Origin of the sequence: Albidovulum sediminicola, assembly GCF_025751575.1 — a bacterium.
Classification (GTDB): domain Bacteria; phylum Pseudomonadota; class Alphaproteobacteria; order Rhodobacterales; family Rhodobacteraceae; genus Albidovulum; species Albidovulum sediminicola.
The window spans coordinates 1-57,061 of the sequence record NZ_JAOWLA010000013.1 but is presented as its reverse complement, the minus strand read 5'-3'; the positions used below and the strand labels follow the sequence as shown (position 1 = coordinate 57,061).

Sequence of the window (57,061 nt, the reverse complement as noted above, 5' to 3'; positions counted from 1 at the left end):
GCCGTCATTCAAGCTCCACCAGCGTGATTTCGGGCACCACGCCCAGTCGTATCGGCAGGATGGAGCATCCGACGCCCCCGGTCACGACAAGGTCCCGGCCGCCTTCCCGGACATGCCCGTAGGCATATCGGTTCCCGAAGCGGGAGGGAACCACCGGCGACCAGCCGAACAGGCGGACCTGCCCGCCATGCGTGTGGCCGCTCAGCGTCAGACAGACGCGGTCGGGAACGGCGGGAAAGATGTCGGGCTCATGCGCAAGCAGGATCACCGGCTCCGGCCCCGTGGCCTCGGCCAAAGTGGCGGGCAGGTCGTCGACGCCCGCCCAGCCTCCGCCGCGCGCCAGCGCAAGCTGGTCGCCAAGCCCTGCCAGCCAGAAGGGCTGCCCTGCCCGCGCAATCCGGATCGCGCGGTTTTCCAGCACCGGGATGCCTGCGGCCTCAAGCGCGCGCTGGACGCGGGTCGGACCCTGCCCGTGCCGCTGCGCCTCACCGTCATGCCACCAGTCGTGGTTGCCCAGGATCGCCCAGACACCGAGCGGGGCGCTCAGACGCGCCATCACGGCCGCCGCGTCCTCGGGCCGCACGGGGTCGGTGACGAAGCGGTGCCCGGCCTCCAGGTCGCCCAGAAACACGATCACGTCGGCGCCAAGCGCGTTGGTGCGCGTGACGATCCGCTCCAACCGCGGCAGCGTCACCCAGGGGCCGCCCATGTGCAGGTCCCCGATCACCGCGATCTTCAGCGGCCCGGCCTGCCAGGCTTCGGGCCTGAGCCGCCAGCGGCGGACGCGAAGGCGCAGCGCGGGTTCGACGAAGAACGCGTAGGCAGACGTGAAAAGGCCTGCCAGGGTCGCCCCCAACAGGCCCTTAAGGATCGCGCGGCGGGTGATCACCCAGCCGTCCGGATCACAGGCGCGAGGCCACGTTTTCCCAGTTCACGAGCTTGTCGAGGAAGTTCGTGAGGTAGGCCGGCCGCTTGTTGCGGAAGTCGATGTAGTAGGAATGTTCCCAAACGTCGCAGCCAAGAAGCGCGGTCTGGCCAAAGCAGAGCGGGTTGACGCCGTTTTCGGTCTTGGTGACCGCCAGGCCGCCGTCGGCGTTCTTGACCAGCCAGCACCAGCCCGAGCCGAACTGGCCCGCGCCCGCGGCGGCAAAATCGTCCTTGAACTTCTGCACCGAGCCGAAGCTATCGACGATCGCCTTTTCCAGCTCGCCCGGCATGGATTTGCCGCCCGGCCCCATCATTTCCCAGAACTGGTTGTGGTTCCAGTGCTGGCTGGCGTTGTTGAAGATGCCGTTCTGGGCGACGGCACCGGCCTGATAGGTGCCGCGCACGATATCCTCAAGCGACTTGCCCTCCCACTCGGTTCCGGCGATCAGCTTGTTGCCGTTATCGACATAGGCCTTGTGGTGCAGGTCGTGGTGATATTCGAGCGTTTCCTTGGACATGCCCAGGGACGCAAGCGCGTCATGCGCATAGGGAAGGTCTGGAAGGGTGAAAGCCATTGTCGTGCTCCTTTTTCGCGCGGAAACTGTTGCCCACCTTATAAGCGCGCTTGCAGCGGGAAGGTCAAGGTCGCCGGCGCCTCAAGCGCAGGCGTCGCGGATCGCGCGCATCCCCGCCAGCGCATCGGCGGTATAGGCCGGGATCAGGTAGTCGGGCCAGGTCGAGAGCTTGACGGCTACGAAATCGGCCTTGCGGTCGATGTAGATCATCTGGCCGAAGATGCCGCGCGCGCAGAAATCGCCATGGTCCACGTCCATCACCCACCACTTGCGCCGGTAGGCGCCGTTCGGCGCCAGCGCCCGGTAGACCCCGGTGAACTTGTGCGGTTCGGTGCGGGTTATGTCGTCGATCCAGGCCTCCGGCACGATCTGGCGGCCCTCCCAGCGCCCGCCTGCGGCGACCATCAGGCCAAAGCGCGCATAATCGCGCAGCGTCGCGTTAAAGCCGCCATCGGCCAGCGCCGTGCCCGCGCCGTCCACGGTGAAGGCCGCATCGCGCTCGGCGCCGATGCGCGTCCAGATCCGGTCGCTCAGCAGATCGGCAAGCCTCTGGCCCGAGGCGCGCTCAAGCACCCAGGCCAGGACATCGGTCTCGATCGAGCGGTAGCCAAAGACCTCTCCGTGGGGGCGTTCCTGGCGCAGTCCAAGGATCTGGTCGCGCAAGGTGGAGGGGCCGGAATAGTGCGGCGGCGCGGGCTTCCAGCCCGCCGCAACATCGAGATGCCCCATGTCCGAGGCCGGGTCGGCGTAATCCTCCGTAAAGCGGACCCCGGACTGCATGTCCAGCACCTGGCCCAGCGTCGCCCCGGCATAGCCGCAGGAGGCGAGCTCTGGCACATAGTCGCTGACCGGGGCGGCGGGGTCGATCAACCCCTCCCCCCAGAGGACCCCGGCAAGGATGCCGGTGATGGACTTCGACACCGATTGCGACAGGTGCAGCGTCGCGCCAGTCATGTCGTTGAAATACTGTTCGGTCACGACCTTCCCGCCAGCGATCGCGATGAAGCCGTCGGTATAGGTCTCCCACAGCATGCGTTCGACGGTCTTCAGCGTGCCGTCGGCGGCCTTGAAGGTGAGGCCCGCGACATCGCGCTCGGCGCGCGGCAGGGGGTGGCTCGCGCCAGGCTCGGCGCGCACCTCAACCGTGGGCACGAAGCTGCGGACGTTGAGGAAGGTGTAGCGGTTGAACGGGGCCAGGTCCCAGTTCCACGGGGTCGGGCATTTTTCGGGCCGCGGCGGGTGGCCCTGCATGATTCCCAACTCGCGGGCGGTCCGGGGGATTGGGCTGTGGGCCTGATCGCGCATGACACGGCTCCGGTCGCGGGGGGACCCGGGGGGCGGCACCGCCCCCCCGGCAGATCGGGCCGATTCCGGCCCGGCCCGTTACTTTTGCAGTTCGGTCCAGATGGCCGTGTAGTATTCCTGCGCCTTCGGCGAACAGGTCGGCAGGAAATGCCCGGCGGCCGCGAATTCCTCGGGCACGTTGATTTCCGGGGCATCCTTCATGTCTTCGGGCATGAAGGCTTCCGATCCGCTGATCCCGTTCGCGTAGCGCGCGAAGGCCGAGACCAGCGCCGCGTTCTCAGGCACCATGATGAAGTCGAGGAACTTGTAGGCTTCCTCAATGTTGTTGGCGTCCGACAGCAGCATCACCTGGTCCATCCACAGCGGATAGCCTTCCTTCGGGTAGCCGTAGACGACGTCGGGGTTCTGAAGCCGCGCGCGGAAGATCGCACCGTTCCAGTAGACCGAGGCCATGACGTCGTTGGCCGCCATCTTCTCGGTCATGCCGTAGTCCATCGACTGCCATTTCGGCTTGGCTTCCAGCAGGGCGTCGCGGACCTTCTTCAGCACCTCGGTATCCTCGGTGCAGGGCTCGCCCCCCTCATACATGATCGCGAGCGACAGCACGTCGTTCATCTCGGGCGTGACGTTGACCTTGCCGACAAGCTCTTCCGGCGGGTCCATGAAGATGGCCGAGGTGTTGATGTCGCCCGAATAGGCGGACTTGTTCACCGCCACGCCGGTCGAACCCCATTGCCAGGGAACCGAGAACTTGCGGCCCGGATCGTAGGAGGACTCCATCCACTGCGGCGCGATGTTGCCGTGGTTGGACAGCTTGGAGAGGTCGAGTTCCTGAACCAGACCCTTTTCGACGTAGATCTGGACATAGTTGGCGGAGGGCACGACGAGGTCGAAGCCGTGGCCGCCAGCCTCGATCTTGGCCAGCGCCGCGTCGTTGCTGTCGTAATCGGTGATCGTGACCTTGATCCCGGTTTCTTCCTCGAACTTCTTGATCAGCTCCGGGTTGGTGTAGTCGCCCCAGTTGAAGAGCTGCAGCTCGCCCTCTGCCATGGCCATACCCGAAGAGCCCAGCAGCATCGCGATGGCGGTAAGGTGTTTCTTCATTCTTAACTCCCTGTTTGCGGTCCCACTACGATCTCTTCCGCGTCAGCAGGAAGAAGGTCGTGAGCAGTATGACAGTGAGTGCCAGCAGGACCGTGGAAATGGCATTCACCTCTCCCGTCACCTGTCGCCGAATCTGGGCGAGAAGGTAGGTCGGAAGCGTATCTTGGCCGGCCGATTTGACAAACAGCGTGATCACCACGTCGTCGAGCGAGGTGACGAAGGCCAGCATCATCCCGGCGACGATGCCGGGGGCGAGAATGGGCAGCGTGACATATCTGAACGTGCGCCAGGGCGTGGCGTAAAGATCGGCGGCGGCGGTTTCCAGCGTCAGGTTCATCCCTTCAAGCCGCGCGCGGATCGGCAGATAGGCGAAGGGGACGCAGAAGGCCGAATGCGCGAGGATCAGGTAGCCCAGGCCCTGGTAGCCCGTCGCGACCTTGACGGAGGCGAAGAAGATCAGAAGCGCCACGGCGGTCACGATCTCGGGCACCATCAGGGGCTGGTTGATCGCGACGTAGATGCCCGTCTGCCCCCGGAAGGGCTTCTTGCGCGTGGTGGCCAGCGCCGCCATCGTCGCCGCCACGGTCGAGATCGAGGCCGCGGAGGCCGCGATGATCAGGGAGCGGATCGTGACCTCCTTGACCTTGTCGTTTTCCCAAGCGCGCTCATACCACTGGAAGGAGAACCCGTCCCAGATCGCGATCGAGTCGCCCGCGTTGAACGAGTAGATCATCAGCATCGCGATCGGCAGGTAGAGCGCGATGAAGACGGCGATCGCAATGGTGGAAAAGCCGGGCAGCCGGGCTGCGACGAAGGTTCTGCTAGCCATGGCCGCCATCCCTGTTTGCGAAGCGCACGTAGATCAGCAGCGCCGCCGTTACGACCACCAGCAGCAGGACCGAAAGCGACGCGCCCAGCGGCCAGTTGCGCCCCTGCCCGAACTGGAGGTCGATGAAGTTGCCGATCATCATGTTGCGCCCCCCGCCAAGGATGCGCGGGGTCACATAGGCGCCGAGCGAGGGGATGAAGACCAGGATGGACCCGGCGATGATCCCCGGCTTGACGGTTGGGAAGATGATCCGGCGCAGGACGGCCAAGCGGCTTGCGTAAAGGTCGTAGCCGGCTTCCAGCAGGCGGTGGTCGAAACGCTCGATCGCGGCGTAAAGCGGCAGCACCATCAAGGGCAGGTAGACATAGGTCATGCCCACGAACACCGCCAGATCGGTGTAAAGCAGGTTCAGCGGCTCGGAGATCACGCCGATCTTGATCAGGGCCGTGTTCAGGAACCCCTCGTTACGGATGATCTGGTTGATCGCGAAGGTCCGGATCAGCAGGTTCGTCCAGAACGGAATGGTGATCAGGAACAGCCAGAACGCGCGCCAGCGCGGCGCCCGGGTGGCGATGAACCAGGCGGTCGGGAAGCCCACCACGAAGGTGAAGACCGTGGTCATGAACGAAAGCCGGACGGATCGCCAGAAGATCGTCAGATGCGCGTCCGCAAGCTTCAACGTGTCGTCGAAGATATCGCGCGTGAACAAGATGCCCCGCCAGGCGTCGAGCGAGAAGATCCATTCGACATTGCCATATTTCCCCGGCGTGAGGAACGAATAGACGAGCATGATGAACAAGGGGCCGATCGCGCCCGCGGCAAGCAGGCATAGCGCGGGCAGGCTCAGGAGCCAGTTGCGCCGGACCTGGGCCGCCTCGCGTGTGGCTTCGGTCTCCTGCATCCTCAGTCCTCCAGCACCTGGACCGCGCTCGGCGGGAAGGTGACGCCGAGGACGGCGCCCGCCTGCGGGCCCTGGGTGCCCTCGGGGTCGGTCTGCTGACGCGCGACGATCCCGGTGCCGTCCGCAAGGGTCAGGTGTACATGGCTGTCGGTGCCGAAATAGGTGGCATCGCCTACGGTCGCGGAAAGCGCACCCGCCGCCCCTTCCGGGACAAGGCGGATATGCTCGGGCCGGATCGCCAGCGTCACCTCGCCATCCGCCGTGCCCGCGGCAAGCGGCAGTTCGACGCCCGGACCCAGCACCGCCCGGCCGCCCTTCACTGCGGCCCGGAGGAAGTTCGTCTCGCCGATGAAATCGGCGACGAAGCGGTTCGTCGGATGGGCGTAAATCTCCCTCGGCGTGCCGATCTGGAGGATCTGCCCGCGCGACATGACCGCGATGCGGTCCGACATCGTCAGCGCCTCCTCCTGGTCATGGGTGACGAAAATGAAGGTGATCCCCGTTTCGTGCTGGATGCGCTTGAGTTCAACCTGCATCTCCTTACGCAGCTTGAGGTCGAGCGCCGAGAGCGGTTCGTCGAGAAGCAGAAGCTTGGGCTGTGGGGCCAGCGCGCGGGCCAGCGCGACGCGCTGCTGCTGCCCGCCCGAAAGCTGGTCGGTGCGGCGCCCGGCAAGCTCCGTCATCTTCACCAGCGTCAGCATGCGTTCGACCGTGGCCGCGATTTCGGCCTTGGGCTTGCCCAGCATCTCCAGCCCGAAGGCGATGTTCTGCGCCACCGTCATATGCGGAAACAGCGCGTAGTTCTGGAAGACCGTGTTCACCGGACGGCGGAAGGGCGGAAGATGCCCGATCTCCTGGCCGTCCAGCCGGATCTCGCCCGAACTGGGCAATTCGAACCCGGCGATCAGCCGCAGAAGCGTGGTCTTGCCGCATCCCGAGGGGCCGAGCAGAGTGAAGAACTCCCCCTTCCGGATGGTTGCGTTCACACCGCCAAGGGCCAGGAACCGTCGCTCCCCCGCGCCAAAGGCCTTGGTGACATCGACGATTTCGATCAGTGCGTCGTCCGAGCTCAAGTCCCGTCCTCCGTTTGTCCGTCCCTGCGCGGGCTTTTGTTGCCCGGCATGGTCAGGCGGCCCGTCGTGAGGTGAGAGTGAGGGGGAGGCCGGGAGGTGTAAATATCCCTCTGGGGGTATATTCCCGGGGGAGGCGCGCGAAACCGGGCACCGCTCAGGCTTTGGTCATCTCTGACAGCAGAAGGTTGAAAAGCTCGCCCTGAGAGGAAATGCCGAGCTTGCGGTAGATGTTCTTGCGGTGGAGTTTGACCGTGCCGCCGGAGATACCGATCATCCGCGCGATCGCCTCGGTCGAGTGGCCCTTCAGGATCAGCCCTGCGATCTGGCTTTCGCGCGGCGTGAGACAGGCGCCCGGTCCTTGTGTCAGGACCTCCTCGATGTTGACGGCAAGCGATCCTGTCTCACCCGGGTCGTAGCGGTCGAAATGGCGCCGGCACAGCGCCGAAAGCACCGGGAGCACGCGCCGGAGCCCCCGCGCGTCGGCGGCCGAGAAGTCGCGCTCCGGCCCCATCGGGCCGATCGAGAAGAACAGCGTCTTGCCACTGGCCAGGGCGACGAAGATGCCGATTTCGTCCTTCAGGCGGATGTGGCTGTAGTAACTCTGGTAGTAGGTCGAGTTGCGGAAGCGGTCCGGGGCCACGTCGCGCAACCGCGCGACCGCGTCGCCCCGGCTGCTTTGGAAGTATTCCCGGAACGGGTCCAGCAGATAGGCGCCATCCAGGTAACGGTCTATGACCACCGCCCGGCGTTCGGCGCGCACGTTGTCATAGACATGGACCGGCCGCTTGCCGCTTTCGAAGATCAGCGCAAGGCAGCCGTGGAAAGGCGCCGCCAGCCGCAGGTAATCGAGGGTCGCCGGCACGAATTCAGGCCGACCGACGGCGTCGATGGCATCGGCCAGCGCCTCTTCCGAGGTGACGGTGGGAAAGGAAGTTGGAACGTGCAAGAGCCGCCATCCCCAGGGTTCGTTGCCCCGATCATAGACGCACGGCGCCTGCGCGCAACAGCCGGAAAACCGTCGCCTAGCGCAGTTTCAGCGTCGCCAGCCCGATCAGCGCGAGGATGAGCGAGATGATCCAGAAGCGGATCACGATCTGCGGCTCCGCCCAGCCCTTCTTTTCGAAGTGGTGGTGGATCGGCGCCATCAGGAACACACGCTTTCCGGTGCGCTTGAAGTAGGCGACCTGGATGATGACGCTCAGCGCCTCTACCACGAAAAGCCCGCCGACGATGGCCAGTACGATCTCGTGCTTGGTCACGACGGCGATGGCGCCCAGCGCCCCGCCCAGTGCAAGCGATCCGGTGTCGCCCATGAAGACTGCGGCAGGGGGCGCGTTGTACCACAGGAAGCCAAGCCCGCCCCCGATCAGCGCGGCGCAGAAGATCAGGATCTCGCCCGTGCCGGGGACGTAGTGGACCTCAAGGTACTGGGTGAAGTCTACGCGACCCACCGCATAGGCGATCACCCCCAGCGTGGCCGCCGCGATCATCACCGGCATGACCGCCAGCCCGTCGAGCCCGTCGGTCAGGTTGACCGCGTTCGCCGCCCCCACGATCACGATCATCGCGAAGGGTACGAAGAGAATCCCGAGGTTGATCAGAAGGTTCTTGAAAACCGGCACGGCCAGCTGGTTGGCCAGGTCGGCCGGATGGGCCCAGGCCGCCGCCGCCCCCGCCAGCGCGGCGATCACCAGACCGATCGCGAAACGGACGCGCGAGGACACCCCCTTGGTGTTCTGCTTCGTCACCTTGGCGTAGTCGTCCGCAAAGCCGATCAGCCCGAAGGCGTAGGTCACGAACAGCACGATCCAGACATAGGCATTGTCGAGCCTTGCCCAAAGAAGCGTTGCCACCAGGATCGCCGACAGGATCAGCAAGCCCCCCATCGTCGGCGTCCCGGCCTTGACGAAATGGCCCTGGGGGCCGTCGCTTCGGATCGGCTGCCCCTTCTTCTGCTTGCGCCGGAGAAGGTTGATCAGCGGTCTTCCGAAGATGAACCCGAAAAGCAGCGCCGTGAAGAACGCCCCGCCCGCACGGAAGGTGATGTAGCGGAAGAGGTTGAAGAGATCGCCCCCGTCCGAGAAGCGTTCAAGCCAGTATAGCATCTAGTCCGTGCCCCGCGTTTCGCCCGCGCCCGGTTGCCTGAGTTTGCGCAGCCCGTCAACAACCATGCTGACTTTTGATCCTTTCGAGCCCTTCACAAGCACCACGTCGCCCGCGTCGGCCAGCAGATGCACCCGCCCGGAAAGCTCTGCGGCCGTCTCGTGCCATTCGCCGCGACGGCCTTCGGGAAGCGCCTGCCAGAGGTGGCGCATGCGCGGGCCCACGCAATGAACAAGATGGATGCGGGCGATCATCGGGTGGGTGGCCAGATCCGCGTGCAGCGCCGCCTCCGTCGGGCCCAGTTCCAGCATGTCGCCAAGGATGGCGATGCGCCGGCCCTCGTGGCGGCGGCCCACGCCGTCGCGGGGCTCGGTTGCGCCAAGCACGTCAAAGGCCGCCGCCATCGAGGCGGGATTGGCGTTGAAGGCATCGTCGATCAGATCGAAGGACTGCGCCGGGTCCACGATATCCAGATAGATGCGCTCGCGCGTCCCGCGCCCCTCGGGCGGGGTCCAGAGGCCGAGGTCGCAGGCCGCCACCGCCGGATCGGCGCCCAGCGCCGAAGCCGCGGCCAGGACGCCCAGCGCGTTCGCCGCGAAGTGCCGTCCCGGCGTCCGCAACTTGAAAAGCATGGGCTGCCCGTCATACTCGGCCTTCACCACGGTCGCATCCTGCGACAGCGTGACCGAAACCAGCCGCCAGTCATCGCCCGCCTCCGGTCCAAAGCGCAGGACACGCGCCGCGCGCCGGGCCGCGGCCTCAAGGATCGGGGTCACCGAGAGGCCCGAGGGGATCACCGCGATGCCGTCCGGTTCCAGCCCATCGAAGATCGCGGCCTTTTCCTGCGCGATGCCCTCGATCCCGTCGAATGCCTCCAGATGCACGGGCGCGACGGTGGTGATCATCGCCACATGCGGGCGCGCGAGGCGCGCAAGCGGCGCGATCTCGCCGGGATGGTTCATGCCGATCTCGATGACGGCGAAATCGGCCGCACGCGGCAGCCGCGCGAGCGTCAGCGGCACGCCCCAGTGGTTGTTGTAGCTGGCCTCGGCCGCGTGGACCGCGCCCTGCGCGGTCAGCACCGCACGCAGCATCTCCTTGGTGGAGGTCTTGCCGACCGACCCGGTTACAGCAACGACGCGGGCCCGTGCCCGCGCCCGGCCCGCGCGGCCCAGCGCCGCAAGCGCGTCCAGAACGTCGGGGACGATCAGCAACGGATCGCCATCGCTACAGCCCTCGGGCAGGCGCGACACCAGCGCCCCCGCCGCCCCCCTGCGGAGCGCATCCGCCACGAAGTCATGGCCGTCACGGATATCCTTCAGCGCGACGAACAGATCGCCCGGCTGGATCGTCCGCGTGTCGATCGAAACGCCCGTGGCCACGAAGGCCCGCGTCGCGCGGCCGCCAGTGGCGGCTTCGGCCTCTGCCGATGTCCAGAGCGGTTCCATCAGATCTTCCCGTCCAGCGCGGCCACCGCCACGCTTGCCTGTTCCGCGTCATCGAAGGGGTAGATGTCGTTACCGATGATCTGCCCCGTCTCGTGTCCCTTGCCCGCGATCAAAAGCGCATCGCCCGGCTGAAGCGCATCCACGCCGCGCAGGATGGCCTCCGCCCGGTCGCCGACCTCGGTCGCTTCGGGGCAACCCGCCAGGACCTCGGCGCGGATCGCCGCCGGGTCCTCGCTGCGGGGGTTGTCGTCGGTCACGATCACCACATCGGCGAACTGTGCCGCCGCCTGCCCCATCAGCGGCCGCTTCAGCCGGTCACGATCCCCGCCCGCGCCGAAGACGCAGACGATCCGCCCCATAACGTGCGGCCTGAGCGATTGCAGCGCCGAGGCGAGCGCCCCGGGCTTGTGCGAATAGTCCACGAAGACCGTCGCGCCATTGTCGCGCTTGGCCGCCAGCTCCATCCGCCCGCGCACGGTTGTCAGGTCGTGCAGCGTCTTGAAGACCGCCTCCGGCTCCTCCCCCCCGGCGATGGCAAGCCCCGCCGCCGCCAGCACGTTCTCGGCCTGGAAACCGCCGATCAGCGCCAGGCGCACCAGATGCGGCACCCCCTTCCAGGTGAAGCGCAGGTCCTGCCCGGTTGCGTCGAACCGCTGCGAGGTGATGCACAGATCGGCGACCGGCGCGCGCCCGACCGTCGTGAGGTCAAGCCCGCGTTCGCCCGCGATCCTGGCCATTTCGCGCCCGCGCGCCTCGTCGATATTGATGACGGCGGTCGCGTCGTCAGGCAGCACGCGGTTGAAGAGCCCCGCCTTGGCGGCGAAATACTCCTCGAAGTTCGCGTGGTAATCCAGGTGGTCCTGGCTGAAGTTGGTGAAGGCCCCGGCCGTCAGCCGCACCCCGTCAAGCCGCCCCTGGTCGAGCCCGTGGGACGATGCCTCCATCGCCGCATGGGTGACACCGGCATCCGTCATCTCGGCCAGCAGGCGATGCAGCGTGATCGGCTCGGGCGTCGTATGCGCAAGCGGCGCGGTGAAGTCGCCCAGGACCCCCATCGTCCCGAGGTTTGCCGCCGAAAGCCCCAGCGCCTGCCAGATCTGCCGCGTGAAGGTCGCGACCGAGGTCTTGCCCGAGGTGCCCGTCACTGCGACCACGGTTTCGGGCTGACGCCCGAACCAGAGCGCCGCGGCGAAGGCCAGCGCCTGCCTTGGATCTTCCGTCAGCACGACCGCCGCGTTCGAGGCGGAAAGCTCGGCCGCAGCAATCTCCGCCCCCTTGCGGTCGGTCAGAACCGCCGCCGCGCCCATGCGCAGGGCGTATTGGATGAACTCTCCGCCATGGACCTGGCTGCCAGGCAGCGCGGCGAAAAGGAACCCCGGCTTGACCAGCCGGCTGTCGACAGCAAGGCCCGTCACCCGCGCCTCGCGTCCGCCCTGCGCCGTCAGCCCCAGTTCGGTCAGCGATTTCGTCGCGCTCGTCATCGTGCTGGGCCCCCGCGCCCCGTTCAGTTGCTGACGAGTGTTACTCCGCCCGCGGGGGAAGGTTCAACCTCGGGTCTGAGCCCCATGAGCGGTGCGACGCGCCGGATGATCTCGGCCGCGACCGGAACCGCCGTCCAGCCCGCAGTGCGCCGGGGTTCCGCGCCGGAGGTTTCGACCGGCTCGTCAAGCGACACCACCAGCACATATTTCGGATCGTTCGCCGGGAAGACAGAGGCGAAGGTCGCGATCACCTTGTCCTTGTAATAGCCGCCGCCGTTCGGCAGCGGCTTGTCGGCCGTGCCGGTCTTTCCCCCGACCTCGTAGCCCGGGACCTCCGCGAAGGTCGCGGTGCCGCGCTTGACCACGGCGCGCAGGAAATCGCGGATCTCGGAGGAGGTCGCCTCGGACACGATCCGCGTCCCGGACTTGGGCGCCTTGGCCCGCAGGAGCGTCGGTATTACCCGCGTGCCGCCGTTCACCATGCTCGCGTAGGCGGCGGCAAGATGCAGGGGGCTCGCCGAGAGGCCATGGCCATAGGACACCGTCATCGTCGTGATCTCGGGCCATTTCTTCGGCACGATCGGACGGGCGGAGGCCGCCTCGGCCAGTTCGACGGCCGTCGGTTCGAAGAAGCCTAGGGATTTCAGAAAATCCTGCTGGCGCGCGGCGCCGAGTTGTTGGGCAATATGCGCGGTGCCGATGTTGGAGGATTTCACGATCACGTCGCGCACCGAAAGCGCGGGGCCGTAGTTGTGGAAGTCACGGATCTTGAACTTGCCCCAAACCATCGGGCCCTTGGTTTCGACCATCGTATCCGGGCGCACCAGCCCGATGTCGAGCGCCTGTCCCACCGCGAAGATCTTGAAGGTGGAGCCAAGTTCATAGACCCCCTGCACCGCCCGGTTGAACAGCGGGCTGTCGCCCGCGTCACCCTTGGTCAGGGGCGCGGGCCGGTCGTTCGGATCGAAATCGGGCAGCGAGGCCAGCGCGATGACCTCTCCGCTGTCAACCTTCATCAGGACCGCCGTCGCGCCCTTGGCGTTCATCAGCTTCATGCCGCCGTCCAGCACCTCCTCGACCGTGGACTGCACGGTAAGATCGAGCGACAGCTCCAAGGGCGCACCGCCATTGGCCGGATCGCGCAGCCAGCCGTCGAAGGTGCGCTCCACCCCGGCGGTGCCGATCACCTCGGCAGAGGCCACGCCCTCGCGCCCGAAGCTCGCGCCGCCAAGGACATGGGCCGCGACCGCGCCGTTGGGATAAAGCCGCATCTCGCGCGGGCCGAACATCAGGCCGGGATCGCCGATCTCATGCACAAGCTGCATCTGCTCGGGTGAGATCTTCTTCTTGATCCACAAGAACTTGCGCGCGCCGGTGAAGTCCTTCAGCAGGTCCTTCTCCGACAGGTCCGGGAAGATCATCGCCAAGCCCTTGGCGGCCCGCTCCGGATCGACCATCATCTGCGGTTGGGCGTAAAGCGCATGGGTCACGAGGTTGGTGGCCAGCACCCGCCCGCGCCGATCGACGATATCGGCCCGCTGCGCGAGGATCGAGGCGCCCGAAGCCACCGCCTGCGGTTCTTCCGGCTCGGTCGTCGCGAGTACGCCCATGCGCATGCCCACCACGCAGTAGACCGCGAAGAAGGCCGCGCCCAGAAGCAGGAGCCGCCCTTCGGCCCGCGCCCGGGCGCGGTCGCGCATCGCCTCGTGGCGTTCGCGCACGTTGGCGCGCTCAATCTCGTCGGGATTCTCGCCCTTGGCACGGGCGGACAGGATGCGGGCAAGCGGGCGGAGCGGCGTGCGGATCACTGGTTGTCCCCCGTGATGGCGATGGTGTCCACGGCGTCGCTGACCGGCAGCAGCGCAAGACCCGGATAGGGCACCTCGCGCGCGTCACCGAACTGGCGCGGCTCCATCGGCAGGAGCCCGAGTCGTGCGAAGTTGATGTCTGCCAGTTCCCGCAGGCGGTCGGGGCGGTTCAGATAGGCCCACTCGGCCTTCAGGACGCCCAGACGCTCACGCAGGTCCGCGATCTCGGACTGAAGCTTGCGCGCCTCCGACAGCTCTGCCTGCGTGCGGTAGTTCTCGTGATAGGCCCAGAAAGCGAGGCCCATCACGGCGAAGGCGGTCAGGACGTAAAGCAGGCTGCGCATCGTCAAAGCCCCATCAGCGCGGGTTTCGGAAGGCCAAGCGCGGTGCGGTCGGCGGGTTCGGCGGGGATGTCGGTGCGAATCCCGACGCGCAAGAGGGCGGAACGGGCACGCGGGTTGGCGGCCAGCTCCTCGTCATCCGGACCGATAGCCCGGCGGGTAAGCAGCGTGAAGGCAGGCGCCCTGGCTTCGCGCGCGGGGGCGTATCGGCTGCCCTGCCCCTCGCCCCCGGAGCGTTGCTGGAAGAAACGCTTGACGATGCGGTCCTCAAGCGAATGGAAGCTGACGACGGCCAGCTTGCCGCCGGGCCGCAACGCCCGCTCCGCCGCCTCCAAGCCTTTGACCAATTGGCCGAATTCGTCGTTCACAGCGATGCGGAGCGCCTGAAAGCTGCGCGTGGCCGGGTGGCTCTGGCCCGGCTTCGGGCGGGGCAGGCAGCGTTCAATGACCGCCACAAGCTCCAGTGTGCGGGCGAAGGGACGCGCGGCCACGATCGCCCGCGCGATCCGGCGGGAGGCGCGTTCCTCTCCGTAGTGATAAAGAATGTCCGCGATCTCCGCCTCGGTCGCGCTGTTCACAAGATCGGCGGCGGTCGGCCCGGTATCGGCCATCCGCATGTCCAGGGGGCCGTCCTTCTGGAAGGAAAACCCGCGTTCGGCCTGATCAAGCTGCATCGAGGACACGCCGAGATCGAGGACAACGCCATCGACCGGCCCGCCCGCGATGTCGTCGAGGTCGGAGAACGTGCCCTCCGCCAGCGTCAGCCGGTCGCCATAGGCGCCCGCCCAAGGTGCCGCCAGCGCGAACACGCTCGGGTCGCGGTCGATGCCAATGACCCTGTCGGCGCCCGACTCCAGCAGGCCGCGCGCATATCCGCCCGCACCGAAGGTGCCGTCAACCCAGACCCCAGAGACAGGTGCGACCGCCTTTAGCAGCGGCCGCAGCAGAACGGGGGTGTGGGGGGCGTCGCCGGGCGAGGGTGCATTGGCCATGCGTCACCCCTTCTGCGGAAGGGGCGGAAGGAGGCTTCTGGGGTCGAAGTCCTCCGGATACTGATCGGCGAGCTTCTGGCTGCGGCGCGTGGCTTTCGCCTCATAGGCACCGGGATTCCAGATGCGGAAATAGTCGCCGGCGGAGATGAAGAACGCCTCGCCCGAAAGGCCGACCTTCTCGCGCAGCTTCTGGGGAATGGTCAGTCGGCCGTCGTCGTCGATCTGGGTTTCCAGCGACTGGCCATACATCCGCTCCTCGACCATGAGGCGTTCGGGCGAGCCGCGCTGCATCAGGGCGATCTGCTCGTCCATCTCGTGGACGGCCTCCATAGAATAGACCTCCAGCCAATCCTGATTGTCGGGGCCATAGACGATGACGATGTTGGGACGCAGACCTTCTTTCCAGTCGGGGTCCGAGGCCTCGATCACGCGGCGGAAGGGCGCCGGGATGGAAACGCGACCCTTCGCGTCCACCTTGAACGTATCCGACCCTCTGAACCTGCGTGCCACTGGCCCGCGCTCCCGTACCTGTCCCCGTCCCCAGTCCGTTCCGCCAGTGCCCGGGGCGTTTGCGGCCCCCGGGAACGACAACGGCGGATCGGGCTGCTGCCACTGCCCGATCCGCCGCCCTCGTTCCCATCACTGGGTTTGTCCGACTGCCCTGCCACCTGGGGGGATGTCTGCTCGCATGAGCGCCGGATCTCGTCGTTCGATGAAAGCGGGTGCCTGTATGAAACCTGACTTCTGCCGTTTTGGGTCTTGATGCCCTTGAGAGCCCGTCCTCATCTGTAGTTAAGGGATGACATGGGAATTCATGGGAAGCAAGAAAAAACTGTGGCGATGGAGCCAGGAAGGGCGCGACCGAACTCGCCACAAAGTACGGAAAACGAGTGCATTACGGCAGATCATCGGCACAAATTGCGCTCAACACAAATTTTTCCACTATATATAGATTACGCCGAGAAAAATTGCAGTCCCAGAAAATCCCAAGAAATCTTCACGCCGAGACATTGAGAAGCGTCAGGCCCTCAATAAACCATGCTGAAGCTTTAAGAAAACGCATGATTCGCCCGCGATCAGGGCGCCTGAAGCCCAGCTCGTCCCAGAAATTCCCATCCCCGGGCGCGTGTTCCCGCAATATCCCGAAAGGCCAATCCCCCTTGGGCGGCCGACGCGGTTGTGATGTCGCTGGCAACGGGCCTCATCGGCAGCGCGGCCGCGGGAAACCCAGGCATGTATCGCAAGACCCTGAGCCTTCCGCCCAGGACCATAGCCGCATCGTCGGGTGGGCCAACGCGCCTGCCCCCGAGGCCCTCAGGGCCACACTGATGGAAAGCCTGTTGCGGCGGCCCTCGCGACGCGGATCAGGCCATGCCGCCCGCGACCAGCCGGTGGGCAAGCCGCGCATAGGCTTCCGCGACAGCGCCGTCGCCCGCCGCCACGGGCGTTCCCGCGTCAGCCGCCAAGCGAATGTCGAGGTTCAAGGGGATTTCCCCCAGGAACGGCACGCCCAGCTTCTGCGCCTCGGCCGCGACGCCGCCGTGGCCGAACAGATGCGCCTCGTGCCCGCAGTTAGGGCAGACATAGGTCGACATGTTCTCCACCAGCCCCAGGATCGGGGTCTTGAGCTTGCCGAACATGTCGATGGCGCGCCGCGCGTCCAGAAGCGCGATGTCCTGCGGTGTGGAGACAACGATCGCGCCCGTCAGATGCGTGCGCTGGCAGAGCGTCAGCTGCACGTCCCCGGTTCCCGGCGGCAGATCGACGATCAGCACGTCAAGCTCCCCCCAAGCGACCTGCCCCAGCATTTGCTGCAACGCACCCATGAGCATCGGCCCCCGCCACACGACCGCCTCATCCTCTTTCAGCATGAGGCCGATCGACATCATGGTCACGCCGTGGGCGGTCAGGGGGATGATCGTCTTGCCATCCGGCGAGGCGGGGCGCTTCGATACGCCCATCATGCGGGGCTGCGAGGGTCCATAGATATCGGCATCCAGAAGGCCAACACGGCGGCCCTGCCGCGCCAACGCGACGGCGAGGTTCGCCGACAGCGTGGATTTCCCCACGCCGCCCTTTCCCGAGGCGACGGCGATGATCCGGTTCACGCCCGCGACCGGCTGCGGACCGGCCTGAGGTGTCGGGTGGCCGCCGATCTTAAGGCTCGGCGCCGGGGCCTTGGGCGCTGGCCCATGGGCGGTCAGCACCGCCGACACGGCTGCCGCACCCGGCAGCGCGCGCACGGCCGCCTCGGCCGCCTGGCGGACGGGTTCCATCTGCCGGGCCGCATCGGGGTCCGGCGCCTCCAGCACGAAGCGGATGTGGTCGCCTTCGATCGTGAGCGCCCGAACAAGGTCGCCGGTCACGACATCCCGTCCATCGGGCAGGAGCACGCGCTTGAGGGCATCGAGTACGGCGTCGCGGGTCAGGCTCATCTTCGGCTCCTTCGTTTGGCGACACAGTTGTGACGCCCGCATGACAAGAGCAAGGCCCAACGGTCCGGCCGCCGAAAAAAATGACGCTGCGTCAAGGCAAACGCCCGAAAATACGTCAGAATACGTTATGCATTTGCTGCATGGCGGCATTGATCCGAAGCGGTATTGTGCAGCTGCAGCATGAGGCGCATGTTAGCCCCAACAGCGCTACTGACGGCGCCGACAGAGACGAATAGGTGACGAAATGGCAAACGTATCGGTGATCAGCGGAACGGACCTTGGCCTTGCGGAGCGCATCGGCGCATTCCTGCGCAATCTGCAGGACGCCCGTGGCCGCTACAAGGTCTATCGCCAGACCGTGAAGGAGCTGAACGCGCTGAGCGATCGCGATCTTTACGACCTGGGGATCAGCCGCGCGTCGATCAACGCGATCGCGACCGAGGCGGCCTACGGCCAATAAGGAACTCCCCGGGCCACTCCTCCTCCCAGGCCCGGAGACCAGCGGCGGCATCTTCCTCCTCCCTGATGCCGCCGCAAGACACGCGGAACCTCCGTCCTCCTCCCTGGAGGTTCCGTCAAGAAGCGCGGCGGTGGCGTCCTCCTCCCTGCCACCGCCGCGACTTCCACCCCCGGCGCAAAGCCGGACCGAATTCGGGCCGCATGGGCCCAAGGTGATGCGCCCGCCCCCTCCTCCTCCCTGGGGCGGCGCTGTGAAGACGGTGGCAGCTCCTCCTCCTCCCGGAGCTGCCACCGGACCTTCACCCAGACGCGAGAACCCCTTCCTCCTCCCTGGGGTTCGCGACAAGGCGGCGGCTCCCATCCTCCCGGGGGCCGCCGTTTTGCTTTTATGGGTCCCCCGTGTTTTCGGGGTCATCCGACAGGGATCTGGGCGGCGGCCCGCAAGGCGGGCCAAGCCATTCCCCTCGCCCGCGCCAAGGCGCGCGGGCTCAGCAGGCATCCGGCGGGGGTATTTCCGGCAATGAAGAAGCGGCGCGGTCGCGCGGCGCGCTTAGAACGGGATGTCGTCCGCGGATTCGGCGGTTGTCACGAAGCTCGCCACAACATGTTTCACGCCCGCCTTGTCGAAGGAGACCTCGAGCTTGTCGCCCTCGATTCCCTCCACGGTGCCGTAGCCGAACTTCTGGTGGAAGACCCGGTCGCCTTCGGTGAAGGCGGACACCGCGTCGAGGTCGATGACCTGGTGGCGCTGCTCACGCGGCTGCGAGAGGCCCCTTTGCCCGACCCGGTCCTGCATGCGCTTCCAGCCGGGGGAATTGTAGACATCGGCGCGGGTGGCGCGGTCTTCCATCGCACTGGCGCGCGGGGCCGCCGCGCCGAATCCGCCGCCATAAAGGCCGGGCGGGGTCAGCACCTCCACATGGCGGGCCGGAAGCTCATCTATGAAGCGGGAGGGAAGCTGGCTTTGCCAGCGGCCGAAGTATAGCCTGTTCGCAACGAACGAGATCGTGCAAATCTCTTCGGCCCGGGTGATACCAACATAGGCAAGACGCCGCTCTTCCTCGAGCCCGCGAACGCCACTTTCGTCCATAGACCTCTGCGACGGCAAGAAGCCTTCTTCCCATCCTGGCAAAAAGACCACGGGGAACTCCAACCCCTTTGCCGCGTGCAGCGTCATGATGGTGATCTTTTCCTCGGCATCCTCGCTCTCGTTGTCCATGATCAGCGAGACATGTTCGAGGAATCCCTGAAGGTTCTCGAAGTTATTGAGCGCCCCCACGAGTTCCTTGAGGTTTTCGAGCCGCCCTGGCGCCTCCGGCGTCTTGTCGTTCTGCCACATCTCCGTGTAGCCCGAATCGTCAAGGATGGTTTCGGCCAGGCGGATATGATCACAGTCTGGCGCCTGCACCTGACGGTGCCAGCGGTCGATCTGTTCGACCAGCAGCCTCAGCCGCGCGCCGCCCTTGCCGCCGATCTGGCCGGAGGCGACGACGTAGCGCGCGCCTTCCAGCAGGCTGACCCCGTCTTCGCGCGCCTGGCGCTGGATGACCTGCTGAGCCTTGTCGCCCAGACCGCGTTTCGGGGTGTTCACGATCCGCTCAAAGGCGAGGTCGTCGCCCGGCGAAACGGCAAGGCGGAAATAGGCCATGGCGTCGCGAATCTCGAGCCGTTCGTAGAACCGCGGGCCGCCGATGACCCGGTAGGGAAGGCCGATGGTCAGGAACCGGTCCTCGAACGCGCGCATCTGGTGGGAGGCGCGCACGAGGATCGCCTGCCGGTCGAGGCTGAACGGGCCGAGGCCACGGGTGCCGCGTTGCAGCGCCTCGGCCTCCTCACCGATCCAGCGGGCCTCTTCCTCGCCGTCCCAGTGGCCGATCAGGCGGACCTTCTCGCCCCCCGTCATCTCGGTCCAGAGGGTCTTGCCCAGGCGTCCGGCATTGGCTGAAATCAGCCCCGAGGCGGCGGCCAGGATATGTTCGGTCGAGCGGTAGTTCTGTTCCAGCCGGATGACCTTGGCGCCCGGGAAATCCTTTTCGAAGCGCAGGATGTTACCCACCTCGGCGCCGCGCCAGCCATAGATCGACTGGTCGTCGTCGCCGACGCAGCAGATGTTCTTGTGCCCCGCTGCCAAAAGGCGCAGCCAGAGATACTGGGCGACGTTGGTGTCCTGATATTCGTCCACGAGGATATAGCGCAGCCAGCGCTGGTACTGCTCCAACACGTCCGGGTGCTTCTGGAAGATCGTGACGACGTGGAGGAGGAGGTCTCCGAAATCGCAGGCGTTGAGCGCCAGAAGGCGCGCCTGATAGGCGGCGTAAAGCTCCGTTCCCATGTTGTTGAAGGCCGAGGCCTCTGACGAAGGGACCTGCTCGGGGCCCCAGGCGCGGTTCTTCCAATGGTCGATGAACCCGGCCAGTTGGCGGGCGGGCCAGCGCTTTTCGTCGATGTTCGCGGCGGCGATGACCTGTTTCAACAGCCGGATCTGGTCGTCGGTGTCGAGGATCGTGAAGTTCGACTTCAACCCAACCAGTTCGGCATGGCGGCGCAGGATCTTGACGCTGATCGAGTGGAAGGTGCCCATCCAGGGCATCCCCTCGACTGTGCCGCCGGTCAGGCGGCCGACGCGTTCTTTCATCTCGCGCGCCGCCTTGTTGGTGAAGGTGACGGCGAGGATCTCGTTCGGGCGCGCGAGACCGCAGGCCAAAAGATGGGCGATGCGCGCCGTCAGCGCGCGCGTCTTGCCCGTCCCCGCACCGGCCAGCATCAGGACCGGCCCCTCCAACGCCTCCACCGCGTCGCGCTGCGCGGGGTTCAGGCCCTCCAGATAGGGCATGGGCCGCGCGGCCATGGCGCGGGCGGACAGCGAAGCGCCTTCGAGGGCGTCGAAATCGTCGGAACTGCTCATGGCGGCAATCTAACCGGGCGCGGACGGAAATTAAAGATACGTTCACATTCCGTTCGCAGGCCCCACGCGGGCACCAGCCTTGCAACGCCCCCGCAAATCCTTACTAATCCGGATCAATTTAAAGGGAGGGACATTCGTTTGGTCCAGTATCTGAACCGCATGGTCTATCAGCAGGTAACCGGGGCCTGGATGCGGGAGATCGGCGCGCAGGACCTGGACGCGGTGGAGATCTCTGGGACGCGGTCGATGCGCTACGGTTTCCGGTCGCATCGCAACTATGCCTTTCCGGACTATGATATCTGTGACACCCCCTTCATCGATCCCGACGGCACGCCGGTCCGGGCCGACATCATCCTGGCCGAACAGGTCTGGGAGCACCTGGATCGGCCCTACCGCGCCACCCGAAACGTGTACGAGATGCTCAATCCGGGCGGATACTTCTGGCTCGCCGCACCGTTTTTCTGCCGTATCCATGGCGTCCCCGTGGACTGTTCGCGCTGGACCGCGCGGGGGCTCAAGAACCTGCTGATCGAGTGCGGGTTCGACGAGGACCGTATCGTGGCCCGGCAATGGGGCAACAAGGAATGCGCGCTGGGGGACATGGAGCCGAAGTGGGCGATTTACGAGCCGGGCAAAAGCTCTCTGGCCAATCAGCCGCGCTGGCCGGTGATGGCCTGGGCGCTCGCGCAGAAGGCGGGCCCCGAACAGAAGCAGATCGACGTGGAACGCCTGGCCGCAATGACCTGAGAGGCCGGGGCGCTTCGGACCCCGGCGCCGGAAATCTCCGCAGCCTCGCCATTGGACCGGAAACATGGACCTTCACCAGCGCTATCCCGCAATCTCGGACCTTAGGAACCGCGCCCGCGCGCGGCTTCCGCGCTTCGTCTGGGATTATCTCGACAGCGCGACGGGAAACGAGGCGACGCAGCGGCGCAACCGGGCGGAGTTGGACAAGGTCCTGTTCCGCCCCTCGATCCTGCATGGAGAGATGACGCCGGATCTGGGCGCGCGCCTTTTAGGGCAGAACTTCCCCCTGCCCTTCGGCATGGCGCCGGTTGGCATGTCGGGTTTGATCTGGCCCGATGCCGAACGCCGGCTGGCCCGCGCGGCCGCCACGGCGGGCCTGCCCTTCTGCCTGTCCACCGTCGCCAGCCGCACGCCCGAGGATGTCGCGCCGGCGCTGGGCCAGCACGGCTGGTTCCAGCTTTATCCGCCACGCGATCCGGCGATCCGGGCCGACATGCTCAACCGGGCGCGGGCAGCGGGCTTTTCGACACTGATCCTGACGGCCGATGTTCCCGTGGCAAGTCGGCGCGAGCGCCAGACACGCTCGGGCCTGACGCAGCCGCCGCGCCTGACGCCCCGGCTTTTCGCGCAGGTCGCGCTCCGTCCCGCCTGGGCGCTGGGGACGCTGCGCATGGGCATGCCTCGAATGCGGCTCATGGACGGGTATGCGGACACGAAGGTCAGCCTGTCGTCGACCGCCCATATCGGCTACCTGCTGCGGACCTCCCCTGACTGGGATTACCTGCGCACGCTGCGCGATGCCTGGGCGGGGCCGCTGATCGTCAAGGGGGTCCTGACCCCTGAGGACGCCGCACGGCTGGAGGCCGCGGGGGTGGACGCGATCTGGGTGTCGAACCACGCAGGCCGGCAGTTCGACGCGGCCCCCGCGACGGTCGAGGTCCTGCCCGCGATCCGCGCGGCCACATCGCTGCCGGTGATCTTCGACAGCGGCATCGAAGGCGGGCTCGACATCCTGCGCGCATTGGCGCTGGGGGCCGATTTCGTGATGCTGGGGCGTGCCTGGCACTATGCGCTGGCCGCGCTGGGGGACCTCGGCCCCGCGCATCTGGCGGACCTTCTGGCGAAGGACATGGCCGCGAACATGGGCCAGCTTGGCGCACGGCGTCTTTCGGATCTGCCCGCCCGCCTTCTTCCGCGCTGAGGTCGCGTTTTGCTCGCTTTGCTTCGTTTGCGCGTCAGAGTGCCGGGCTGGGGGGAATATGCAGAACGAAACGTTACCGAATCCTGACGGTCCGCCGATTCCGGGGCTTGCGCCGCAGCGCAGCGTGCCTAAAGTCCGCACCGTCGCTTGGGAGGACCGCCGATGACCGAATTCAAGAAGATCCTTGTGGCCAACCGGGGTGAAATCGCCATTCGCGTCATGCGGGCGGCGACCGAGCTCGGCAAGAAGACCGTCGCGGTCTACGCCGAGGAAGACAAGCTCTCCCTCCACCGTTTCAAGGCGGACGAAGCCTACCGCATCGGCGAAGGCATGGGGCCGGTCGCGGCCTATCTCTCGATCCCCGAGATCATCCGGGTCGCCAAGGAATGCGGCGCCGACGCGATCCATCCGGGCTATGGCCTCTTGTCCGAGAACCCGGAGTTCGTAGAGGCCTGCGCGACCAACGGCATCACCTTCATCGGCCCCAAGGCCGAGACCATGCGCGCCCTTGGCGACAAGGCCAGCGCCCGGCGCGTGGCGATCGCGGCAGGCGTCCCGGTCATCCCGGCGACCGAGGTCCTGGGCGACGACTTCGACGCGATAAAGAAAGAGGCCGCCGAGATCGGCTATCCCCTGATGCTGAAGGCCAGCTGGGGCGGCGGCGGCCGGGGCATGCGCCCGATCAACGGCCCCGAAGAACTGGTCGAGAAGGTCCGCGAGGGCCGACGCGAGGCCGAAGCCGCCTTTGGCAACGGCGAGGGCTATCTGGAAAAGATGATCATCCGCGCCCGCCACGTCGAGGTGCAGATCCTTGGCGACAGCCACGGGAACATCTTCCACCTCTATGAACGCGACTGCACGGTCCAGCGCCGCAACCAGAAGGTCGTCGAACGCGCCCCCGCCCCCTACCTGAGCGAGGCGCAGCGCGCCGAGATCTGCGAGCTTGGCCGCCGCATCTGCGCCCATGTGAACTACGAGTGCGCGGGCACGGTCGAGTTCCTGATGGATATGGAGTCGGGCAAGTTCTACTTCATCGAGGTGAACCCCCGCGTCCAGGTCGAACACACCGTCACCGAGGAGGTGACCGGCATCGACATCGTCCAGGCCCAGATCAAGATCGCCGAGGGTAAGACCTTGGCCGAGGCGACCGGCGTCGCGCGGCAGGAGGACGTGGTGCTCAAGGGCCACGCGCTCCAGTGCCGGGTGACGACCGAGGACCCGCAGAACAACTTCATCCCCGATTACGGCCGCATCACCGCCTACCGCTCCGCGACCGGCATGGGTATCCGCCTGGACGGCGGCACGGCCTATTCGGGCGGGGTGATCACCCGCTATTACGACTCGCTCCTGGTGAAGGTGACGGCCTGGGCGCCGACCCCGGAACAGGCGATCGCGCGGATGGACCGCGCGCTACGCGAATTCCGCATCCGGGGCGTGTCCACCAACATCGCCTTCGTCGAGAACCTGCTGAAGCACCCGACCTTCCTCGACAACACCTATACGACCAAGTTCATCGACACGACGCCGGGGCTCTTCCAGTTCAAGAAGCGCCGTGACCGCGCGACCAAGATCCTGACCTATGTCGCGGACATCACGGTCAACGGGCATCCCGAAACCGCCGGCCGCCCCAAGCCCGCCGCCGAGGCGCGCGCGCCGAAGGTGCCCGCGCTCAAGGCCGCGCCCGTGAAGGGCACCCGCAACCTGCTTGAGGAGCAGGGCCCGCAGGCGGTCGCCGACTGGATGGCCAGCCAGAAGAAGCTCCTCCTGACCGACACCACGATGCGCGACGGGCACCAGAGCCTTCTGGCGACGCGCATGCGCTCGATCGACATGATCAAGGTCGCGCCCGCCTACGCCGCGAACCTGCCGCAGCTTTTCAGCGTCGAATGCTGGGGGGGGGCCACCTTCGACGTGGCCTACCGCTTCTTGCAGGAATGCCCCTGGCAGCGCCTGCGCGACCTTCGCCGCGCCATGCCGAACCTGATGACGCAGATGCTGCTCAGGGCCTCGAACGGGGTCGGCTACACCAACTACCCCGACAACGTGGTGCAGGAGTTCGTCCGCCAGGCCGCGACGACCGGCATCGACGTGTTCCGGGTCTTCGACAGCCTGAACTGGGTCGAGAACATGCGCGTCGCGATGGACGCGGTGGTGGAGAACAACAAGGTCTGCGAAGCGGCGATCTGCTACACCGGCGACATCCTGAACCCCGACCGGGCGAAGTACGATCTGAACTACTACGTCTCCATGGGTAAGGCGCTGCGGGATGCGGGCGCCCATGTGCTGGGGCTCAAGGACATGGCGGGCCTCCTGAAACCCGCCGCCGCCCGCGTCCTCTTCAAGGCGCTGAAGGAAGAGGTCGGCCTGCCGATCCACTTCCACACCCACGACACCTCCGGCATCGCCGGGGCCACCATCCTTGCCGCCGCCGACGCGGGCGTCTCGGCCGTGGACGCGGCGATGGACGCCTTCTCGGGCGGGACCTCGCAGCCATGCCTCGGCTCCATCGTCGAGGCGATGGCCCATACCGAACGCGACACCGGCCTCGACATCTCCGCCATCCGGCAGATCTCCAACTACTGGGAAGCGGTACGCCACCAGTACCGCGCCTTCGAATCCGGCCTGGAGGCGCCCGCGTCCGAGGTTTACCTGCACGAGATGCCGGGCGGCCAGTTCACCAACCTCAAGGCCCAGGCGCGTTCGCTGGGGCTTGAGGAGCGCTGGCACGAGGTCGCGCAGGCCTATGCCGACTCCAACCGGATGTTCGGCGATATCGTCAAGGTCACGCCGTCCTCCAAGGTCGTGGGCGACATGGCGCTGATGATGGTCGCGCAGAACCTGACCCGGTCCGAGGTCGAGGACCCGGCCGTCGACGTGGCCTTCCCCGACTCGGTCGTGGACATGATGCGCGGCAACCTTGGCCAGCCGCCGGGCGGTTTCCCCGAAGGCATCGTCAAGAAGGTCCTGAAGGGCGAAGCGCCCAATACCGAGCGGCCGGGCAAGCACCTGCCGCCGGTGGACCTGGAAGCCACCCGCAGCATGGTCTCGAAGGAACTGCTGGGCTTTGCCGTCGATGACGAGGACCTGAACGGCTACATCATGTATCCCAAGGTCTTCCTGGACTACATGGGCCGTCACCGCATCTATGGCCCCGTCCGCACCCTGCCGACCCGCACCTTCTTCTACGGGATGGTTCCCGGCGAACAGATCGCGGCCGAAATCGACCCCGGCAAGACGCTGGAGATCCGCCTCCAGGCCGTGGGCGAGACCGACGACATGGGGGAGGTCAAGGTCTTCTTCGAACTCAACGGCCAGCCCCGCGTGATCCGCGTGCCGAACCGGCTGGTGAAAGCCAAGACCGCGGCCAAGCCCAAGGCGCAGGACGGCAACCCCAACCATATCGGCGCGCCGATGCCGGGCTCTGTCGCTTCCGTCGCGGTCGCTCCGGGCCAGAAGGTCAATGCGGGCGACCTGCTGCTGACGATCGAGGCGATGAAGATGGAAACCGGCCTGCATGCCGAACGCGACGCGACCGTGCGGGCCGTCCTCGTCCATCCCGGCAGCCAGATCGAGGCCAAGGACCTGCTGATCGAGCTGGAGTGACACGCGCCACGGCAAGATCGCCGCGCGAAAAACCCAAAGGGGCGGACGTTCGTCCGCCCCTTTCACGTTCAAGTGCCCCGCCGCGCAAATTTCTCGCCTTTCCTATCGTTTTCCCCTTGCACCCCCCCGGCGAAGTTTATAAATCGCCCGTCACGGAGCGCGGGCGTAGCTCAGGGGTAGAGCATAACCTTGCCAAGGTTAGGGTCGTGAGTTCGAATCTCATCGCCCGCTCCAACAAACAAGGCACCTTCGGGTGCCTTTTTGTTTTTGATGCAAGACCATGAAAAAGCGCGTGAATTCGCCTTGCACTCCTCGTGCGGCGGCGCTATCAGACGGTCACGGAGTGCGGGCGTAGCTCAGGGGTAGAGCATAACCTTGCCAAGGTTAGGGTCGTGAGTTCGAATCTCATCGCCCGCTCCAAAACATCACTTGATCGATGGTCTGAAGTGTCAAGCGCGAACAGCGCGGGCGCATAAGACATCGGGATTGCGGACGAATCCTGCCAAAGCGACCGACCGCGCACGGACTTTCGCCATGTCTGTTTGTGGCGCACCGAGTCGCAATGACCCGCAGCCGATTCGTCTCGGCACCCCAGGGCGCGACGCCCTGCGCGCGACGGCATGCCACGCAAATCTGCCGCACAAGGCATACCGGGTGCTGACGGCCCGATCGCGATTTGATATGGCTCTGCCGAAAAGGGGCATGTGAATGAAAACCGAATTCCAGACGATCGCGGGGCGCTCCTTGCTCCTGGCCTCGGTCCCGCAGGAGATCCGCGGACAACTTCTGGCGGGCGCCCACAGCCGGTCCTTCGACCGCGGCGCCACCATCTTCCTTCAGGGCGAGCGGGCAACGGCGATCTACATCGTCGCGGAAGGCTGGGTGAAGCTGTACCGCATCGCCCCGAACGGCGCCGAGGCGATCGTTGGCACCTTCACCAAGGGGTCGAGCTTCGGCGAGGCGGTCGCCTTCCGCCACGACACCTATCCGGTCTCGGCCGAAGCCGTCACCGACTGTACGCTGATCCGCATCGAGGCGGAGATCTTCTTGCGAATGATCCGCGAAAGCCCGGAGGTCGCGATATCGATCCTTTCGGCCACCTTCGCGCATCTGCATTCGCTCGTCGCGCAGGTCGAGCAGCTGAAGGCCCAGACCGGCGCGCAGCGGGTGGCGGAGTTCCTGCTGGAACTATCGGGCTGCACCGAGGGCCCCTGCGAGGTGACGCTGCCCTATGACAAGGTGCTGATCGCCGGCCGGCTCGGCATGAAGCCGGAAAGCCTGAGCCGGGCCTTTGCGCGGCTCAAGGCGCATGGCGTCAGCGTCCGTCAGAACATGGCGCGGATCGAGGATATCGAAACCCTGCGCGAGTATGTCGAGGAAGACCCCGCGCTGGCCTGGTCCAAGCCCTGAGAGCACCCCACCGTCTGTCAGGCGGCCAGCGCAAGCCCCATGAACAGGATCAGGACCACCGCCAGCGACAGGTCGAATCCGGCCAGGATCGACGGGGCGGCGGCAAGGCCAAGGTAGCGCGCCAGGATTATGTGCGCTTTCGCCCCCGCAAGCGCCAGCACCGCCACCACGAACGGCGCGCCGTGCATCCCGCTGGCCGCGAGCGCCGTGGAGGCGGTGGACAAGACCAGAAGCATCATCCAGGCGCGCGTGATCGTCATAGCAGGTAGATCACCGGGAAAAGCAGCACCCAGACAAGGTCCACCATGTGCCAGAAGGCAGCCCCGGTCTCGACCGCGCGGGGGCTCGCCGGGACCGCGACGACAGCCAGCAGGACCATCCCCGCGACCACATGCGCCGCGTGAAACCCGGTTAGCAGGTAAGAGAAGGTGAAGAAGGCGTGGGTTTCAAAGCTAATGCCCGCGGCCGCGAGATCCGCGTATTCCATGCCCTTCAGCACCAGGAACACCGCGCCAAGCGCGATGGCGCCCGCGATCAGCCCGCGCAACCGGCGCGCCCGCCCGGCTTCCGCCGCACACACCGCATGCGCCGCGAGCCAGCCCGAGGTGACAAGAACGATGGTGTTCACGCCCGCCCCTGCGCGGTGAAGATGCGACTGCGCCTCGGAAAATCCCGCCGGGTCGGTGATACGCACGGCAAGGAAGGCGGCGAGACCCGCGCCGAACACCAGCAGTTCGGACACGATCAGAACCCACATCATCAACTCGCCCGGCAACTGGTCGAGCACCGACGGTCGTTCTCCAGCTTGCTCCGTCATCCGGTCACAAGCTGCCGGTAGATCTGCGGCAGTGCCTGCGTCAGCTTCTCGGGGTGCGGGATCAGCGCGAAGGCCCCCTGCCCGAAGAGCCGCGGGAACCAGGTCTTGCCGTCCCGGTCCACGGTGATGCCGAAGACCGAATGCCCGGCCCGGCGCGCCTCTAGGATTGCCATGCGGCTGTCCTCGATCCCGTGGCGGCCCTCGTAGTGGTCGAGGTCGTTGGGCTTACCGTCGGTCAGGACCAGAAGCAACCGGCGCTTGCGGGCCTGCGCGGCAAGCTCGGAGGAGACATGCCGGATCGCGGCGCCAAGGCGCGTGTAGTGGCCCGGTTTCAACGCGGCGATGCGCTGCTCCGTCCCCGTCGTCATTGGCTCGCCAAAGTCCTTGACGGTCTGCACGAAGACGCGCTGGCGCTTCAGCGAGGAAAAGGCGTGGATCGCGAAATCGTCACCGCAGGCGTCAAGCCCCCAGGCCAGCGCGGCCAGCGCCTCGCGCTCGATGTCGATGACGCTGCGCCCGTCGTGGCCGTGGCCGGGGATCGCGCTTTCGGTCGAGCGCGACACGTCCAGCAGGATCGAGACGGCAAGATCGCGCCGTTCGGGCCGGGTCTGACGCCAGACGCGGTCGGTCCCCTCGCCGCAGGCCAGAAGATCGACCCGCGCGCGCACCGCCCGCTCGGTGTCTAGCTCGTCACCGTCCGGGTGGCCCGGCGTCGAGATGAGGCTGGGGCGCAGCGCCTCGAACTGGCGGCGGACGGCGCGGATGCGCGCGCTTGCGCGCGGATCGCTGCGGAAGGAGGGGATGTCCTCGCTCGCCTCGGCGCGCGAATGGAGCACGCGGGCGTGGGCGGCAAGGTAGGCACCCGTGCGCACATCCCACTCGGGGTACAGGCACTGGCCCGACAGGGCTTCCCGGTCAACATCCTCGGGCGCGAGGTCGAGGTGCAGCTTCAGCCGCGTCGCCGGCGCCTTGGAAACCTGGGCGAGCCCGATCTCCTCCTGGTCGTCGGCGGCCTTGCGGGCGGTATCCTCGTCGTCGTCCTCGACCCGGCGGTTGAGGTTAAGGAACTCCGTCATCGACAGAATCGCCTCGAACTTGTGGAGGATGAAACTGTCATTGCGATCGGCCTGGTCGGCCTTGCGGCGACGGGCGCGGCGGGCGGTGCGTTCCTCGGCCTCCTCGGGCGTGCCCTCGGTGGCGCGGGTTTCTACGGCCGTCGCCTCGGATCGCGACAGGTCGCGCAGATCGGGCCAGAGCGGGACCGGGCGGAAGGGGCGATAGCCGCGCGGGGCCTTCGGCGGAAGGTCCGTCGTGGGCAACGGCGCGGGATCGCCCAGCGCCTGCCGGACGCGCGCCTCGACCGCCGCTTCAACGGCCGGAAGCTGCGCGGTGCGGCGGAAAAGAAGCGTGGCCTCGGACAGATCGCGGTAAAGGCGCCGGTAGCCGGGGGCCTCTGCCAGCGCCGCCTCGGTCATGGCGCGGGCGGCCTCGATGGCCGCGATATCCGCAAGCAGCGGGTCATCGGTGGCGGGCGGGACGGCCTGACCTGCGGCCGAGGCCATCACGGCAAGCCAGATGTAAAGCGCCGCATTCGCCTCGCGCGCCGGAAAGACCGCCAGGCTTTCGGGTAGCCTGAGGCTCGCGCCGTCGAAGCTTGCGCGCGGCAGCGCCTCGCGCCAGGTTCCCAGACGGCGCAGCGCCGACAGCCGGTGATGGCTGATCTCGTCGGCCACCGGCTTGACCTCGACCGCGGGATCGCCGCCGAGACCGCGAAATAGAACTGCCAGCCGTCCCCCCACCTCGGAAAGGTGGACACGGGCTCCGTTGTGGACGGGTGTCCCGTCCAGACGGCTGGCAAGGGCGTGCCACAGTTTCCCGACCGTTTCTTCGGGTTCCCATGGCTCGAAGTCGATCCGTGACATTGCCGGCCTCACCCGAATACGGCGGTCACGAGATCGCGGAGCCCATTCTTCACATCCGCATCGTCGGTCAGCGGCTCGATCATCGCCGCGCGGATGGCTCGGTCGACGGGCATGCCATGCGCGATCAGCGTCGCGGCATAGACCACCAGCCGGGTGGAGATCCCTTCCTCCAGATCCTGGCCCTTCATCGCGCGAAGCTTGCCCGCGAGCCGGACCAGAGGCTTGACCCGGTCCTCGGAAAGGCCCGATTCACGCGCGACGACCGGGATTTCATGCTCGGGCTTCGGGAAGCCGAATTCGAGCGAGACGAAGCGCTGCCGGGTCGAGGGTTTCAGCGTCTTGAGGATGTTCTGATAGCCGGGGTTGTAGGAGGCGACCAGAAGGAAGCCGGGCGCGGCCTCAAGCTCCTCGCCCGTGCGGTCGATCGGCAGGATGCGCCGGTCGTCGGTCAGCGGGTGAAGGACAACGGTCACGTCCTTGCGCGCCTCCACCACCTCGTCGAGGTAGCAGATCGCGCCTTCGCGCACCGCACGCGTCAGCGGGCCATCGACCCAGACCGTCTCTCCGCCCTTGAGCAGGTAACGCCCGATCAGGTCGGCAGCTGAGAGGTCGTCATGGCAGGCCACGGTGTAAAGCGGGCGGCCCAGCCGGTGCGCCATCGCGGCGACGAAGCGGGTCTTGCCGCAGCCCGTCGGGCCCTTGAGCAGGATCGGCAGGTCACGCGCCGCGGCGGCGAGGAAGACTTCGCATTCGTCGCCCTGCGGCAGGTAGAAGGGGGCGTCAGCCGCCCCCTTCAGGTTGAGGGTTCCGTCCATCTCCATCACTCCGCCGCAACGTGGTCGGCGTCATGCGCCAGCCGGTCGCGCTCAAGCGGGCCGGGGGTGACGACTTCGCGCCGCGGCACAAGGATCGCGTAGATGAAGAGCACCGCGCCCAGAACCACGGCCACGCCGGAGCCGAAGCGCATCGCGTAGAACACCCAGAGCTGGTCCTGGACCTCCATGTAGCTCATGCCCAGGACGCGTTGCAGGTGCGTCTGAACCGTGCCCGCGAAGGTCAGCGTGAAGGTCATGAACACCACGCCACCCGACATCAGCCAGAACGCGGCCATGTTGAGCACCTGGTTATAGGGGTCCCGCCCCTTCAGGTGCGGCATTGCGTAGCTGATGATCGCGAGGTTGAGGCAGACATAGGCGCCGTAGAAGGCGAGGTGCCCGTGCGCGGCGGTGATCTGCGTGCCGTGGGTGTAGAAGTTCACCCCGTGCAGCGTGTGCAGGAAGCCCCAGACACCCGCGCCGAAGAACGCCAGCGTCGCACAGCCGAGCGACCAGAGAAGCGCCGCCTTGTTCGGGTGGTCGCGGCGGCCCTTCCAGACCATTACGAAGGCAAAGGCCATCATCGCGAAGAACGGAACGACTTCCAGAGACGAGAAGATCGAGCCGATCCACTGCCAGTAACCCGGCGTGCCGATCCAGTAGTAGTGGTGCCCGGTTCCGAGGATACCCGAGAAGAGCGCGAGCGCGGCGATGACGTAGAGCCACTTTTCCACCACTTCGCGGTCGACGCCCGTCAGCTTCAGCATCAGGAAGGCGAGGATCGAGGCCATCACCAGTTCCCAGGTGCCTTCGACCCACAGATGGACGACATACCACCAGTACATCTTGTCGAGCGCGAGGTTCGCCGGGTTCACGAAGGCAAAGAGGAACAGCAGCGCCAGGCCCCAGAGGCCCAGAAGCAAGATGTTCGTGATCGCGGTCTTCTTGCCCGAAAGCACCGTCATCGAGACGTTGTAGAGGAAGATGAGCGCCGCGACGACGATGCCGGCCTTGACCCAACGCGGCTGTTCCAGGAACTCGCGCCCCTCACGCCCCAGAAGGAAGTTGCCCTCGAAGAGGTTGAAGAAATAGGTGACGACCACGCCCGCGGTGCCCAGCACGAAAATCGCCAGCTGCAGATAGGCGAGCTTGGGGGAGTGGATCTCCCGCTCCGATTCCTCGGGGATGAGGTAGTAGGCGGCGCCGAAGAAGCCCAGCAGGAGCCAGACGATCAGGCTGTTCGTGTGCAGCATCCGGCCAACGTTGAACGGCAGGATCTCGGACAGGAAGGTGCCATCGACATAGATCCAGCCGAGGACCAGCCCCAGCGAGACCTGGACGGCGAAAAGCACCATCGCGACCAGGAAGTAGGCCAGCGCGATCTTTTGCGATTGATATTTCATGGTTCTGTCTCCTCAGCCCGCGTCGTTCGGCGGCCAGTCCTGGGCGCGGATCTTGTTGGTCCACAGCAGGAAGTCGGCAAGGTCGCGGTATTGCTGGTCGGTCAGGTTGAACTGGGGCATCTGCCGGCGCCCCTCGATGCCCGTGGGCATGGCGTCCATCCAGCCCTTCAGCGTGTCGAAGGCCGCCTCGGGGTCGTCCGCCACGCCCCAGCGGGTCATGACGTTCGCCAGTTCCGGGGCGAAATAGGCGCCCTCGCCCAGGATCGTGTGGCAGTTGATGCAGGCCTTCTCTTCCCAGACGCGCTTGCCTGCGGCGACGCTGTCGGTCAGCGACGCTTCATCGGTGGATGTGGAGGTTATGTAGTTGTGCGAGTGAACCGTGAGGCCCACGAAGATGATGATGAAGAACAGCGACCCGCCGTAGAAGATGTTGCGGGCCATGCTCTTGGTCATGACTTCGCGCATGGCGGAATCCTTCCCGGAGCGGTTTCAGGTAACGCTGGTGTGATCGAAGCGGCGGCGCAGGGCCTTAACAAAAGTCAACCCGAGGCTCCGGTTCTGTTGTCAGGCGGCAATTTCGATCCGTGCGCCGGGAAATGCCCGCAGTGCGGCGTCCATGGCCGGGCGCTCCATCAGGCAAAACGCCGTGGAGAGCGCGTCCGCCACCGCTGCCTCCGGCGCGCTGACCGAAACGGTGGACCAAAGCGGCGCTTGCCCGGCGGGGCCGAGGATATGCGCCTGTCCCCCGCCGATCACCGTGCCCAGGGGCGAAGACGTGGCGAGCGCCCGGTTCAAGAGCCGGCTTTCGGCCAGGCGCGACCCGGACGGCGCGGCGATCGCAGCGATCCAGTCGCCGCCGTCCTGACGGTGGCCCAGCGCCTGCACCTCGCCCATGTCGATGAGCGCATCGCCGTAGCCCTCCGCCCGCAAGAGCGCGGCGATCCGGTCTGCGGCCCAGCCCTGCGCGATCCCGTTGAAGGTCAGGGCCTGACCGGGCGCCAGACGTATCTCCCGCTCCTCCACCCTGACCCGGTTCCAGCCGATCGCGGCGCGGGCAGCCTCCGTATCGCCGCCCTCGGCCCTCGCGCGCCAAAGCGGCTGGACCGTCGGATCGAACGCGCCATCGGTCGCGGCGTGGGCCCGCGCGCACAGCCCCATCAGCGCGCGAAACTCCGGCGATGGCCAGGCCAGGTGCCCGTCCCGGTTGAGCCGCGTCAGCGCCGAATCGCGGCGGAGCGAAAAGCTGGCCTCGATCCGCTCGATCTCGGCCTCGACGCGGCGCAGCGTCCGGCGGGCGCGCAGCGGATCGGCACCGACAAGGCGCAGCGACAGCGCCGTACCAAATCCGGCCCCTTGCCATTCGACCGTCGGCGCGGCCTCGGCACGGGCGGCACACAGGCATGCGGTCATCATCAGGAAGCGGCGGCGGTTCACGGTGCGGGCCTCCCAACCGGCGCGCGCGGCAGGAGCCAGGCCGGGATCAGCGCCGCAAGTACGAGCGCGAAGGCCGCGATCCAGAGCCCGCCCGCGACCAGCGTGGCGGGCGTGTGCAGCGCGGGCAGCGCCCCGCCCAGATAGCGCAGCAGCGCGGCAAGCGGCATCAGCACATAGGCGACGGTGACAGCGGTGGGCGCAACCAGAGGCCGCCCGGTGTGGCCCAGCGTTGCGCGCGACAGGACCGACAGCGTCATGCCCCCGACCGCGCCGATGCCCAGAAGATGCAGCGCCGCGATCTCTGACCCGATGTTCAGGCTTGCGAGGCCAAAGGCCAGAAGCCCCGCCCCGGTCAGACCGTAGGACAGGTGCAGCGTCCAGAGGATCGGCCGCCGCACCGTCCAGGCACTGCGCCAGAGCGTCAGGCGGGCCAGCGCCGCAGCCCCCGCGAGGATTGCTAGCGCACCAATGATCAACTCGGGAAGCCCTACAAGGACAACGGGCGGCAGCGCCAGAGCGGGGGCGATGGACAGGATCGCAAGGGCCTTCGGATTCTGCGGCAACCGATCCTCTCGCCCCGAGGCGGCCATGGCATTGCGCGTGAAGCCCGGCGTCACCCGTCCGCCGAGGATGACGATCATCGCGATCAGCGTCAGCAGGCCCGCGCGCAACCCCTGCTCAACCCCGTCGGACAGCAGGCCAAGCCATTCGAGATGGCAAAACAGGTTGGCGGTCCAGAGGAACCCCAGCGCAAGCAGGAAGATCAACTGCTGCGGCTTTGGGCGCGCCAGGAGTTGCGCGGCGATCTTCGCGGCCAACACCGGAAGGAACGCCAGATCCGCCGCCGCGACCAGGACCGGCGGCAGCGACGCGCCCCCCCACATCGCCAGCCGCCCGGCCAGCCAGACCAGGAACGCGAGCGCGATGAAGCGCTGTGCCGCCCCCTTGGCGCCGGTCCAGTTCGGCACCGCCGTCAGGAAGAACCCGCCCAGCGTCGCCGCGCCATAGCCGAAGATCATCTCATGCGCATGCCAGATATGGGGGGCTTGCGCGGCGGGCAGCGCGCCCCAGCCGCCGGCGGCCTCGACGCCAAGATAGGCCTCCCACTGCCCCATCGCGGCAAGGGCGAAGAGGCAGGCGGCAAGAAAGAAGATCCGGAAGCCTTCCGAGAACAGGCGCTTGATCATTGGGACGCGGCCTCCGCCCGCGCCCGGCGCTTGAGCACCGGGCATTGCGTCCCGTCGTTCATGATCACCTGGCAGCGCAGGCAAAGGACGCATTCGTTGGGGTTGATCCGGCCGATCGCATCGATCGCGCCGACCGTGCATTTGGTCTCGCACATCCGGCATTCGCGGCCGCATTGCGGGCGCCGCTTCAGCCAGTCGAAGATCTTCAGCTTCGCCGGAATCGCAAGTCCCGCGCCCAGCGGGCAGAGATAGCGGCAGAAGAACCGCTCGACGAAAAGCCCCGCGAAGAGGAGCGAAAGCGCGAACAGGACAAAGGGCCAGGCGCGCAGGAAGCGCAGCGAGATGGCGGTCTTGAAGGGTTCCACCTCCGCCGCGATCAGCGCGTCGTGCATGGAATAGAAGGACAGGGCGAGGATGCCGACGAAGGCCGTGTACTTGATGACCCAGAGCCGCTCGTGCAGCGCTTGCGGCACGGCGATCTGTTTCACCGCCAGCTTCTGGGCGGCAGCATTGGTCAGTTCCTGCAAGGCGCCAAAGGGGCAAAGCCAGCCGCAATAGACCCCACGCCCCCAGAAGAGCATGCCAAGCGCGGTGAAGCCCCAGAGGATGAAGATCACCGGCTCGATCAGGAAGGTTTCCCAGCGGAAGCCGGTCAGCAGCGAATGGATGAAGGCCACGACCTGAACCACCGAAAGCTGGCCGTTCAGCCCCATGCCCAGGACAATGAACGTCGCAGCAAGGAAGGTGAGCCGTCCGGTCCGCCACAGCCGCGGGCGGCGCGTGATCCATTCCTGCGCAAACAGGATTAGCGTCAGCAGGGTCAGCATCAGCGCGACGATGGCGATCTGCGGCCGCTTGACCTGCCAGGCGGAGACCCAGAGCGGCTCGGCCTCCGGCGGCGGGGCAAGGCGGAAGGCCTCGGGCAGCGCATAGGGAAGTGCGACGACCATCGAAACCTCGCCCGTGGCGGTCGGCCGGGTCGCCCGCACCTCCAGCGTGAAGGGCCGGGTGGGGTCGATTTCGACCGGTAGGGCGAAAAGGCTGATCTCCTTCATCTTCGGGGCGCCATACGCCGCCAGCCGCTTCTGCATCTGGTAGCGGTCCTCGGTCGGCTGCCAGCGGGTGCCGCCCTGGACCACGGTCAGCCGGTCGAAAACACCGGTTCGTTTCCAGTCCGTGCCGCGATGCGACTGCACGCCCGAGGACATGACAGCCAGCGCCGCGCCGCCCGCACCCAGGTTGCCGACCGCCTTGGTGAAATCCTGCTGCCCCAGCAGGTTGCGCCCCACGGTGGGCGTGTCGATGATCCCCGCCCAGAGGTGCAGGAAGTCGCCCGGCCCAGCCTCCACCGGCACCTTCGCCCCGGCAAGCGCACGGGACGCCTCGGCCATCGTCACCCGCGTTTCGGCAAGCGCGCCCATCGCCAAAAGGTCGTCCCAGGTGGCGGGCGCGTAGCTCAGGCGGTCTACACCGCCACTGCCGGCGATGACGCCGCGCGCGATGGCGAGCGTGCGCGCGGTGCGCAGGATGCCGTCTCGGATCACGCCGGTCGAAACCGTGGCGCGGCTGATCACGTCAGGAAGCCCCTGCGGCGCGGCCGCCGGTCCGGCAGCGTTCAGATCGTAGCCCGCGAACCCCGCGACGTAGGCCGCGATGTCGGCGTCCGAGATCCCGAGCGTCAGCACCGGTTCGTCGTGGCGCACCAAAAGCGCGCCGCCGATACGGCCCTCGGGCGTCACCGCCACGAGCACGTCGAGCGGGCGGCCGGAATAGCCGACCGACCCCGCGATTTCCCAGGTGGACCCCACATGGCCCACAGCGGCACCACCGGCGGCACCACCGGCGGCACCACCGGCGGCGACGGTCCAACCCGGCACGCCGCCCTCTTCGCGCATGATCTGGACGGGGCCGGAAAGGCCAAGCATCAGGGCCGCCTCTTCAGGGCTTGGCGGGCGCAGATCCGGCGCGTCCTCGGCCAGCGGCCCGCCCGCCAGAGCAGGCAGGGCCAGAAGGCAGTTGAGGCTCAGAAGGCGCAGGATGCGGAACATACTTCCCCCATTGCGCAATCCGTCGCGGGCCAGCCTTAACGAAAGTCAAGGCACGGTTGCGTGAACAGGCCGAAGGATACCGCCAGCCTCACCAGCTGAACGGAGAGATTCCATGAGACCCCAAGCCACTTCAGCCCGGACAGTCCTTTTGGGCAGTGTCGCGCTGGCGCTGGGTCTTCTCGCCGCGCCCGTCTTCGCGCAGGAGAAGCCCAAGGAGCACACCGACGGACCGGCGGCCGCCTATGAGCCCTCGATGACCACGCTCGCCGAGATCCATGTCGAGATCCCGGGCCTCAAGCCCGATGATCCGGTCATGACGCAGGAGGAGTTCCAGCGCGGCACCCAGATCTACTTCGAGCGTTGCGCGGGCTGCCACGGGGTTCTGCGCAAGGGCGCGACGGGCAAGCCTCTGACCCCCGACGTCACGCGTGAGAACGGCTTCGATTACATCAAGAGCTTCATCACCTACGGCTCGCCTGCGGGGATGCCCAACTGGGGGACCTCGGGCGAGCTGACCGAGGAAGACGTGGACCTGATGGCCCGCTACGTGCTTCTCGATCCGCCGCAGCCGCCGGAATGGGGCATGCCGGAGATGAAGAACAGCTGGAAGGTCCTGGTCGAACCCAAGGACCGGCCGACCGCGAAGATGAACGACATCGACATCGACAACCTGATGTCGGTGACGCTGCGTGACGCGGGCCAGATCGCGCTGATCGACGGCGGCACCTATGAGATCAGGGCGGTGATCGACACCGGCTACGCGGTGCACATCAGCCGCATCTCGGCCTCGGGGCGCTACCTCTTCGTGATCGGTCGCGACGGTCTGGTCAACATGATCGACCTCTGGATGGAGACGCCGGCGACGGTGGCCTCGATCAAGATCGGCATCGAGGCCCGCTCGGTCGAAACCTCCAAGTTCGAGGGCTACGAGGACAAATACGCGATCGCCGGCAGCTACTGGCCGCCGCAATACGTCATCATGGACGGCGACACGCTGGAGCCGCTCAAGATCGTCTCGACCCGCGGCATGATCTACGACGAACAGATCTACCACCCGGAACCCCGCGTGGCCTCGATCCTGTCGTCGCACTACAAGCCCGAGTTCATCGTGAACGTGAAGGAGACCGGGAAAATCCTCTTCGTCGATTACACCGACCTGAAGAACCTCAAGTCGACCGAGATCGAAGCGGAACGCTTCCTGCATGACGGCGGTTTCGACAGCACCCACCGCTACTTCCTCGTCGCGGCCAACGCCCGTGGCAAGGTCGCGGTCGTCGACACCAAGGAAGACAAGCTGACCGCGCTGATCGAGACCGGCGGCGCGACCCCGCACCCGGGCCGCGGCGCGAACTTCGTCCACCCGGTTTACGGGCCGGTCTGGTCGACCTCGCACCTTGGCGACGAATCCGTGGCGCTGATCGGGACCGACCCGGAAGGGCACCCCGACCAGGCCTGGAAGATCGTCGACAGCTTCTACGCCCTTGGCGGTGGCTCGCTCTTCATCAAGACGCACCCGAACAGCCAGCATCTTTACGTCGATGCGCCGCTGAACCCGGATGCGGAGGTGTCGGGCTCGGTCGCGGTGTTCGACATCCCCTCGATGGGCGGCGATCCCGATGTGGATCCGGAGTTCACGACCCTTCCGGTCGCGGAATGGGCCGGCATCCCCGAAGGCCAGCCGCGCGTCGTGCAGCCGGAGTTCAACAAGGAAGGCACCGAGGTCTGGTTCTCCGTCTGGAACGGCAAGTCTCAGGAATCGGCCATCGTTGTGGTCGATGACAAGACGCTGGAACTGAAGAAGGTCATCAAGGACGAACGCCTCGTCACGCCGACGGGCAAGTTCAACGTCCTCAACACCCGCGACGACGTCTACTGACGCCTGCGCGTTCCCGGCGGGGGATACCCCACATGCCCCCCGCCGGGCCCTTTCCTAGAACCGCCAGCCGAACGGGTGAGCCATGAAAGACCATTGCGACGGGCCCATCAGGGGCCATGTCCATCTCATCGGCGCCGGACCGGGCGATCCCGACCTTCTGACGATCAAGGCGCTGCGCACCATCCAGAAGGCCGACGTGGTGGTCCATGACCGGCTTGTCAGCCCTGAGATCATGGCGCTGGTGCCACCCGCCACGCGGCGGATCGATGTGGGCAAGCTTCCGAAATTCCACAAGATTCCCCAGGAAGCGATCAATGCGCTTCTGATCGACCTCGCACGCGAGGGGCTAAATGTCGCGCGGCTGAAGGGGGGCGACCCCCTGATCTTCGGCCGCGGCAGCGAAGAGGCGGAGGCCCTGCGCGCCGCCGGGCTGCCCGTGAGCTATGTGCCCGGCATCACCTCCGCCCAGGGCGCGGCGGCCTCCACCGGCGTGCCGCTGACCCATCGCGGGCTTTCGACCGGGGTGCGCTACGTGACCGGCCACCGGGCCAAGGACGCCGCGCTCGACCTCGACTGGGCGTCGCTTGCCAGCGAGGAAACCACGCTTGTCGTCTACATGGGCGTTTCCAACATCGCCGAGATCGCGCTGCAACTGATCCGCCACGGCCTTTCCGCGAAGATCCCGGTGCTGGCCGTTTCCGCCGCGACGACCCCGCGGGAGACGCGGCTTCTCTCCACGCTCGGCGCCATCGGGGCCGATATCGCGGCGGCCCAGCCCGAGGCGCCGGTGCTTTTCGTGATCGGGCGTGTCGCGGGCATGTACCCGTCCATCGCGCTTGCCGATGCGGGCCTGTGCGAGGGCGCGGGCATGGCGGCCTATGCGTAGCCTGCTGCTGCTCCTGGCGCTGGCCTGGCCGGCCGCCGCCGAGGTCGCCCCCGACCGCGCGGCGGAGCTTGAGCACATGGTCACGCAGGACTGCGGGTCGTGCCACGGGCTGACGCGCAAGGGCGGGCTCGGCAGTCCGCTGACGCCCGAGGCGCTGGCCGGCGCCGAAGCGGAAGGCCTTGCGACGATCATCTTAGACGGCATCCCCGAGACCGCGATGCCGCCCTGGCGGCCGCTCTTGACCGAAGAAGAGGCGACCTGGATCGCCCGCTACCTGAAACAGGACTGACCGATGAAACGCGCATTCGTGATGCTCGCCCTTTGTGCCTCTCCCCTATTCACCTCCCCGGCTCTGGCGGACGCGACCGGCGATCTTGGCCTGGTGATCGAGCGCGCGACCGGCAGCCTCTTGGTGATCGACCGCTCCGACCATGCCGCAGTCGGCCGGGTCGAGGGCTTGGGCGACCTGTCGCACGCCAGCCTGACCTACAGCCCCGATGAACGCTTCGCCTATGTCTTCGGCCGCGATGGCGGGCTGAGCAAGGTGGACATGCTGGAACGGACGGTTGTCGCCCGGACGGTCCAGGCGGGCAACTCCATCGGCGGGGCGATCTCGGATGACGGATCGCTGGTCGCGGTGTCGAACTACGAGCCCGGCGGCGTCAAGGTCTTCGACGCCGGAACCCTCGGCCTCGTCGCCGACATCCCGGCGGAGGGCAAGACCATCGGTCTGGTCGATGTGCCCGGCCGCCGCTTCGCCTGGACGGTCTGGGACACGGGCGAGGTCTTCCTCGGTGATTTCGCGGGGGCGGAGCCGCAGATCACCGCGCTCGGCAATGCCGGCAAGAACCCCTTCGACGCGGTCATCACCGATGACGCGCATACCTACCTCGTGGGGCTTTTCGGCGAAAAGGGCGTGACGGCCTATGACCTCTGGTCGGACCAACCCGAACCGCGCAAGTTCCTGACCGACTACGGCAAGACCGAAGAGGACATGCCGGTCTACAAGATGCCGCACCTTCAGGGCTGGGCCTTCACCGAGGGTCAGTACGCGCTGCCCGCCGTCGGACATCACGAGCTCCTCTGGGTGGACCGTGCGAGCCTTGAGGAAGTCGCCACCACGCCGGTCCATGGCCAGCCGGTCTTCGTCATCGCGCAGCCGGCCTCCCCCTATGTCTGGGTGAACTTCGCCACGCCGCTCAACGACACCGTTCAGGTGGTGGATTCCCGCACCCACACGGTCGTCGCGACCCTGAACCCCGGCAAAGCCGTGCTGCACATGGAGTTCGCCCCGCGCGGCGCCGAGGTCTGGATCAGTTCGCGCGACGATAACAAAGTCCTGATCTACGACACCCGCACGCGCGAAAAGGTTGCCGAGATCGCCGCCGACGCGCCCAGCGGCATCTTCTTCACCGCGCGCGCGCACCAACCGGGGCTGTGACCATGCAGGGCCGTGATCCGATCGATACCCGCCTTCTGGATGAATTCCAACGCGATCTGCCGCTGGTGGAACGTCCCTTCGCGGCAATGGCCGCGGCGCTCGCCATCCCCGAAGGGGACGTGATCGAACGCCTCGCGCGGCTCAAGGCCGAAGGCGCGGTCGCGCGCGTTGGCGCGACGGTCCGGCCCAACACCGCGGGCGCTTCAACCTTGGCGGCGGTGAGCGTGCCCACGGCCCGGATCGAGGAGGTCGCAGCGATCGTCAACGCCGAACCGGGGGTCAACCACTCCTACCTGCGCGAGGACGACTGGAACCTGTGGTTCGTCGCCACCGCGCCCGATGCCGTCGCGTTGGAGGCTAGCCTGAGGCGGCTGGAGACAGACACGGGCCTGAAGGTCCTCGACCTCAGGCTGGTGCGGGCCTTCAACATCGACCTCGGTTTCCGCCTGTCGGGCGCGCGCCGGGCGATGGCGCCTGACGCTGGCGCCCGGCCGCTCGCCCTGACGGAGGAGGACCGCGCGCTTTTGGCCAATCTTTCACGGGGCTTGCCGCTGGTCCCCCGCCCCTTCGCCGCTCTGGGCCTTGCCGAGGCGGAGGCGCTGTCGCGGATCGCGACGCTGCTTCATGCGCGCGTCATCACCCGGCTCGGCGTCATCGTGCGCCACCGCCCGCTCGGCTGGACGGCAAATGCCATGGTGGTCTGGGACCTGCCGGAACCCCAGATCCCGGCAGCGGGAGCCGCGCTTTCGGCCCTGCCGGGCGTGACGCTTTGCTACCAACGCCGGACGGCGCCGGACCTCTGGCCCTTCGCGCTCTACTCGATGATCCACGGGCGCAGCCGGGCAGAGGCGCTGGCCGTTCTCGACCAGGCGCGCGCGCTTCCCGAGCTGGCGGGCGCCAGCGCCAGGCCGCTCTTTTCCACCCGCTGTTTCAAGCAGACCGGGGCTTTGATCGCGGTGGCGGCATGAGACGCGCGCCCCTTCCCCCCGATACGCTCGATGCGACCGACCGCGCCGTTCTCAACCGCCTGCAAGAGGGGCTGCCCATCACCCACCGTCCCTTCGCGGAGGCCGCCGAGAGCCTGAGCCTGTCCGAGGCAGAACTGATCGATCGGATCGCGCGCCTGCGAGAAATCGGCGCGATCACGCGCTTTGGGCCGTTCTACGACGCCGAGGCCATGGGCGGCGCCTTCTGCCTTTGCGCGATGGAGGTCCCGCCCGCGCGTTTCGAGGAAGTCGTGACTTTGGTCAATGCCTTGCCCGAGGTGGCGCACAATTATGAGCGCACGCACAGGCTGAACATGTGGTTCGTCCTGGCTTGTGAAAAGCCGGACGGGGTCACAAGGGCCGCCCAGCGCATCGAGCGGGAAACGGGGCTGAAGGTCCTGTGCTTCCCCAAGGAAAAAGAGTTCTTCATCGGGTTCCGGGTCACCGCATGAACATCGACGCCACAGATCGCCGGATCATCGCCGCCACCTCGGGCGGGCTGCCGCTGGCGCCGGCGCCCTTCGCCGAGGTCGCCAACTGGCTGGGCCTGAGCGAGGACGAGGTCTTGGCACGGGTCGCGGCGATGCAGGCGGCGGGCGTCATCCGGCGCATCGCGGTCGCCCCCAACCACTACGCGCTTGGCATGGTCGCCAACGGGATGAGCGTCTGGGACGTCGATGACGCCCAGGTGGACCTGCTGGGCCCCAAGGTCGGCGCGCTCGACTTCGTCAGCCACTGCTACCGCCGCCCCCGCGCCCTGCCCGGCTGGCCCTACAACCTCTTCGCCATGCTGCACGGCAGCACCCGAGAAGAGGTCGCGGCCAAGCGCGAAACCGTCGCCGCGCTTCTCGGCCCGGCCTGCCGTGGTCACGACATTCTTTATTCCACCCGCATCCTGAAAAAGACCGGGATGCGGCTTTCCGGGGAGGGCTGAGATGTTCCGCCTGACGCAATACATGCACGAGCTTGTCACGCCGACGCCGGTCCGCCGGCGCAACGGGCCGGTCAAGCCGGTGGTGATCTGGAACCTGACGCGGCGCTGCAACCTGCGGTGCCGGCATTGCTACACGACCTCGGCCGATGTGGCGTTCCCGGGTGAGTTGACGCATGAACAGGCGATGGGCGTGCTTGACGACCTCAAGGGCTTCTGCATCCCCGCACTGATCCTTTCGGGTGGCGAACCGCTCAGCCGCTTCGATTTCTTCGAGCTCGCGGAACGCGCCAAGGCCCTGGGCTTCCGCCACCTGTCGCTCTCCACCAACGGCACGCGGATCGCGGAGAACATCGACCGCATCGCGGCGATCGGCTTCGACTATGTCGGAATCTCCGTCGACGGCCTGGGCGCCACGAACGACTGGTTCCGCGGCGTCGAGGGCGCGTTCGATGAGGCGCTGGCGGGCGTGCGCGCCTGCAAGGCGCGTGGCGTCAAGGTGGGCCTGCGCTTCACCATCACCGATGCGAACGCGAGCTTCCTTCCCGGCATGCTTGACCTTTGCGAGGCCGAGGGCGTGGACAAGTTCTACCTCAGCCATCTTGTCTACGCCGGGCGCGGCGACAAGCACCGGGGCGAGGACACCGAACACGCGCTCAGCCGCTCGGCGCTCGACCTGCTGCTGGACCGCGCCTGGACCGCCGTGTCGAACGGGCATCCGCTAGAGGTGGTGACCGGCAACAACGACGCCGACGCGGTCTACTTCCTGGCCTGGGTGGAGCGGAACTTCGGACCCGCGAAGGCCGCGCATGTGCGCGCGCATCTGGAGGCCTGGGGCGGCAACTCCTCCGGCCTTGGCGTCGCCAATATCGACCCGCAGGGCAAGGTTCACCCCGACACCTACTGGTCGGACTACACCATCGGATCGGTGAAACAGACGCCCTTCAGCCAGCTCTGGACCGGCGACGACCCGATGCTGGCGACGCTGCGCACCCGTCCGCGCCCGCTGAAAGGGCGCTGCGGGGACTGTGCCTTCAAGGCGGTCTGCGGTGGGAACACACGCATCCGCGCCCTTCAGGTCACAGGCGACCCCTGGGCAGAGGACCCCGCCTGCTACCTGACCAATGCCGAAATCGGCGTCGAGGAGGCCGACCGGCTGACCGTCACGCCCTTCCGCGGGAAAAGCCATGATCCGGCTCATCGCTTCGTTTAGCCTTCTTGCCTCGGCCGCGCTTGCAGCACCCGATGGGGCCACGATCTACGCCGATCTCTGTTCCTCATGCCACGCGCAAACGCGGCTTGGCGGGACAGGCCCGGCGCTGATCCCCGAAAGCCTGGGGCGCCTCAAGGGCGACAAGCTTGAGGCCGTCATTGCCGAGGGCCGGGCGATGACCCAGATGCCCGCGTTCAAGGCCACGCTGACGCCCGGCGAAATCGCGGCCGTCGCATCCTACGTCTCGGCCCCGCTTGCCGAAGCGCCGCTCTGGACCGAGGCCGAGATCGCCGCCAGCCGAGACCTGAACCCCGGCTACAGCCCGGCCACAGCGCCGGTCTTTGCCGCCGACCCGATGAACATCACGCTGGTCGTGGAAACCGGGGACAGCCACATCTCGGTTCTCGACGGCGATACCTTCGAGGTGCTCGACCGGTTCGAAACCCCCTTCGCCGTCCATGGCGGCCCGAAGTTCTCGCCCGACGGGCGCTATGTCTTCGTCATGTCGCGCGATGGCTGGGTCCAGAAGTACGACATCTGGTCGCTGCAGGAGGTGGGTCGCGTCCGGGCGGGCCTCAACAGCCGCAACATCGCGATGAGCCACGATGGCAAGTGGATCGCGGTCGCGAACTACCTGCCCATGACGCTGACGATCCTCTCGACCGGGGACCTGTCCGTCGCCAAGGTGATCGAGGTGACGGGGCGCAAGGGCACGCCCAGCCGCGTCTCCGCCGTCTACCAGGCGCCTGACCGCGAGTCCTTCATCCTCGCCCTGAAGGACGTGCCCGAGATCTGGGAGGTCGCAACCGACCCCGACGCGGGCCCCTATCACGACGGCTTCGTCCACAGCCATGAGGCGGGGATGGAGGAATCGCTGGCCGCGGAAAAGGGCCTGTTCGCCCGCCGCCGGATCGATGTCTCGGCCCCCTTGGACGATTTCTTCTTCGACCACGGCTACCGCAACCTGATCGGCGCCAACCGCGAGGGGGAGACGGGCGTTGTCGTCAACCTCGACGTGGGCCGGGAAATCGCGGATCTGCCGCTGCCGGGCATGCCGCATCTGGGCTCCGGCATCAGCTGGATGCGCGACGGACGCCGGGTGATGGCGGTGCCGCACCTGAACGAGGGCCGCATCAGCGTCATCGACATGACGGACTGGAGCCTCGTCAAGACGATCGAAACCTCGGGCCCGGGCTTCTTCCTGCGTTCACACGACGGCTCGCCCTACTTCTGGGCCGATGTCTTCACCGGGCCGAACAAGGGCCAGATGCATATCATCGACAAGGAAACGCTCGAGGTCGTGAAGGTTCTGACCCCGGAGCCTGGGAAGACCGTGGCCCACACCGAATTCACCAAGGACGGTCGCCACGCGCTGGTCTCGGTCTGGGAACAGGACGGCGCGGTGATCGTCTTTGACGCGACGACCTTCGAGGAGGTCCGGCGCCTGCCGATGGTGAAACCCTCGGGGAAATACAATGTCTGGAACAAGATCACCTTCGAAGACGGCACCAGCCACTGAGAGTCTCTGGAAGCTTGGCGCGATCCTCTGGCCCTTCGTTGCCGGGGCGGTCGCGATCAACCTGTTCCTCCTGGGGCTGATCTTCCACGCCGCCGGCTGGGCCGAGGCGATCGCGCCGGTCACGGCCCTTCTCTGGGCGCTGCCGCTATCTGTGCCCGCGACTTGGGCCGCCGCGCGCTGGGTGCGAAGCCTGATCCGTGAGGCCGAAGAGGGATAGCGGCCAGCCGGGCGCCCTGCCCCGTCGCCGGACCCTTCCCGCTCAGGCCGGTTCGGGCGGGTCCGCCAGCACACCCTTGCGCATTCTTTCGAAGCTCATCGAGATATGGGCGCGCTGGATGAGCGAGGCAGCATGAAGATCTCCGATCCTGAGCGCCCGCAGGATGTCATCGACCTCGCGGCAGAATACCTCCACCTCGTCGATCAGGTCGATGCGGGAGGCGAAGACGGATTTCAGCCAAATTCGCGTCGTCCTGAAATAGAGCCGCTCGGAGACCTCGCGCAGCGGCTCGTTCGTCGTCAGCCGCAGCAGCGCCAGAAAGAAATCGACGTTGATCTTGGCGAACCGGCGCGGGTCGGGATCGGCGACCAGCGCGTGGGACTGCTCGGCCAGCCGGTCGAACTCCGCCCAGAGGGCGGCGTCGGGCGCCACCGGGTCGAGCTTCCCCGTCAACTCGGCAAGCTCCAGCCGCAGCCGGTAGGTCTGGACAAGCTCCTCGATCTCGACATCGGTCACGAAGGTCCCGACCCCGTGGACCGACTGGACAAGGCCCTCCCCCTCCAGGCGCGCAAGCACACGGCGCAGCGGCGTCCGGCTGGTGCCGAATTCGGCGGCCAACGCCTCCTCGGACAGGCGGGTTCCCGGCGCGTAATCCAGAAGGCAGATCCGGTCGCGGATCTCGCTGTGCATCCGCTCGAACCGGTCGCGGGCGCTCCGGGTGATATCGGCTACCTCTACGTTCACGGTGTCGGGGCCTCTCGCGGTTGTTGGCGTTGGGGACGCTCACAGCCGGGCGGCGCACTGTCCGCCCGGTCCACGCCCACCCGGTCTAGCGGGACCGTTCCGGCATTTCCTGGGCGGGTCAAGCGAAACCTCGCCACCCAGAGCATGCCTGTGCCCGAACCGCCCCGCGCGCTCAGTCCTTCACGAAAAGCTGGCGCTCGACCGAGCAGAAGGGCTCCGCCGGGCCGCTTTCCGTGATCAGGATCGACTCGGTCGTCTCCAGCCCCCAGTCCTTCAGCCACAGGCCGGGCATGAAGTGGAAGGTCATCCCGGGCTCCAGCACGGTTTCATCCGTCGCGCGGAACGAGGCCGTGCGCTCGCCCCAGTCGGGCGGATAGGAAAGCCCGATCGGATAGCCACAGCGGCCCGCGCGCTTGATCCCGATCTTCTCAAGCTCGGCGCCCAGCGCGTTAGCCACATCACGGGTCCGGTTGCCCGCGCGCGCGGCCTCCAGCCCGGCCTCCAGCCCGGCGTTCAGCGCCTCTGCGGCGTCGATCATGTCCTGCGGCGGCTTGCCAAGATGCACGGTCCGGCAAAGCGGCGCGTGGTAACGCCGGTAGCAGCCGGAGAGTTCGAAGAACGTGGCCTCCCCCGCCTTCATCGGCTCGCCGTTCCAGGTCAGGTGCGGGGCGGTGGCATCCACGCCCGACGGGGTCAGCGGCACGATCGCGGGGTAGTCGCCCCAGGCCTCATCCACACCGAGGATGCCCGCGCGGCTGATTTCGGCCACAAGCTCGTTCTTGCGCAGGCCCGGACGGGCCAGCTCGATCCCGAGCCGCACGATCCGCTCCGAGATCTTCGCCGCGTTGCGCATGAACGCGATCTCCTCGGGCGATTTCACGAGGCGCTGCCAGTTCACAAGCGCCGTCGCATCGACGAGCCGGGCATTGGGCAGTTCCGCCACAAGCGCCAGATAGGCCTTGGCGGAGAAATAGTAGTTCTCCAGTTCCACGCCGACCCGCGCGCGCTCCAGCCCCATGTCGCCGAGGCGCTTGGCAAGGTCCTCCATCGGGTGGCAGGTGGTGGACTGGATGTAGCGGTCGTCATAGCCGATGACCTTGTCGTCATCCATCCAGACCGTGCGCAGCGCGCCGTTGGCGTCCTGGTTGCGCCCCCACCAAACCGGATCGCCCTCCATCGGCAGGATCACACCCTGGTGCACGTAAAAGGACCATCCGTCGTAGCCAGTCAGCCAGGCCTGATTCGACGGGTCGGTCACGAACAGGACGTCGATGCCGGCCTTTTCCATCGCGGCACGCGTCTTCGCCAGACGCCGCGCATATTCGGCCGCGCTGAAGGGTGCGTTCTCCAATCCCATGCGTTCCTCACTAAGGTTCTGGGTTATTTGTGCACAACGCTAGGCAGATTCACGAACCCCCGCAAGATAAATGCTCAGATATGTCCGCTTATTGCCAGAAATTTTCTTGACACATGAAGTTCGAAAGCAATGATGTGCACAACCTAACGTCCCCGACTCTGCGGATCGCGGGCAACCATCAGGGAGAACGGCATGCTTAGATCTACTTTCTTGACCACACTCGCCGCCGGGATCGCGCTTGGCGCGTCTACCGTCGCGGCCCTCGCCGGTCCGCTGATGGACCGCATCAACGCCGGGGAAACCGTCCGCCTGGGCTTCGCGAACGAGGTTCCCTGGGCCTATCCGGGCGAAAACAATGCCCCGCTCGGCTTCGTGAACGCCTATGTGCTCGGCGTGCTGCACGAGATGGGCCATGACAACATCGAGCCGGTCGTGACCGACTGGGGCGGGCTGATCCCGGGCCTTCAGGCCAGCCGCTTCGACCTTATCACCGGCGGCATGTACATCCTCGGAAGCCGTTGCGAGAACGTGACCTTCTCCGAGCCGATGGCGAAGGTGTCCGACGCCTTCATCGTCAAGACCGGCAACCCCGAGGGCATTTCGACCTACACCGACTTCGTCGCGAAGAACGCCACCATGGTGACCGGCGCGGGCTTCAACACGGTCGAGGCCGCGCTGAAGGAAGGCGTGCCGGAAGCGCAGATCATGCAGGTCCCCGGCCCGACCGAAATCCTGGCCGCCGTTAAGGCCGGCCGCGCCGCCGCCGGCGCCGTCACCTTTTTCACCGCGCAGGAGCTTGCCAAGAACTCCGGTGGCGAGATCGAGGTGACCGATCCCGGCGCGCTTCCCGACTGGACGCAGAACTGGGTCGGCATCGGCTTCCGTGACGAGGACGCCGATTTCGTCGCCGCCTTCAACGAGGCGCAGGCGAAGTACCTCGGCTCGCCCGAGATGCTCGCCGCGGTGGCCGAGTACGGCTATGACGAAAAGGTCCTGCCGGGCGAAGAAAGCACCGAATGGGTCTGCGCGAACCGCTGATCGCTATTTTCTGACCTGACCGCGCGGCGGGCCCCGGCAAAGGGCCCGTCGCGGCGCCTCAATCGATCGGAGCGGCCATATGTCTTATCCGGAGTTCCTGGCCCAGTATGGCGGCCGCTACATCGACGGCGCGCTGATCACGGCGGCGCAATTCCTGCTCGCGGCGGCGCTGGCGGTCGTGATGGCCCTGATCATGGGCGTGATGAAGCTGTCCGCGAACCCGGTCTCCAAGGGCATCGCCGTCGTCTATATCGAGTTCTTTCGCGGCACGTCGCTGCTGGTCCAGCTGTTCTGGCTGTTCTACGTGCTGCCGCTGTTCGGGCTGACGTTCGATAAGTTCACAACGGGCTTCGTTGCCGTCGGGCTGAACCTCGGCGCCTATGGGGCCGAACTGGTCCGTGGCGCGATCCAGTCCGTTCCGAAGGGCCAGTGGGAGGCGTCCTATGCGCTCTCGATGTCGCCAGCCACCCAGATGCGCCGGATCATCCTGCCGCAGGCCTTCGTCGCGATGCTGCCGCCCTGGGGCAACCTGATCATCGAGTTGCTGAAGGGCACCGCGCTCGTCGCGCTGATCGCGGTCTCGGACCTGATGTTCGAGGCGCGGCAGATCAACGGCTCCACCTATCTCTCGGCCCAGGCCTTCGGCACGGCGCTGATCATCTATTACATCTTCGCCCGCTTCCTGATCACGCCTTTCATGCGCTGGCTCGAACGGGCCATGGCGCGCCGCCTGGGGAGGGGTTGAGCCATGCAGTGGAACTGGGAATTCACCTACGAGATCATGCCCCGCATGCTTTGGGCGACGCTCAACACGCTGATGGCGGCGGGCGTCGGCTATGCGATCGCGGTGGTTCTGGGCCTTGCCCTCGCACTGGCGCAGCGCACGCCCTACCGCGGCCTGACACTCGTCGTGCGCGAGGTGGTGGAGTTCATCCGCTCCACCCCCCTCGTCCTGCAGATCTTCTTTGTCTACTACGTTGGCCCGCAATACGGGCTGAACCTCAGCCCCTGGGTGGCGGGCATGATCGCCATCGGGCTCCACTATGCCTCCTACCTGTCGGAAGTTTACAGGGGCGGCATCGAGTCCGTTCCCAAGGGCCAGTGGGAGGCCTGCATCGCCCTCAACATGACGCCGGTGAAGACCTACTTCCGCGTGATCATCCCGCAGGCGCTGCCGCCCTCGGTCGCCGGAATGGGCAACTACCTTGTCGGGATCTTCAAGGACACGCCGATGCTGTCGGTGATCGGGGTCGCCGAACTCATGCATGCCGCCAATGCGATCGGCGGTCAGCACTACCGCTACCTGGAGCCCTATACGATCGTCGGCGTGGTTTTCCTGATGATCTCGCTGCCCTCGGCCGGTCTGATCCGCGCATTCGAGGCCTGGGTGCGCCGCAAACTGGGAATGAGATGATGGAAGACATGTCGCACTATCCGCTGGAACTGACCGGGCCCGACGTGCCCATGGTCCGCTTCATGAACGTCACCAAGCGCTATGGCGCGCTGACCGTGCTCGACGATCTCAACCTCGACGTAACCGAGGGGGAGATGGTGACGATCATCGGCCCGTCCGGCTCCGGCAAGACGACGGTGCTGCGCATGCTGATGACGCTTGAGACGATCAACAGCGGCGTGATCTACGTGGATGGCAAGCCGCTGACCCACATGCCGAAGAACGGTGTGCTGGTTCCGGCGGATGCGAAATACCTGCGCCGCGCCCGTGCCTCGATCGGGATGTGCTTCCAGCATTTCAACCTCTTCCCGCATATGACGGCGCTTGAAAACTGCATGGAGGGGCCGGTGCAAGTGCTGGGCCTGTCCAAGCGGGAAGCCCGCGAGCGGTCCGAGGAGCTTCTGGAAATGGTCGGCATGATCGACAAGAAGGACCAGCACCCGTCCCGCCTGTCGGGCGGCCAGCAGCAGCGCGTGGCGATCGCCCGCGCGCTCGCCATGCGCCCCAAGGTCATGTTGTTCGACGAGGTCACCTCCGCCCTCGACCCCGAGGTCATCGGCGAGGTGACGAACGTCATCCGCAGGCTTGTTTCCGAACACAACCTGACCATGCTGATGGTCACCCACCAGATGGGCTTCGCGCGCGACATCTCGGACCGGATCTGCTTCTTCTTCGGCGGCAGGATCGAGGAACAGGGGCCGCCCGACGCGCTGTTCGGAAACCCGCAGCGGGACCGCACCAAGCAGTTCCTCTCTGCCGTCAAGGAAGCGGATTGAATGGACTTCTCGCTGGCCGATATCCTCGCCGCGCGGCGGGTCATCCGGGGCGTGGCGGACGCGACGCCCTTCGTCCCCTCCCCCTTCATGACGCGGGCCTCTGGGCAGGACTTCCTTCTGAAGCTCGAAAACATGCAGCCGATCGGCGCGTTCAAGCTGCGCGGCGCGGTCAACGCGGTCATGACGCTGCCCGATACCGTCGGCGGGGTCACCTGCTGCTCGACCGGGAACCATGGGCGCGGCGTCGCCTTCGCGGCGGCCCGGCGCGGGATGAAGGCGGTGATCTGCATGTCGAAGCTGGTGCCACAGGCCAAGGTCGACGGCATCCGCGCGCTCGGCGCCGATGTGCGCATCATCGGCACCACGCAGGACGAGGCGATGTACGAAAGCCAGCGCTTGTGCGAGACCGAGGGGCTGGTGGAGATCTCCCCCTTCGACGATCCGAAGGTGATCGCGGGCCAGGGCACCATCGGGCTTGAGATGCTGGAGGCGCGGCCGGACCTCGCGACGCTGCTCGTGCCCCTTTCGGGCGGCGGGCTTGCCGCGGGGGTTTCGGTCGCCGCGAAGGCGATCAGTCCGAAGATCCGGGTCGTCGGCATCACGATGGACCGGGGCGCGGCGATGTATGCCTCGATCCGCGCGGGGCACCCGGTCGAGGTGCCGGAATACGCCTCGCTCGCCGACAGCCTCGGCGGCGGGATCGGGCTGGAGAACCGGCTGTCTTTCCCGCTCTGCCGTGACAATCTTGATGATGTGGTGCTGGTGACCGAGGAAGAGATCCGCCACGCCATGCAGGTCCTTTACTACGAGGACCGGATCGTGGCCGAGGGCGCCTCGGTCGTGGGCCTCGCGGCGGTGCTGGCGGGCAAGGTTGCATCGGATGGCCCGATCGGCACGATCGTCACCGGGCGCAACCTCGACATGGCCGCCTTTACCCGGATCATGGCGGGCGAGGATGTGCAGATCGGCGATCTGAGCGTGAAAGGAAAACACTATGGCGCATGACATCCAGATCGTCACCGAGGCGGAACTGCGGCAGGTCGTTCATCTGGACCTGACCACGGTCGATGTGATCGAGGCCGCCTTCGCCGCGCTGGCCCGTGGCGGTGTGGTGATGCCGCCGATCATGTCCATGGACCTGCACGAGGTGAACGGCGAGGTCGATGTGAAGACCGCCTATATCCCCGGCTTCGACGGTTTCGCGATCAAGGTCAGCCCGGGTTTCTTCGACAACCCGAAGATCGGCCTGCCCAGCCTCAACGGTCTGATGATCCTCTTTTCAGCCAAGACCGGGCTGGTGGAGTCGCTCTTCCTCGACAACGGCTACCTGACCGACATCCGCACTGCCGCCGCAGGCGCCGTCGCCGCGCGGCACCTTGCCCCGGAAACGGTCGAGACGGCGGGCGTGATTGGCACCGGCGTCCAGGCACGGCTTCAGATCGAGGCCGCGCATCTGGTCCGCCCCTTCACCCGCGTCCTCGTCCATGGCCGCGACATGGGCAAGGCCCGCGCCTGCGCCGCCGACCTGGCGGCCTCGCTGAACATCGTGGCCGAGGCCGTTGCGGACCCCGCCGCGCTGGTCGCTGAAAGCCAGCTGGTCGTGACGACCACGCCCGCGCGCGCGCCGCTGATCAGGGCCGAATGGCTGCACCCCGGGCTCCACATCACTGCGATGGGCTCGGACCAGACCGGCAAGAACGAGATCGAGCCCGCGGCGCTCATGGCCGCCGACGCCTATGTCTGCGACCGCGTCAGCCAGTGCGAGGTTTCGGGTGAGCTGGAGGCCGCGCTGGCCGCCGGCGTCTGGACCAAGGGCACCCCCGCCGAACTGGGCGAGGTCATTGCCGGCCAGAAGCCCGGCCGCACAGCGCCCGACGACATCACCATCTGCGACCTGACCGGGACCGGCGTTCAGGATACTGCCATCGCCACCCATGTCCGCGCCCGGTTCGGCAAGGCGGGGACGATCATCCAGGCATGAACGATGTTCAGGAACCCCTTCTCCGACAAGGAACTTTCCCGGCGCATCGCCGCCGTTCGCGGCGAGATGGCCGCGCGCGGCCTTGACCTCGCGGTCTTCTCGGCGCCCGAGAGCGTCTTTTACCTGACCGGGCTTGACCACTGGGGCTATTTCGCGCCGCATCACCTGATCGTGCCCGCCGAGGGTGAATTGGTTCTGGTCACCCGCCAGATGGAGCGGGTGACAATCGAGAACCAGGTCAGGAACGCGCGCTTCTCCGGCCACTCCGACAGCGTGACCCCAGCCAGCCACCTTGCGCGGGAACTGGGCAACCTGACCGGCAAGCGGGTGGGCTTCGAAACCGCCTCCTCCGGCTTCACCTTCGCGGCGGGCAAGGAACTGACGGTCATGCTGGGTGGATCGGCATGGTCCGACATCTCGGACCTGACCGACGCGCTGCGGCTGGTGAAATCGCCCGAAGAACAGGCGCTGATGCGCGCGGCCGCCAAGGCCTCCGACGCAGGCACAATGGCTGCCATCGCCGCGATCCGCGATGGCGCGCGCGAAGCGGACGTGGCGGCCGAATGCACCGCCGCGATGATCCGCGCGGGCTCGAACCCGCCCGGCTTCGGCCCCTTCATCCGCCCCGACCACCGCATCGCGGAAGAACACACGACATGGGGCAACGGCACCTACAAGGACGGCGGGCGTGTCATGCTGGAGCTTGCTGGCTGCGTCTCGCGCTATCACGCGCCGATGGGCCGCCTGATCCATCTGGGCCATATCCGCGACGAGGATGCCGCGATGGCCGAAATCGCCAAGCGCGCGTTCGAGGCGAGCCTGCAGGGCCTCCGCCCGGGCCGCCGCGCGCGCGATGTCTACGCCGACTGGCAGGCCGTCGTGGACGATGCCGGGATGCCCCACTACCGCCGCCATCATTGCGGCTATCTTGTCGGCCTGGGCTTTCCGCCCTCCTGGACGGGCGGCAACAAGGTCACCGGCCTGCGCCACGACAGCGATCTTGAGATCAGGGAGGGCATGAGCTTCCACCTGCTTTCCTGGTTCACCGAGACCGGGCGAGGGGATTTCTTCGTCTCCAACTGCGCACTTCTGGGTCCGAACGGACCAGAGCTGTTGACGACGGCGCCGATGGGGCCGACGGTGCTCTGAACCATGAAGCTCGACGATCGCGATATTCAGATCCTGCGCGTCCTCTCGACCGAGGGGCGCATCACCAAGGCGGCTCTGGCCGAGCGGATCGGCCTGTCGCCGACACCGTGCTGGGACCGGCTGAAGAAACTCGAAAAGGCGGGACTGATCGAGGGCTACCGCGCCGAAATCAGCCTGCGAAAACTCGGCCCCCATGTCACCGTCTTCGTCGCGGCGGAACTGGCCGATCACACCGCCGCCAGCTTCCGCGCCTTCGAGGATGCTGTGAGGCGCTACGAGGAGGTCGTGGCCTGCTGGGCGCTCGGGGGCGGCTACGACTATCTGTTGCAGATCGTCACCCGCGACATCGACGCCTACCAGCGGCTGATCGACCAGATGCTGGACGCCCGCATCGGACTTGCGCGCTATTTCACCTACATCGTCACCAAGCCGGTGAAGGGGTACGGCGCGCCACCCTTCGACGTTCTGCTGGGCGCCGGCTGATCCGGTCTGCCAGGCGCGCCTGCGGCAGAGGATTCTTCTGCCGATAGATCCAACTTCGGTCTCCCTGACTGCCCGTGACGGCCATGATGCCGGGGACTTCGAGCAGGAGGATCAGATGCTGGATACCGCGCCCCCGGCGCTTGCGCACATCACGGACAAGAAGCTGTTCCGCAGCTTTTCCTATATCGGCGGCAAATGGTGCGCCGCCGCGACGGGTGATACGCTCACCGTGACCGATCCCGCGACCGGCGAGGCCGTGGGCGAGGTTGCGAGCCTCTCCGCAGCCGAGGCCACCCAGGCGGTCGATGCCGCGCAGGCCGCCTTCGCGGGCTGGGCCGCGCTTCTGCCGCAGGAACGCTCCGCGATCCTGCGCCGCTGGTTCGAACTGATCCTTGCCCACAAGGACGACCTCGCGCGGATCATGGTGCTGGAACAGGGCAAGCCGCTTTCCGAAGCCGTGGGCGAGATCGACTACGGCGCGGCCTTCGTCGAGTTCTACGCCGAAGAGGCGAAGCGCCCGAACATCGAAGGCGTCACCAGCCACCTGCCCGACGCCGAGGTCGAGCTTTGGCGCGAGCCGGTCGGCGTCGCGGCACTGATCACCCCCTGGAACTTCCCCTCGGCCATGCTGACCCGCAAGGCCGCGGCGGCGCTCGCGGCGGGCTGCACGGTCGTCTGCCATCCCTCGGCGGAAACGCCCTTCTCGGCGCTGGCGCTGGCGGAACTGGCGGAACGCGCAGGCGTTCCGGCCGGTGTCTTCAACGTCGTCACCGGCCTCGCCCCCGTCATCGTGGAACCCTGGACCAGGGACACCCGCGTGCGCGCCCTGTCCTTCACCGGCTCGACCGAGGTCGGGCGGCTCCTTTACCGGCAGTCGGCCGACACCGTGAAGCGCCTAGTGATGGAGCTTGGCGGCCACGCCCCCGTCCTGGTCTTCGCGGATGCCGATCTCGACAACGCGGTGGCCGAGACGATGAAGGCCAAATGGGCGACCTCTGGCCAGGACTGCCTTGGCGCCAACCGGATCTACGTCGAACGCCCCATTTACGACGCGTTCTGCAAGCGCTTCACCGAGGCGACTGCGGCCCTGACGATCGGGCCGGGGATGGAGGACCGCGATATCGGCCCGCTGATGAACGAAAAGGCCGTGGCCAAGCAGGAGGAGCATGTGGCCGACGCGCTGGCAAAGGGCGCAAAGCTGGCCTGCGGCGGCAAGCGTCACGCGCTTGGCCCGCTCTTCTACGAGCCGACGGTGCTCGTGGATGTGCCGGCCGACGCCCGGATCCTGTCGGAGGAAACCTTCGGCCCGGTGGCGCCGATCCTGCCCTTTGACGCCGAGGACGCGGTGATCGCCCAGGCCAACGCCACCGAATACGGGCTTGTCGCCTATATCCACACCCAGGACCCGCGCCGGATCTACCGGCTGTCACGGGCGCTCCAGTTCGGTATGGTCGCGGTGAACCGGACCAAGGTCACCGGCGCGCCGATCCCGTTCGGGGGCACCAAGCAGTCCGGACTTGGCCGCGAAGGGGCGCGGCTGGGGATGGAGGAATTCACCGAAATCAAGTACGTCTGCCGCGACTGGGCATAAGAGGGAGAAGACACATGCTGAAGAACGACCAACTTGACCAGTGGGACCGGGCGTCCTTCTTTCATCCCTCGACGCATCTGGCGCAGCATGCGCGCGGCGAAAGTCCGAACCGGGTGATCCGGACGGCCTCGGGCGTGCATATCGAGG

53 protein-coding genes and 2 tRNA genes (1 of these 55 cut by a window edge) are annotated in these 57,061 nt (G+C 66.7%); 26 read left to right on the top strand and 29 right to left on the bottom strand.

From position 1 onward, the window contains the following. From rarD to OE647_RS13965, 17 genes are all read right to left on the bottom strand, one after another. Positions 1-8: the 5' end (the start) of an EamA family transporter RarD gene (gene rarD, locus OE647_RS14045; RefSeq protein WP_263722385.1), read on the bottom strand. It extends 874 nt beyond the left edge of the window; 8 of the gene's 882 nt are visible here — the first part of the coding sequence; its start codon is at positions 6-8; the stop codon falls past the left edge of the window. After that, entirely contained in the window at positions 5-889 is an 885-nt protein-coding gene (locus OE647_RS14040) for a metallophosphoesterase (RefSeq protein WP_263722384.1), read from the bottom strand. The genes rarD and OE647_RS14040 overlap by 4 nt, the downstream gene beginning before the upstream one ends. 13 nt (positions 890-902) lie before the next feature. Continuing rightward, positions 903-1,502 (bottom strand): superoxide dismutase, encoded by a 600-nt coding sequence (locus OE647_RS14035; RefSeq protein ID WP_263722383.1) that lies wholly within the window; start codon positions 1,500-1,502, stop codon positions 903-905. A gap of 81 nt (positions 1,503-1,583) precedes the next feature. Then, on the bottom strand, positions 1,584-2,807 hold the full coding sequence (locus OE647_RS14030) for a serine hydrolase domain-containing protein (RefSeq protein ID WP_263722382.1): 1,224 nt from the start codon (positions 2,805-2,807) through the stop codon (positions 1,584-1,586). 78 nt (positions 2,808-2,885) lie between these two features. Then, positions 2,886-3,911, bottom strand: a complete 1,026-nt coding sequence (locus tag OE647_RS14025; RefSeq protein ID WP_263722381.1) for an extracellular solute-binding protein — start codon at positions 3,909-3,911, stop codon at positions 2,886-2,888. 25 nt (positions 3,912-3,936) lie between these two features. Continuing rightward, positions 3,937-4,740, bottom strand: coding sequence for an ABC transporter permease (locus OE647_RS14020; protein WP_263722380.1), 804 nt, complete (start codon positions 4,738-4,740; stop codon positions 3,937-3,939). Next, positions 4,733-5,641 (bottom strand): ABC transporter permease, encoded by a 909-nt coding sequence (locus OE647_RS14015; RefSeq protein WP_263722379.1) that lies wholly within the window; start codon positions 5,639-5,641, stop codon positions 4,733-4,735. The genes OE647_RS14020 and OE647_RS14015 overlap by 8 nt, the downstream gene beginning before the upstream one ends. A 2-nt stretch (positions 5,642-5,643) precedes the next feature. Continuing rightward, a complete protein-coding gene (locus OE647_RS14010; RefSeq protein WP_263722378.1) occupies positions 5,644-6,714 on the bottom strand; it encodes an ABC transporter ATP-binding protein in 1,071 nt (356 codons plus the stop codon). Positions 6,715-6,868: 154 nt separating this feature from the next. Next, a complete protein-coding gene (locus OE647_RS14005) occupies positions 6,869-7,660 on the bottom strand; it encodes a helix-turn-helix transcriptional regulator (protein WP_263722377.1) in 792 nt (263 codons plus the stop codon). A gap of 76 nt (positions 7,661-7,736) precedes the next feature. Beyond that, positions 7,737-8,819 carry a phospho-N-acetylmuramoyl-pentapeptide-transferase gene (mraY, locus tag OE647_RS14000; RefSeq protein WP_263722376.1) on the bottom strand — a complete coding sequence of 361 codons (1,083 nt, stop codon included), beginning with the start codon at positions 8,817-8,819 and terminating at the stop codon, positions 7,737-7,739. Further along, positions 8,820-10,265 (bottom strand): UDP-N-acetylmuramoyl-tripeptide--D-alanyl-D-alanine ligase, encoded by a 1,446-nt coding sequence (locus tag OE647_RS13995; protein WP_263722375.1) that lies wholly within the window; start codon positions 10,263-10,265, stop codon positions 8,820-8,822. Next, positions 10,265-11,746, bottom strand: coding sequence for a UDP-N-acetylmuramoyl-L-alanyl-D-glutamate--2,6-diaminopimelate ligase (locus OE647_RS13990; RefSeq protein WP_263722374.1), 1,482 nt, complete (start codon positions 11,744-11,746; stop codon positions 10,265-10,267). The genes OE647_RS13995 and OE647_RS13990 overlap by 1 nt, the downstream gene beginning before the upstream one ends. A 23-nt stretch (positions 11,747-11,769) precedes the next feature. Beyond that, positions 11,770-13,554 (bottom strand): peptidoglycan D,D-transpeptidase FtsI family protein, encoded by a 1,785-nt coding sequence (locus OE647_RS13985; RefSeq protein ID WP_263722373.1) that lies wholly within the window; start codon positions 13,552-13,554, stop codon positions 11,770-11,772. After that, positions 13,551-13,898 carry a cell division protein FtsL gene (gene ftsL, locus OE647_RS13980; protein ID WP_263722372.1) on the bottom strand — a complete coding sequence of 116 codons (348 nt, stop codon included), beginning with the start codon at positions 13,896-13,898 and terminating at the stop codon, positions 13,551-13,553. Before ftsL ends, OE647_RS13985 begins: the two co-directional genes overlap by 4 nt. A 2-nt stretch (positions 13,899-13,900) precedes the next feature. Then, on the bottom strand, positions 13,901-14,887 hold the full coding sequence (gene rsmH, locus OE647_RS13975; RefSeq protein WP_263722371.1) for a 16S rRNA (cytosine(1402)-N(4))-methyltransferase RsmH: 987 nt from the start codon (positions 14,885-14,887) through the stop codon (positions 13,901-13,903). A gap of 3 nt (positions 14,888-14,890) precedes the next feature. Beyond that, positions 14,891-15,397, bottom strand: coding sequence for a division/cell wall cluster transcriptional repressor MraZ (gene mraZ, locus OE647_RS13970; RefSeq protein ID WP_263722370.1), 507 nt, complete (start codon positions 15,395-15,397; stop codon positions 14,891-14,893). An 854-nt stretch (positions 15,398-16,251) separates the two neighbouring features. Beyond that, positions 16,252-17,322 carry an Mrp/NBP35 family ATP-binding protein gene (locus tag OE647_RS13965; protein ID WP_263722369.1) on the bottom strand — a complete coding sequence of 357 codons (1,071 nt, stop codon included), beginning with the start codon at positions 17,320-17,322 and terminating at the stop codon, positions 16,252-16,254. Positions 17,323-17,566: 244 nt separating this feature from the next. On the opposite strand from OE647_RS13965, the gene OE647_RS13960 reads away from it, so the two are divergent. Then, a complete protein-coding gene (locus OE647_RS13960) occupies positions 17,567-17,782 on the top strand; it encodes a DUF1127 domain-containing protein (RefSeq protein ID WP_263722368.1) in 216 nt (71 codons plus the stop codon). Positions 17,783-18,331: 549 nt separating this feature from the next. Here OE647_RS13960 and OE647_RS13955 read toward each other — a convergent pair. Further along, the gene (locus OE647_RS13955) at positions 18,332-20,686 is read right to left on the bottom strand and encodes an ATP-dependent helicase (RefSeq protein ID WP_263722367.1); all 2,355 of its coding nucleotides are present in this window, start codon (positions 20,684-20,686) and stop codon (positions 18,332-18,334) included. Between the two features lie 138 nt (positions 20,687-20,824). On the opposite strand from OE647_RS13955, the gene OE647_RS13950 reads away from it, so the two are divergent. From OE647_RS13950 to OE647_RS13925, 6 genes are all read left to right on the top strand, one after another. Beyond that, positions 20,825-21,433 carry a class I SAM-dependent methyltransferase gene (locus OE647_RS13950; protein ID WP_263722366.1) on the top strand — a complete coding sequence of 203 codons (609 nt, stop codon included), beginning with the start codon at positions 20,825-20,827 and terminating at the stop codon, positions 21,431-21,433. 64 nt (positions 21,434-21,497) lie between these two features. Next, complete coding sequence (locus OE647_RS13945; RefSeq protein WP_263722365.1) at positions 21,498-22,634, top strand: alpha-hydroxy acid oxidase; 1,137 nt, start codon at positions 21,498-21,500, stop codon at positions 22,632-22,634. 162 nt (positions 22,635-22,796) lie between these two features. Further along, a complete protein-coding gene (locus tag OE647_RS13940) occupies positions 22,797-26,237 on the top strand; it encodes a pyruvate carboxylase (RefSeq protein WP_263722364.1) in 3,441 nt (1,146 codons plus the stop codon). Between the two features lie 159 nt (positions 26,238-26,396). Continuing rightward, positions 26,397-26,471, top strand: a tRNA-Gly gene (locus OE647_RS13935). Between the two features lie 111 nt (positions 26,472-26,582). Continuing rightward, positions 26,583-26,657: transfer RNA gene (locus OE647_RS13930), tRNA-Gly, on the top strand. A 288-nt stretch (positions 26,658-26,945) separates the two neighbouring features. Next, on the top strand, positions 26,946-27,647 hold the full coding sequence (locus tag OE647_RS13925) for a Crp/Fnr family transcriptional regulator (RefSeq protein ID WP_263722363.1): 702 nt from the start codon (positions 26,946-26,948) through the stop codon (positions 27,645-27,647). Between the two features lie 17 nt (positions 27,648-27,664). On the opposite strand, the gene OE647_RS13920 is transcribed toward OE647_RS13925, so the two are convergent. The 9 genes from OE647_RS13920 to OE647_RS13880 all read right to left on the bottom strand — a co-directional run bounded on the left by OE647_RS13920 (position 27,665) and on the right by OE647_RS13880 (position 37,273). Next, the gene (locus OE647_RS13920; RefSeq protein WP_263722362.1) at positions 27,665-27,907 is read right to left on the bottom strand and encodes a hypothetical protein; all 243 of its coding nucleotides are present in this window, start codon (positions 27,905-27,907) and stop codon (positions 27,665-27,667) included. Continuing rightward, positions 27,904-28,404 carry a cytochrome c oxidase subunit 3 gene (locus tag OE647_RS13915; RefSeq protein WP_263722456.1) on the bottom strand — a complete coding sequence of 167 codons (501 nt, stop codon included), beginning with the start codon at positions 28,402-28,404 and terminating at the stop codon, positions 27,904-27,906. The genes OE647_RS13920 and OE647_RS13915 overlap by 4 nt, the downstream gene beginning before the upstream one ends. 56 nt (positions 28,405-28,460) lie before the next feature. Next, complete coding sequence (locus OE647_RS13910; RefSeq protein WP_263722361.1) at positions 28,461-30,386, bottom strand: nitric oxide reductase activation protein NorD; 1,926 nt, start codon at positions 30,384-30,386, stop codon at positions 28,461-28,463. An 8-nt stretch (positions 30,387-30,394) separates the two neighbouring features. After that, positions 30,395-31,201, bottom strand: a complete 807-nt coding sequence (locus OE647_RS13905) for a CbbQ/NirQ/NorQ/GpvN family protein (protein ID WP_412174957.1) — start codon at positions 31,199-31,201, stop codon at positions 30,395-30,397. 5 nt (positions 31,202-31,206) lie between these two features. Further along, positions 31,207-32,604, bottom strand: coding sequence for a cbb3-type cytochrome c oxidase subunit I (locus OE647_RS13900; RefSeq protein ID WP_263722359.1), 1,398 nt, complete (start codon positions 32,602-32,604; stop codon positions 31,207-31,209). Between the two features lie 12 nt (positions 32,605-32,616). Then, positions 32,617-33,069, bottom strand: coding sequence for a c-type cytochrome (locus OE647_RS13895; protein WP_263722358.1), 453 nt, complete (start codon positions 33,067-33,069; stop codon positions 32,617-32,619). A 99-nt stretch (positions 33,070-33,168) separates the two neighbouring features. Next, entirely contained in the window at positions 33,169-34,038 is an 870-nt protein-coding gene (locus OE647_RS13890) for an FAD:protein FMN transferase (protein ID WP_263722357.1), read from the bottom strand. Continuing rightward, positions 34,035-35,225: an NnrS family protein gene (locus tag OE647_RS13885; RefSeq protein ID WP_263722356.1), complete on the bottom strand. Its 1,191-nt coding sequence runs from the start codon at positions 35,223-35,225 to the stop codon at positions 34,035-34,037. The genes OE647_RS13890 and OE647_RS13885 overlap by 4 nt, the downstream gene beginning before the upstream one ends. After that, a complete protein-coding gene (locus OE647_RS13880) occupies positions 35,222-37,273 on the bottom strand; it encodes a NosR/NirI family protein (protein WP_263722355.1) in 2,052 nt (683 codons plus the stop codon). The genes OE647_RS13885 and OE647_RS13880 overlap by 4 nt, the downstream gene beginning before the upstream one ends. Positions 37,274-37,385: 112 nt before the next feature. On the opposite strand from OE647_RS13880, the gene OE647_RS13875 reads away from it, so the two are divergent. From OE647_RS13875 to OE647_RS13830, 10 genes are all read left to right on the top strand, one after another. Next, a complete protein-coding gene (locus OE647_RS13875; protein ID WP_263722354.1) occupies positions 37,386-39,149 on the top strand; it encodes a nitrite reductase in 1,764 nt (587 codons plus the stop codon). 82 nt (positions 39,150-39,231) lie between these two features. After that, a complete protein-coding gene (gene cobA, locus OE647_RS13870) occupies positions 39,232-40,035 on the top strand; it encodes a uroporphyrinogen-III C-methyltransferase (protein WP_263722353.1) in 804 nt (267 codons plus the stop codon). Then, entirely contained in the window at positions 40,028-40,324 is a 297-nt protein-coding gene (locus tag OE647_RS13865; RefSeq protein ID WP_263722352.1) for a c-type cytochrome, read from the top strand. The genes cobA and OE647_RS13865 overlap by 8 nt, the downstream gene beginning before the upstream one ends. Before the next feature lie 3 nt (positions 40,325-40,327). Then, on the top strand, positions 40,328-41,476 hold the full coding sequence (locus tag OE647_RS13860) for a cytochrome D1 domain-containing protein (RefSeq protein WP_263722351.1): 1,149 nt from the start codon (positions 40,328-40,330) through the stop codon (positions 41,474-41,476). 2 nt (positions 41,477-41,478) lie between these two features. Further along, positions 41,479-42,444, top strand: coding sequence for a siroheme decarboxylase subunit beta (ahbB, locus tag OE647_RS13855; RefSeq protein WP_263722350.1), 966 nt, complete (start codon positions 41,479-41,481; stop codon positions 42,442-42,444). After that, positions 42,441-42,914, top strand: coding sequence for an Lrp/AsnC family transcriptional regulator (locus OE647_RS13850; protein WP_263722349.1), 474 nt, complete (start codon positions 42,441-42,443; stop codon positions 42,912-42,914). The genes ahbB (OE647_RS13855) and OE647_RS13850 overlap by 4 nt, the downstream gene beginning before the upstream one ends. Further along, on the top strand, positions 42,911-43,396 hold the full coding sequence (ahbB, locus tag OE647_RS13845) for a siroheme decarboxylase subunit beta (RefSeq protein ID WP_263722348.1): 486 nt from the start codon (positions 42,911-42,913) through the stop codon (positions 43,394-43,396). The genes OE647_RS13850 and ahbB (OE647_RS13845) overlap by 4 nt, the downstream gene beginning before the upstream one ends. A 1-nt stretch (position 43,397) precedes the next feature. After that, on the top strand, positions 43,398-44,606 hold the full coding sequence (gene nirJ, locus OE647_RS13840) for a heme d1 biosynthesis radical SAM protein NirJ (RefSeq protein ID WP_263722347.1): 1,209 nt from the start codon (positions 43,398-43,400) through the stop codon (positions 44,604-44,606). Beyond that, positions 44,581-46,125, top strand: coding sequence for a nitrite reductase (locus OE647_RS13835; RefSeq protein ID WP_263722346.1), 1,545 nt, complete (start codon positions 44,581-44,583; stop codon positions 46,123-46,125). The genes nirJ and OE647_RS13835 overlap by 26 nt, the downstream gene beginning before the upstream one ends. Then, positions 46,082-46,342 (top strand): hypothetical protein, encoded by a 261-nt coding sequence (locus OE647_RS13830; protein WP_263722345.1) that lies wholly within the window; start codon positions 46,082-46,084, stop codon positions 46,340-46,342. Before OE647_RS13835 ends, OE647_RS13830 begins: the two co-directional genes overlap by 44 nt. Positions 46,343-46,384: 42 nt before the next feature. Here the strand turns inward: OE647_RS13830 and OE647_RS13825 are convergent, their stop codons facing one another. Together OE647_RS13825 and OE647_RS13820 are read right to left on the bottom strand one after the other, a co-directional pair. Beyond that, positions 46,385-47,086: a GntR family transcriptional regulator gene (locus tag OE647_RS13825; protein ID WP_263722344.1), complete on the bottom strand. Its 702-nt coding sequence runs from the start codon at positions 47,084-47,086 to the stop codon at positions 46,385-46,387. Positions 47,087-47,258: 172 nt separating this feature from the next. After that, the gene (locus OE647_RS13820) at positions 47,259-48,443 is read right to left on the bottom strand and encodes a M24 family metallopeptidase (RefSeq protein WP_263722343.1); all 1,185 of its coding nucleotides are present in this window, start codon (positions 48,441-48,443) and stop codon (positions 47,259-47,261) included. Positions 48,444-48,635: 192 nt separating this feature from the next. Here OE647_RS13820 and OE647_RS13815 point away from each other — a divergent pair, with 192 nt between their 5' ends. The 9 genes from OE647_RS13815 to OE647_RS13775 all read left to right on the top strand — a co-directional run bounded on the left by OE647_RS13815 (position 48,636) and on the right by OE647_RS13775 (position 56,914). Then, complete coding sequence (locus OE647_RS13815; protein WP_263722342.1) at positions 48,636-49,481, top strand: transporter substrate-binding domain-containing protein; 846 nt, start codon at positions 48,636-48,638, stop codon at positions 49,479-49,481. Between the two features lie 79 nt (positions 49,482-49,560). Beyond that, positions 49,561-50,226, top strand: coding sequence for an ectoine/hydroxyectoine ABC transporter permease subunit EhuC (ehuC, locus tag OE647_RS13810; RefSeq protein WP_263722341.1), 666 nt, complete (start codon positions 49,561-49,563; stop codon positions 50,224-50,226). 3 nt (positions 50,227-50,229) lie between these two features. Further along, positions 50,230-50,895: an ectoine/hydroxyectoine ABC transporter permease subunit EhuD gene (gene ehuD, locus OE647_RS13805; protein ID WP_263722340.1), complete on the top strand. Its 666-nt coding sequence runs from the start codon at positions 50,230-50,232 to the stop codon at positions 50,893-50,895. Next, entirely contained in the window at positions 50,895-51,710 is an 816-nt protein-coding gene (gene ehuA / locus OE647_RS13800; protein WP_318527949.1) for an ectoine/hydroxyectoine ABC transporter ATP-binding protein EhuA, read from the top strand. The genes ehuD and ehuA overlap by 1 nt, the downstream gene beginning before the upstream one ends. Further along, on the top strand, positions 51,711-52,715 hold the full coding sequence (gene eutB, locus OE647_RS13795; protein WP_263722339.1) for a hydroxyectoine utilization dehydratase EutB: 1,005 nt from the start codon (positions 51,711-51,713) through the stop codon (positions 52,713-52,715). Continuing rightward, positions 52,705-53,691, top strand: a complete 987-nt coding sequence (locus OE647_RS13790) for a cyclodeaminase (RefSeq protein WP_263722338.1) — start codon at positions 52,705-52,707, stop codon at positions 53,689-53,691. The genes eutB and OE647_RS13790 overlap by 11 nt, the downstream gene beginning before the upstream one ends. 3 nt (positions 53,692-53,694) lie before the next feature. Continuing rightward, positions 53,695-54,840, top strand: coding sequence for a M24 family metallopeptidase (locus OE647_RS13785; RefSeq protein WP_263722337.1), 1,146 nt, complete (start codon positions 53,695-53,697; stop codon positions 54,838-54,840). A gap of 3 nt (positions 54,841-54,843) precedes the next feature. Continuing rightward, the gene (locus OE647_RS13780) at positions 54,844-55,323 is read left to right on the top strand and encodes an Lrp/AsnC family transcriptional regulator (protein ID WP_263722336.1); all 480 of its coding nucleotides are present in this window, start codon (positions 54,844-54,846) and stop codon (positions 55,321-55,323) included. A gap of 115 nt (positions 55,324-55,438) precedes the next feature. Beyond that, entirely contained in the window at positions 55,439-56,914 is a 1,476-nt protein-coding gene (locus tag OE647_RS13775; RefSeq protein WP_263722335.1) for an NAD-dependent succinate-semialdehyde dehydrogenase, read from the top strand. The last annotated feature ends 147 nt before the right edge of the window (positions 56,915-57,061 follow it).

Bases quoted from the DNA above. Each gene is read 5' to 3' on its own strand.
- OE647_RS14035 (WP_263722383.1), bottom strand. From the start codon at position 1,502: ATGGCTTTCACCCTTCCAGACCTTCCCTATGCGCATGACGCGCTTGCG.
- OE647_RS14030 (WP_263722382.1), bottom strand. From the start codon at position 2,807: ATGCGCGATCAGGCCCACAGCCCAATCCCCCGGACCGCCCGCGAGTTG.
- OE647_RS14025 (WP_263722381.1), bottom strand. From the start codon at position 3,911: ATGAAGAAACACCTTACCGCCATCGCGATGCTGCTGGGCTCTTCGGGT.
- OE647_RS14020 (WP_263722380.1), bottom strand. From the start codon at position 4,740: ATGGCTAGCAGAACCTTCGTCGCAGCCCGGCTGCCCGGCTTTTCCACC.
- OE647_RS14015 (WP_263722379.1), bottom strand. From the start codon at position 5,641: ATGCAGGAGACCGAAGCCACACGCGAGGCGGCCCAGGTCCGGCGCAAC.
- mraY (WP_263722376.1), bottom strand. From the start codon at position 8,819: ATGCTATACTGGCTTGAACGCTTCTCGGACGGGGGCGATCTCTTCAAC.
- OE647_RS13995 (WP_263722375.1), bottom strand. From the start codon at position 10,265: ATGGAACCGCTCTGGACATCGGCAGAGGCCGAAGCCGCCACTGGCGGC.
- OE647_RS13990 (WP_263722374.1), bottom strand. From the start codon at position 11,746: ATGACGAGCGCGACGAAATCGCTGACCGAACTGGGGCTGACGGCGCAG.
- ftsL (WP_263722372.1), bottom strand. From the start codon at position 13,898: ATGCGCAGCCTGCTTTACGTCCTGACCGCCTTCGCCGTGATGGGCCTC.
- rsmH (WP_263722371.1), bottom strand. From the start codon at position 14,887: ATGGCCAATGCACCCTCGCCCGGCGACGCCCCCCACACCCCCGTTCTG.
- OE647_RS13965 (WP_263722369.1), bottom strand. From the start codon at position 17,322: ATGAGCCTGACCCGCGACGCCGTACTCGATGCCCTCAAGCGCGTGCTC.
- OE647_RS13960 (WP_263722368.1), top strand. From the start codon at position 17,567: ATGGCAAACGTATCGGTGATCAGCGGAACGGACCTTGGCCTTGCGGAG.
- OE647_RS13955 (WP_263722367.1), bottom strand. From the start codon at position 20,686: ATGAGCAGTTCCGACGATTTCGACGCCCTCGAAGGCGCTTCGCTGTCC.
- OE647_RS13945 (WP_263722365.1), top strand. From the start codon at position 21,498: ATGGACCTTCACCAGCGCTATCCCGCAATCTCGGACCTTAGGAACCGC.
- OE647_RS13940 (WP_263722364.1), top strand. From the start codon at position 22,797: ATGACCGAATTCAAGAAGATCCTTGTGGCCAACCGGGGTGAAATCGCC.
- OE647_RS13925 (WP_263722363.1), top strand. From the start codon at position 26,946: ATGAAAACCGAATTCCAGACGATCGCGGGGCGCTCCTTGCTCCTGGCC.
- OE647_RS13920 (WP_263722362.1), bottom strand. From the start codon at position 27,907: ATGACGATCACGCGCGCCTGGATGATGCTTCTGGTCTTGTCCACCGCC.
- OE647_RS13915 (WP_263722456.1), bottom strand. From the start codon at position 28,404: ATGTGGGTTCTGATCGTGTCCGAACTGCTGGTGTTCGGCGCGGGTCTC.
- OE647_RS13910 (WP_263722361.1), bottom strand. From the start codon at position 30,386: ATGTCACGGATCGACTTCGAGCCATGGGAACCCGAAGAAACGGTCGGG.
- OE647_RS13905 (WP_412174957.1), bottom strand. From the start codon at position 31,201: ATGGACGGAACCCTCAACCTGAAGGGGGCGGCTGACGCCCCCTTCTAC.
- OE647_RS13900 (WP_263722359.1), bottom strand. From the start codon at position 32,604: ATGAAATATCAATCGCAAAAGATCGCGCTGGCCTACTTCCTGGTCGCG.
- OE647_RS13895 (WP_263722358.1), bottom strand. From the start codon at position 33,069: ATGCGCGAAGTCATGACCAAGAGCATGGCCCGCAACATCTTCTACGGC.
- OE647_RS13885 (WP_263722356.1), bottom strand. From the start codon at position 35,225: ATGATCAAGCGCCTGTTCTCGGAAGGCTTCCGGATCTTCTTTCTTGCC.
- OE647_RS13880 (WP_263722355.1), bottom strand. From the start codon at position 37,273: ATGTTCCGCATCCTGCGCCTTCTGAGCCTCAACTGCCTTCTGGCCCTG.
- OE647_RS13875 (WP_263722354.1), top strand. From the start codon at position 37,386: ATGAGACCCCAAGCCACTTCAGCCCGGACAGTCCTTTTGGGCAGTGTC.
- cobA (WP_263722353.1), top strand. From the start codon at position 39,232: ATGAAAGACCATTGCGACGGGCCCATCAGGGGCCATGTCCATCTCATC.
- OE647_RS13865 (WP_263722352.1), top strand. From the start codon at position 40,028: ATGCGTAGCCTGCTGCTGCTCCTGGCGCTGGCCTGGCCGGCCGCCGCC.
- OE647_RS13860 (WP_263722351.1), top strand. From the start codon at position 40,328: ATGAAACGCGCATTCGTGATGCTCGCCCTTTGTGCCTCTCCCCTATTC.
- ahbB (WP_263722350.1), top strand. From the start codon at position 41,479: ATGCAGGGCCGTGATCCGATCGATACCCGCCTTCTGGATGAATTCCAA.
- OE647_RS13850 (WP_263722349.1), top strand. From the start codon at position 42,441: ATGAGACGCGCGCCCCTTCCCCCCGATACGCTCGATGCGACCGACCGC.
- ahbB (WP_263722348.1), top strand. From the start codon at position 42,911: ATGAACATCGACGCCACAGATCGCCGGATCATCGCCGCCACCTCGGGC.
- nirJ (WP_263722347.1), top strand. From the start codon at position 43,398: ATGTTCCGCCTGACGCAATACATGCACGAGCTTGTCACGCCGACGCCG.
- OE647_RS13835 (WP_263722346.1), top strand. From the start codon at position 44,581: ATGATCCGGCTCATCGCTTCGTTTAGCCTTCTTGCCTCGGCCGCGCTT.
- OE647_RS13830 (WP_263722345.1), top strand. From the start codon at position 46,082: ATGTCTGGAACAAGATCACCTTCGAAGACGGCACCAGCCACTGAGAGT.
- OE647_RS13820 (WP_263722343.1), bottom strand. From the start codon at position 48,443: ATGGGATTGGAGAACGCACCCTTCAGCGCGGCCGAATATGCGCGGCGT.
- OE647_RS13815 (WP_263722342.1), top strand. From the start codon at position 48,636: ATGCTTAGATCTACTTTCTTGACCACACTCGCCGCCGGGATCGCGCTT.
- ehuC (WP_263722341.1), top strand. From the start codon at position 49,561: ATGTCTTATCCGGAGTTCCTGGCCCAGTATGGCGGCCGCTACATCGAC.
- ehuD (WP_263722340.1), top strand. From the start codon at position 50,230: ATGCAGTGGAACTGGGAATTCACCTACGAGATCATGCCCCGCATGCTT.
- ehuA (WP_318527949.1), top strand. From the start codon at position 50,895: ATGGAAGACATGTCGCACTATCCGCTGGAACTGACCGGGCCCGACGTG.
- eutB (WP_263722339.1), top strand. From the start codon at position 51,711: ATGGACTTCTCGCTGGCCGATATCCTCGCCGCGCGGCGGGTCATCCGG.
- OE647_RS13790 (WP_263722338.1), top strand. From the start codon at position 52,705: ATGGCGCATGACATCCAGATCGTCACCGAGGCGGAACTGCGGCAGGTC.
- OE647_RS13785 (WP_263722337.1), top strand. From the start codon at position 53,695: ATGTTCAGGAACCCCTTCTCCGACAAGGAACTTTCCCGGCGCATCGCC.
- OE647_RS13780 (WP_263722336.1), top strand. From the start codon at position 54,844: ATGAAGCTCGACGATCGCGATATTCAGATCCTGCGCGTCCTCTCGACC.
- OE647_RS13775 (WP_263722335.1), top strand. From the start codon at position 55,439: ATGCTGGATACCGCGCCCCCGGCGCTTGCGCACATCACGGACAAGAAG.